Origin of the sequence: Cupriavidus necator, assembly GCF_013141915.1 — a bacterium.
Taxonomy (GTDB): domain Bacteria; phylum Pseudomonadota; class Gammaproteobacteria; order Burkholderiales; family Burkholderiaceae; genus Cupriavidus; species Cupriavidus necator_B.
This window is the reverse complement of record NZ_SROX01000003.1, coordinates 228,415-286,085: the sequence shown is the minus strand read 5'-3', so window position 1 is coordinate 286,085 and position 57,671 is coordinate 228,415. Positions and strand designations below refer to the sequence as shown.

General features: G+C 58.8%; 49 protein-coding genes and 5 pseudogenes (1 of these 54 running past the window's edge). 27 read left to right on the top strand and 27 right to left on the bottom strand.

The window, feature by feature from the left end:
* On the bottom strand, positions 1-733 hold the 5' portion of the coding sequence (locus E5S69_RS09195) for an acyl-CoA dehydrogenase family protein (RefSeq protein ID WP_058697494.1). The gene continues 428 nt to the left of window position 1, outside the view; the window shows 733 of its 1,161 coding nt (coding positions 1-733); its start codon is at positions 731-733; the stop codon falls past the left edge of the window.
* A 94-nt stretch (positions 734-827) separates the two neighbouring features.
* On the opposite strand from E5S69_RS09195, the pseudogene E5S69_RS09190 reads away from it, so the two are divergent.
* Positions 828-1,472 (top strand): annotated as a pseudogene (locus E5S69_RS09190) (LysR family transcriptional regulator); the annotation flags it as partial.
* Between the two features lie 872 nt (positions 1,473-2,344).
* Here E5S69_RS09190 and E5S69_RS09180 read toward each other — a convergent pair.
* Entirely contained in the window at positions 2,345-3,328 is a 984-nt protein-coding gene (locus tag E5S69_RS09180) for an ATP-binding protein (protein ID WP_058697493.1), read from the bottom strand.
* A 154-nt stretch (positions 3,329-3,482) separates the two neighbouring features.
* A pseudogene (locus E5S69_RS09175) lies at positions 3,483-4,496 on the bottom strand (integrase); the annotation flags it as partial.
* 82 nt (positions 4,497-4,578) lie between these two features.
* Between E5S69_RS09175 and E5S69_RS09170 the strand changes: the two are divergent.
* From E5S69_RS09170 to E5S69_RS09155, 4 genes are read left to right on the top strand one after another with little or no spacing between them, the layout of a single operon-like run.
* Positions 4,579-6,027 carry a site-specific integrase gene (locus E5S69_RS09170; RefSeq protein ID WP_058697492.1) on the top strand — a complete coding sequence of 483 codons (1,449 nt, stop codon included), beginning with the start codon at positions 4,579-4,581 and terminating at the stop codon, positions 6,025-6,027.
* A 23-nt stretch (positions 6,028-6,050) separates the two neighbouring features.
* Complete coding sequence (locus E5S69_RS09165) at positions 6,051-7,904, top strand: hypothetical protein (RefSeq protein ID WP_058697491.1); 1,854 nt, start codon at positions 6,051-6,053, stop codon at positions 7,902-7,904.
* Positions 7,901-9,784, top strand: coding sequence for an integrase (locus E5S69_RS09160; protein WP_171514467.1), 1,884 nt, complete (start codon positions 7,901-7,903; stop codon positions 9,782-9,784). Before E5S69_RS09165 ends, E5S69_RS09160 begins: the two co-directional genes overlap by 4 nt.
* A gap of 8 nt (positions 9,785-9,792) precedes the next feature.
* Entirely contained in the window at positions 9,793-10,143 is a 351-nt protein-coding gene (locus tag E5S69_RS09155) for a hypothetical protein (protein WP_236901253.1), read from the top strand.
* On the opposite strand, the gene E5S69_RS09150 is transcribed toward E5S69_RS09155, so the two are convergent.
* Both E5S69_RS09150 and E5S69_RS09145 read right to left on the bottom strand, forming a co-directional pair.
* Positions 10,079-11,188 (bottom strand): helix-turn-helix domain-containing protein, encoded by a 1,110-nt coding sequence (locus E5S69_RS09150; RefSeq protein ID WP_327077467.1) that lies wholly within the window; start codon positions 11,186-11,188, stop codon positions 10,079-10,081. The genes E5S69_RS09155 and E5S69_RS09150 overlap by 65 nt on opposite strands.
* Positions 11,155-11,781: a hypothetical protein gene (locus E5S69_RS09145; protein WP_058698244.1), complete on the bottom strand. Its 627-nt coding sequence runs from the start codon at positions 11,779-11,781 to the stop codon at positions 11,155-11,157. The genes E5S69_RS09150 and E5S69_RS09145 overlap by 34 nt, the downstream gene beginning before the upstream one ends.
* Positions 11,782-12,165: 384 nt before the next feature.
* Between E5S69_RS09145 and E5S69_RS09140 the strand changes: the two are divergent.
* The 6 genes and pseudogenes from E5S69_RS09140 to tnpC all read left to right on the top strand — a co-directional run.
* Positions 12,166-13,239 (top strand): annotated as a pseudogene (locus E5S69_RS09140) (tyrosine-type recombinase/integrase); the annotation flags it as partial.
* Between the two features lie 166 nt (positions 13,240-13,405).
* Positions 13,406-14,206 (top strand): SDR family oxidoreductase, encoded by an 801-nt coding sequence (locus tag E5S69_RS09135; RefSeq protein WP_058698243.1) that lies wholly within the window; start codon positions 13,406-13,408, stop codon positions 14,204-14,206.
* 27 nt (positions 14,207-14,233) lie between these two features.
* Positions 14,234-14,432: pseudogene (locus E5S69_RS32340) on the top strand (tyrosine-type recombinase/integrase); the annotation flags it as partial.
* A 207-nt stretch (positions 14,433-14,639) separates the two neighbouring features.
* Entirely contained in the window at positions 14,640-14,900 is a 261-nt protein-coding gene (tnpA, locus tag E5S69_RS32335) for an IS66-like element accessory protein TnpA (RefSeq protein WP_233528040.1), read from the top strand.
* 140 nt (positions 14,901-15,040) lie between these two features.
* Positions 15,041-15,379: an IS66 family insertion sequence element accessory protein TnpB gene (gene tnpB, locus E5S69_RS09125; RefSeq protein ID WP_058698242.1), complete on the top strand. Its 339-nt coding sequence runs from the start codon at positions 15,041-15,043 to the stop codon at positions 15,377-15,379.
* A gap of 70 nt (positions 15,380-15,449) precedes the next feature.
* Entirely contained in the window at positions 15,450-17,048 is a 1,599-nt protein-coding gene (gene tnpC, locus E5S69_RS09120) for an IS66 family transposase (RefSeq protein ID WP_058698262.1), read from the top strand.
* Positions 17,049-17,550: 502 nt separating this feature from the next.
* Here tnpC and E5S69_RS09115 read toward each other — a convergent pair.
* Together E5S69_RS09115 and E5S69_RS09110 are read right to left on the bottom strand one after the other, a co-directional pair.
* Positions 17,551-17,958 (bottom strand): DUF4345 domain-containing protein, encoded by a 408-nt coding sequence (locus E5S69_RS09115; RefSeq protein WP_058698241.1) that lies wholly within the window; start codon positions 17,956-17,958, stop codon positions 17,551-17,553.
* A 10-nt stretch (positions 17,959-17,968) separates the two neighbouring features.
* The gene (locus tag E5S69_RS09110) at positions 17,969-18,925 is read right to left on the bottom strand and encodes a sterol desaturase family protein (RefSeq protein WP_334223343.1); all 957 of its coding nucleotides are present in this window, start codon (positions 18,923-18,925) and stop codon (positions 17,969-17,971) included.
* A gap of 124 nt (positions 18,926-19,049) precedes the next feature.
* Here E5S69_RS09110 and E5S69_RS09105 point away from each other — a divergent pair, with 124 nt between their 5' ends.
* Positions 19,050-20,048: an AraC family transcriptional regulator gene (locus E5S69_RS09105; RefSeq protein WP_116318641.1), complete on the top strand. Its 999-nt coding sequence runs from the start codon at positions 19,050-19,052 to the stop codon at positions 20,046-20,048.
* A gap of 230 nt (positions 20,049-20,278) precedes the next feature.
* Here E5S69_RS09105 and E5S69_RS09100 read toward each other — a convergent pair whose 3' ends face one another.
* The 3 genes from E5S69_RS09100 to E5S69_RS09090 form a co-directional block, all read right to left on the bottom strand.
* Positions 20,279-20,617 carry a DUF4286 family protein gene (locus E5S69_RS09100; RefSeq protein WP_052495067.1) on the bottom strand — a complete coding sequence of 113 codons (339 nt, stop codon included), beginning with the start codon at positions 20,615-20,617 and terminating at the stop codon, positions 20,279-20,281.
* Positions 20,618-20,944: 327 nt separating this feature from the next.
* Entirely contained in the window at positions 20,945-22,570 is a 1,626-nt protein-coding gene (locus tag E5S69_RS09095; RefSeq protein ID WP_199414553.1) for a GMC family oxidoreductase, read from the bottom strand.
* Positions 22,563-23,939 carry an MFS transporter gene (locus E5S69_RS09090; RefSeq protein ID WP_070940839.1) on the bottom strand — a complete coding sequence of 459 codons (1,377 nt, stop codon included), beginning with the start codon at positions 23,937-23,939 and terminating at the stop codon, positions 22,563-22,565. Before E5S69_RS09090 ends, E5S69_RS09095 begins: the two co-directional genes overlap by 8 nt.
* A gap of 1,035 nt (positions 23,940-24,974) precedes the next feature.
* Here E5S69_RS09090 and E5S69_RS09085 point away from each other — a divergent pair.
* From E5S69_RS09085 to E5S69_RS09065, 5 genes are all read left to right on the top strand, one after another.
* Entirely contained in the window at positions 24,975-26,264 is a 1,290-nt protein-coding gene (locus E5S69_RS09085) for a cytochrome P450 (protein ID WP_196765234.1), read from the top strand.
* A 23-nt stretch (positions 26,265-26,287) separates the two neighbouring features.
* Positions 26,288-26,485, top strand: coding sequence for a ferredoxin (locus E5S69_RS09080; protein WP_043355325.1), 198 nt, complete (start codon positions 26,288-26,290; stop codon positions 26,483-26,485).
* Positions 26,485-27,681, top strand: a complete 1,197-nt coding sequence (locus E5S69_RS09075; RefSeq protein WP_058698238.1) for an NAD(P)/FAD-dependent oxidoreductase — start codon at positions 26,485-26,487, stop codon at positions 27,679-27,681. Before E5S69_RS09080 ends, E5S69_RS09075 begins: the two co-directional genes overlap by 1 nt.
* Before the next feature lie 31 nt (positions 27,682-27,712).
* Positions 27,713-28,681, top strand: a complete 969-nt coding sequence (locus E5S69_RS09070) for a Bug family tripartite tricarboxylate transporter substrate binding protein (protein WP_043355327.1) — start codon at positions 27,713-27,715, stop codon at positions 28,679-28,681.
* Positions 28,682-28,743: 62 nt separating this feature from the next.
* The gene (locus E5S69_RS09065; protein WP_171514466.1) at positions 28,744-30,171 is read left to right on the top strand and encodes an aldehyde dehydrogenase family protein; all 1,428 of its coding nucleotides are present in this window, start codon (positions 28,744-28,746) and stop codon (positions 30,169-30,171) included.
* Positions 30,172-30,428: 257 nt separating this feature from the next.
* On the opposite strand, the gene E5S69_RS32330 is transcribed toward E5S69_RS09065, so the two are convergent.
* The 6 genes from E5S69_RS32330 to E5S69_RS09035 all read right to left on the bottom strand — a co-directional run bounded on the left by E5S69_RS32330 (position 30,429) and on the right by E5S69_RS09035 (position 36,904).
* Positions 30,429-30,794: a MarR family transcriptional regulator gene (locus tag E5S69_RS32330; protein ID WP_224040759.1), complete on the bottom strand. Its 366-nt coding sequence runs from the start codon at positions 30,792-30,794 to the stop codon at positions 30,429-30,431.
* Between the two features lie 387 nt (positions 30,795-31,181).
* Entirely contained in the window at positions 31,182-31,706 is a 525-nt protein-coding gene (locus E5S69_RS09055) for a gamma carbonic anhydrase family protein (RefSeq protein WP_058698235.1), read from the bottom strand.
* 127 nt (positions 31,707-31,833) lie between these two features.
* The gene (glcF, locus tag E5S69_RS09050; protein ID WP_043358198.1) at positions 31,834-33,093 is read right to left on the bottom strand and encodes a glycolate oxidase subunit GlcF; all 1,260 of its coding nucleotides are present in this window, start codon (positions 33,091-33,093) and stop codon (positions 31,834-31,836) included.
* A gap of 10 nt (positions 33,094-33,103) precedes the next feature.
* A complete protein-coding gene (glcE, locus tag E5S69_RS09045) occupies positions 33,104-34,177 on the bottom strand; it encodes a glycolate oxidase subunit GlcE (RefSeq protein WP_058698234.1) in 1,074 nt (357 codons plus the stop codon).
* 1 nt (position 34,178) lies between these two features.
* Positions 34,179-35,690: an FAD-linked oxidase C-terminal domain-containing protein gene (locus E5S69_RS09040; protein ID WP_043355338.1), complete on the bottom strand. Its 1,512-nt coding sequence runs from the start codon at positions 35,688-35,690 to the stop codon at positions 34,179-34,181.
* A 332-nt stretch (positions 35,691-36,022) separates the two neighbouring features.
* On the bottom strand, positions 36,023-36,904 hold the full coding sequence (locus tag E5S69_RS09035; RefSeq protein WP_058698233.1) for a LysR substrate-binding domain-containing protein: 882 nt from the start codon (positions 36,902-36,904) through the stop codon (positions 36,023-36,025).
* 472 nt (positions 36,905-37,376) lie between these two features.
* On the opposite strand from E5S69_RS09035, the gene E5S69_RS09030 reads away from it, so the two are divergent.
* The 4 genes from E5S69_RS09030 to E5S69_RS09015 all read left to right on the top strand — a co-directional run bounded on the left by E5S69_RS09030 (position 37,377) and on the right by E5S69_RS09015 (position 42,433).
* On the top strand, positions 37,377-38,981 hold the full coding sequence (locus E5S69_RS09030) for an FAD-binding oxidoreductase (RefSeq protein WP_043355342.1): 1,605 nt from the start codon (positions 37,377-37,379) through the stop codon (positions 38,979-38,981).
* Positions 38,982-39,015: 34 nt separating this feature from the next.
* Positions 39,016-40,239: a CaiB/BaiF CoA transferase family protein gene (locus E5S69_RS09025; protein ID WP_058698232.1), complete on the top strand. Its 1,224-nt coding sequence runs from the start codon at positions 39,016-39,018 to the stop codon at positions 40,237-40,239.
* Positions 40,240-40,297: 58 nt separating this feature from the next.
* The gene (locus tag E5S69_RS09020) at positions 40,298-41,284 is read left to right on the top strand and encodes a Bug family tripartite tricarboxylate transporter substrate binding protein (RefSeq protein ID WP_043355346.1); all 987 of its coding nucleotides are present in this window, start codon (positions 40,298-40,300) and stop codon (positions 41,282-41,284) included.
* A gap of 129 nt (positions 41,285-41,413) precedes the next feature.
* Positions 41,414-42,433, top strand: a complete 1,020-nt coding sequence (locus tag E5S69_RS09015; protein ID WP_058698231.1) for a LacI family DNA-binding transcriptional regulator — start codon at positions 41,414-41,416, stop codon at positions 42,431-42,433.
* A 357-nt stretch (positions 42,434-42,790) separates the two neighbouring features.
* On the opposite strand, the gene E5S69_RS09010 is transcribed toward E5S69_RS09015, so the two are convergent.
* Entirely contained in the window at positions 42,791-43,234 is a 444-nt protein-coding gene (locus E5S69_RS09010; RefSeq protein WP_043355349.1) for a MarR family winged helix-turn-helix transcriptional regulator, read from the bottom strand.
* 151 nt (positions 43,235-43,385) lie between these two features.
* On the opposite strand from E5S69_RS09010, the pseudogene aceE reads away from it, so the two are divergent.
* The 3 genes and pseudogenes from aceE to E5S69_RS08995 all read left to right on the top strand — a co-directional run.
* Positions 43,386-43,748: pseudogene (aceE, locus tag E5S69_RS09005) on the top strand (pyruvate dehydrogenase (acetyl-transferring), homodimeric type); the annotation flags it as partial.
* A 108-nt stretch (positions 43,749-43,856) separates the two neighbouring features.
* Positions 43,857-45,173 carry a cytochrome P450 gene (locus E5S69_RS09000; protein ID WP_081050313.1) on the top strand — a complete coding sequence of 439 codons (1,317 nt, stop codon included), beginning with the start codon at positions 43,857-43,859 and terminating at the stop codon, positions 45,171-45,173.
* A 20-nt stretch (positions 45,174-45,193) separates the two neighbouring features.
* Positions 45,194-45,415 (top strand): ferredoxin, encoded by a 222-nt coding sequence (locus E5S69_RS08995; RefSeq protein WP_199414552.1) that lies wholly within the window; start codon positions 45,194-45,196, stop codon positions 45,413-45,415.
* A 135-nt stretch (positions 45,416-45,550) separates the two neighbouring features.
* Here E5S69_RS08995 and E5S69_RS08990 read toward each other — a convergent pair whose 3' ends face one another.
* Entirely contained in the window at positions 45,551-46,651 is a 1,101-nt protein-coding gene (locus tag E5S69_RS08990; RefSeq protein WP_058698229.1) for an IS5 family transposase, read from the bottom strand.
* Between the two features lie 62 nt (positions 46,652-46,713).
* Between E5S69_RS08990 and E5S69_RS32905 the strand changes: the two genes are divergently transcribed.
* A complete protein-coding gene (locus E5S69_RS32905; RefSeq protein WP_369597129.1) occupies positions 46,714-46,914 on the top strand; it encodes an FAD-dependent oxidoreductase in 201 nt (66 codons plus the stop codon).
* 9 nt (positions 46,915-46,923) lie between these two features.
* Here the strand turns inward: E5S69_RS32905 and E5S69_RS08985 are convergent, their stop codons facing one another.
* The 9 genes from E5S69_RS08985 to E5S69_RS08945 form a co-directional block, all read right to left on the bottom strand.
* A complete protein-coding gene (locus E5S69_RS08985) occupies positions 46,924-47,526 on the bottom strand; it encodes a hypothetical protein (RefSeq protein ID WP_143010733.1) in 603 nt (200 codons plus the stop codon).
* A 121-nt stretch (positions 47,527-47,647) separates the two neighbouring features.
* Positions 47,648-48,763, bottom strand: coding sequence for an acyl-CoA dehydrogenase family protein (locus E5S69_RS08980; protein ID WP_058698228.1), 1,116 nt, complete (start codon positions 48,761-48,763; stop codon positions 47,648-47,650).
* Between the two features lie 11 nt (positions 48,764-48,774).
* A complete protein-coding gene (locus tag E5S69_RS08975; RefSeq protein ID WP_058698227.1) occupies positions 48,775-49,956 on the bottom strand; it encodes an acyl-CoA dehydrogenase family protein in 1,182 nt (393 codons plus the stop codon).
* 29 nt (positions 49,957-49,985) lie between these two features.
* Positions 49,986-50,723: an enoyl-CoA hydratase/isomerase family protein gene (locus E5S69_RS08970; RefSeq protein ID WP_058698226.1), complete on the bottom strand. Its 738-nt coding sequence runs from the start codon at positions 50,721-50,723 to the stop codon at positions 49,986-49,988.
* A 7-nt stretch (positions 50,724-50,730) separates the two neighbouring features.
* The gene (locus E5S69_RS08965; protein ID WP_043355358.1) at positions 50,731-51,471 is read right to left on the bottom strand and encodes an enoyl-CoA hydratase/isomerase family protein; all 741 of its coding nucleotides are present in this window, start codon (positions 51,469-51,471) and stop codon (positions 50,731-50,733) included.
* A complete protein-coding gene (locus tag E5S69_RS08960) occupies positions 51,468-52,736 on the bottom strand; it encodes a CaiB/BaiF CoA transferase family protein (protein ID WP_058698225.1) in 1,269 nt (422 codons plus the stop codon). The genes E5S69_RS08965 and E5S69_RS08960 overlap by 4 nt, the downstream gene beginning before the upstream one ends.
* Before the next feature lie 13 nt (positions 52,737-52,749).
* Positions 52,750-54,165, bottom strand: a complete 1,416-nt coding sequence (locus E5S69_RS08955; RefSeq protein ID WP_043355360.1) for an aldehyde dehydrogenase family protein — start codon at positions 54,163-54,165, stop codon at positions 52,750-52,752.
* Positions 54,165-55,034 (bottom strand): VOC family protein, encoded by an 870-nt coding sequence (locus E5S69_RS08950; protein ID WP_052495072.1) that lies wholly within the window; start codon positions 55,032-55,034, stop codon positions 54,165-54,167. The genes E5S69_RS08955 and E5S69_RS08950 overlap by 1 nt, the downstream gene beginning before the upstream one ends.
* A gap of 24 nt (positions 55,035-55,058) precedes the next feature.
* Complete coding sequence (locus E5S69_RS08945) at positions 55,059-56,042, bottom strand: Bug family tripartite tricarboxylate transporter substrate binding protein (RefSeq protein ID WP_058698224.1); 984 nt, start codon at positions 56,040-56,042, stop codon at positions 55,059-55,061.
* Between the two features lie 94 nt (positions 56,043-56,136).
* On the opposite strand from E5S69_RS08945, the gene E5S69_RS08940 reads away from it, so the two are divergent.
* Together E5S69_RS08940 and E5S69_RS32900 are read left to right on the top strand one after the other, a co-directional pair.
* The gene (locus E5S69_RS08940) at positions 56,137-56,784 is read left to right on the top strand and encodes an IclR family transcriptional regulator (RefSeq protein WP_043355366.1); all 648 of its coding nucleotides are present in this window, start codon (positions 56,137-56,139) and stop codon (positions 56,782-56,784) included.
* A gap of 259 nt (positions 56,785-57,043) precedes the next feature.
* On the top strand, positions 57,044-57,382 hold the full coding sequence (locus E5S69_RS32900) for a DUF5615 family PIN-like protein (RefSeq protein ID WP_377747427.1): 339 nt from the start codon (positions 57,044-57,046) through the stop codon (positions 57,380-57,382).
* Positions 57,383-57,671: the final 289 nt, after the last annotated feature.

The following is a 57,671-nucleotide window of genomic DNA, read 5'->3' as shown; positions in this document are numbered from 1 at the left end:
TATGCAGGCGGCCGCGGTCGAGCACCTTCATCGCCGTCTTGAAACCCTTGCCCGCCTCGCCACCGATGATGTTGGCGGCGGGAACGCGCACGCTGTCGAGGTTGACATCGCAGGTCCGCGTGCCTTTCTGCCCCATCTTCTTGTCGGGCTTGCCGAGCGTCAGGCCCGGCAGACCGGCCGGGACGATGAAGGCCGAGATGCCGCCCGCCCCCGCGCCGCCGGTGCGCGCCATCAGCGTGAAGGCGCCGGCGCGCGGCGCATTGGTGATGAAGCGCTTGGTGCCGCTGATGAGGTAATCGCTGCCGTCGGCCACGGCCTTCGTCTTCAGCGACGCCGCGTCCGATCCGGCGTCGGGTTCGGTCAACGCGAACGAGATGATCAACTCGCCACTGGCGATGCGCGGCAGGTATTCGGCCTTCTGTTCGGACGTGCCATCCATCAGGATGCCCTGCGAGCCGATGCCGATGTTCGTGCCCGCCACCGAGCGGAACGCGAGCGCCGTCTGGCCGAGTTCGTAGGCCACCTCGCACTCCTGGGCCATCGACAGCCCGATACCGCCGTACTCCTCGGGAATCGAGATACCGAACAGGCCGAGCTCCTTCATGTCGGCCACGATGTCGGCCGGCACTTCGTCGTGCTCCTCCAAATGGTTTTCGGCGGGCACCAGCCGCTCCCGGACGAAGCGTTGGACGCTGTCCTTGAGCAGTTGGAAAGTTTCCTGATCAAGCGCCATGGGAATCTCCTTTGAATGGGAGGGATTGTTTAATGATCGAATGAATTTGACAATTAGAAAGAGAGTGAACACTCTGTTCAATATTTTTTGACAGATCAACGGCAGCGCACTCACACTCTTCGTCGACATCGTGGAAGCGGGGAATCTCAGCCTGGCCGCGCGGAACATGAAGATGAGCCGGGCCAATATCAGCTATCACCTGACCCAGCTTGAAAAATCGGTCGGCATGCAGCTGATGCGGCGCACGACACGGCGGGTCGAGCTCACGGAGGTCGGCCAACGCCTCTACCACCATGGGTGTGTCATTCGCAATGAAGTGTTGGCGGCCAAGGAGTCGGTGGCCATGTTCGGCAAAGGCCTGTACGGCTCGGTCCGGCTCAGCCTGCCAACCGGCTTTGGGCACATAGTGATGTCCGGCTGGCTGATCGAGTTCAAGCGCCTATATCCCGACATCGCTCTCGATCTGCTGTTCGACAACCGTGTCGACGACCTCTTGCGCGAGGAAGTGGACGTGGCGATTCGGGTGATGTCCGACCCCCCGCAACAGATGGTGGCAATCGAGCTAGCGCAGGTGCGCTGCGTCACCTGTGCGTCGGTCGAGTACGCCTGCGGGCACGCCATGCCGTCGCGGCTGGAGGAACTTGGCGGTGTCCCTCTGATCACGTCGGCCGTGGCTGGACGCAATCTGAGGGTCTCGGCATACTTGGGCGAGGAACGGCGCGAACTGACCCTGCATCCGTAGAACAAAGGAAGAGTGTCACCGTTTCCGAAGGAATGTCGTCAATTCGCGCGGCAACGGCGCGGCAACCGGGCGTACCATCAAAAGAATCAAGGACTTACGCCCAGCGAACTAATATTGTCACCGGCTGAGGGTCGCGAAGTGTCAATCGAAGGCGTGCAAATGCCTGCACGGACCCGGAATGCTACGCCGGCTCCATCTGGCGAGCCGACATCGGAGAGCCGAAAGAGGTAAAGGTCCCTCTACCCATGGCTCCTGCATCCCAGGCCTTGCTCAAAGTACGAGCGCGCGAACGCTTTGCGTTGGTCCGGCCTCATGGGCCGTGGTCGGTCGGGTCGCCAGGCCCCGTTGCCATAGAATGCATGACAATGCGCGCAACGGTGTGGTGCCTCGAGAAGCTGCACATTCAGGCAATACGGCGCTTGATGTCCGCACTGCCTACATGCCGACTCCACAGGGCAACGATGCGCAGGACATCGACTCGCTGTCTCTAGTTGGTGCAAGAGGGAGTGGTACCCACGCACCATACAGAAATGGCAGTAGCGAAACACTTCGCTATAGCGTCGCTGATTGGTTTGCTCGATGAGTGCCATGTGCAGCGATTTGGTTGGCAAGCCCAGCGCTTCGTTCAGCCGAACGACATCGATGAATCCTCTCTGCGGCGGAAGGCTCTCGTAGGGATCGATGTCCAACCTTACCAACCGCATCACAGCGACGCCTGACAAGGCATTCGCCACTTTGAGTTTCCAGAGGATCGAGACGAGCGATTCCCGTGGATCGATCCACTTCTTGTCGAACACGTAGCCCAGCGCCGGAGTGAGCTTCGCCTCGTCGAGCGTGAGGATAGGGAAGCGGGCCACCTTAGAATGCCCTCACAAGGCAGCGGAGACGAGCACACGACCGATTGCATGGCGTGACTGGACGTAACCGGAATGCCGTACCGCGTGCGCCCATAGCGCTGGCTCGGGACAGTAGCCCGGGCAATCCCTGAGCTCGCTATCCTTTAGCAGGATCTCTACGGCACGGACAAACGACTCCATTGGGATCTCGAGAGCCCCAGGCAAGCTGGCCTTGTGGTGCGCCGTCTCGAACGCGTCCCACAGCGCGTCGGCATCGCTGACCAGTCGATAGCCAGCATCAAAGGCTTGCGGAACGTAAAATCGGGTAAAGCTCCATTCGCTACGCTCGGGATAAGCCGTCTCGTCATAGCCGCTCAAACACGTTGCCACGTCCTTCGCATTTCGTATGCCGTAGAAGGCCAATTCCTCGACCATCAGCCGCGCGACAATCTGAGTTTTCCCAGCCAACTGCATGGCCGTTTTCTGAGCGAGCAATTCCTGTTGCCCGACGAGGAAGGTGAACAACTTGATCTGCTGTCGATCCAGCGCATCGTGAACATCACGCAGCCATTCGTATTCATTGTCGTTGTAGCGCTGCGCCTCATCACAGAAAAGCAGAACCGTCCCACTTCCTGCCCGAGCGGCGGCCTCACGAATCCTCAGTGCGAGGCGCATACGTTTGGCCGGGTTGGCGCCAGCGTTAGGATCCGGGTCGCCAACCGCTTCAAGCAGGTTGGCGAAGAATGGTCCCTCGGCATGCCTCGGCTTGTGTTCGCATCGTGCGTGGTAGCTGGTCATCCGTGGGTGTTCGCGTGCCAACAGCAATCGCACGTACTCGATCGCCCGTGTCTTACCGATGCGCGACGGGCCGTAGATCAGGGCGCCCATAATTCTGTAGCGCAGACATCGAGTGACCAGTTCGTAGAGCTCTTCGATGGCCGGCGTGGCGATACGATAGTTGCCGGTGACCAAGGGGTGCAGCGATGGATCGATCGGACGCGGTATCTGAAGCGACATGATGACTCCCTCGCGGAGGACAGGGTTAAAAGACTTGGCCGGTACCGATAGACAGCTTCTTCGGTCGAGTCGGTGTTTTTTTCTGCTCGGAAGCCTTGTCTACTTTCTGCTCTGACGCGGCGTTCGTTGCGGTCTGCGCGGCGGATGCTCCCCGCCCCATCGCAGTTCGCGCCGTCGGCGCGGATGACAGAATCCGCTTTGCTTCCGCCAGTTCGGATGCCGCCTTCCGTGACTTCTTTGCCTGCGCCATCTTTCCGTCGACGTAGTCTCCGATGGGATCCGCATCAACGGGCCCACGCGACCGCTTCTTGTCTTTCTTCTCCTGATTGATTTGCTGGCGTAGTTTCAGGTTATGCCGTATCACGCCCCAAGCCCCTTGCGCCTCCAAGACCCCAAACTCAGCGCCGTCTGGTTGGAACGCGCGGACACAGCGAAGATCATCGGCATTCAGGTAAATAAGCAAGCTCTTGCCGATCAAATCCGTGCTGCACGCAAGGACGTTGCTTGTGTAGCGCACACCATACAAGTTGATGTGCGGTCGAACGCCCTGCTGGAGATATGCTCGTACGGTGCAACGCTTGGCCGATTGCATTAGACAAAGGGTACGGCGACGATGCTCGGGCAGCCATGTCACCAACTGTTCCTTGCCGCGAATGAAATACTCCATCGCTTCAAGCGGCGTGACATTGTTCAGGCCGGCATGCGGCGTGCCGTTGTAGCTCGCAATAGCGTATTCGACCAACTCCTCTAACTCGTCAAACGACACATACAAGCGTAGCTTTCCCTTCGGATCGGCCAGCGCGCGCCGCAAATCACGGGGATGCGAACCCGTGTAGCCAGGCAATCTGGAAGACAGCCTGCTCGCAATAGTCCCGAAGAAGCGTTCGATGTAGGGGCGATCATCGGGACTGTACTTCGGTCCTGTGTCTGCGCAACAGCCAACGAACTCACACAACGCGTCGAGCGTCTCCTTGGCGAGATTCGCCTTCGCGTTGTCCAGCTTCATCCATTCCCAGGTTGTATACGCCAGCTCTGGGAGGCGCTGTGAGGGAAAGCCGTCGTGCGGACCGTAGGCCAAGCCAGGAATCGTGAAGTCGCGCAGTCGATGCGGCTCCAAGGCCGACTCGATGGTCTTGATGACGTCGTAGCGGCTATACTCGCGGCCAATATGCGCAAGCCAAGAACGATCTGCTGATACTCGCAGGCTGTGTTAAAGCAGACACCTCCAAACACATAAGAGGATCTGGGCGATGATCGCAAGAAGAACCACCATCCGGCAACTACCGCTTACCGAGGTCGTTGACCGCGACACTCCCGGCGCGACGCCGGTTAGCATCACCACACCCGAGGGTGGCACCGTCTATCACACGGTCCCGCTCGCAGACCCCGCCACCGGCAAGCGGCGCGACGCACGACCGCAGTGGATCCCAAGCACCTTCCCTCTCTTTCCCGTTGTCCGACTTGCTGACGGCGCGCCGTGGGCTGAAGCGAACATCTGGCTCATCGATATGCTGGAGTCGAAGTCCTCGCCCAATATGCTGACGTTCGCCAGCATCGCTGACGATCTGGTGGCGTTCCGTCGTTACCTGGACGACGAGGATATCGACTGGCTAACGTTCCCCGCAAACAAGCGACAACGGCCGACCTACCGCTATAGCGCATCGATCAGGCTGGCCGTGCAGGCGGGCGAACTGTCTGCGGGTGTCGCGAAGCGTCGTATGGGTGCTATAGCCCGCTTCTATCGCTGGCTCATAACCGAAGCCGGCTTCAGGCCCGCGAACGCGCCGTGGGTTGAATCTGATCGCTTCATTGAGGTCAAGGACCAGAAGGGATTCAGCGGCGTGATCGAGGTCAAGACCACTGACCTGTCGATCCGCTGTCGCCGCGCGGAAGACCCGTGGGACGATCGCATTCAGGACGGCGGGCGCCTGCGCCCGCTCTCCTCTTCCGAGCAGTCGGTGTTGCTTGAATCGTTAGCCGCTCTCGGCAACATCGAGATGACGCTCGTTCATCTGTTCGCTTTGTTGACGGGCGCTCGCATCCAGACGGTATTGACCGTGCGCGCGAAACACGTAATGCGCAAGCCAGGCGAGTTTCACGGCGACGACATCCGTCTCGCCTGCGGGCCGGGTACGGGCATCGACACGAAGGGCGGTGTCAAGGGCGTGTTGCACCTGCCCCGGGGTTTCTACGAGCGGCTGTACATCTACGTGCACAGCGATCGTGCGCGCAAGCGTCGCCAACTGGCAGACGGCGGAGATGACCACGACCAGCCGCTCTTTCTGAGCCATCGCGGTGCGCCGCTCTACGATGATCTCGCATCGCGCGGCCCGGTCAGCACTGGCCCAAAGGTGCGCCGTCACGTCAAGACTGGACAGGCCGTGCGCCAGTTCATCAAGGACGAACTATTGCCCATGATGCGCGAGCGGCTCGGCAACCTCAGGTACGAGTTTAGCTTCCACGACCTGCGTGCAACCTTTGGGCTGAACATGGTCGACGCGATGACCGCGAATGAGACCAGGTACACACGGGCGCTCGATCAGTTGCGGCAGCTGATGTGGCACGCACGACTGTCCACCACCGAGGGCTACCTCAGCTACCGCGAGAACCGCAAGCTGTTCGACGCTGTGCAGGACAGCTGGGGCACACACCTGTCGACGCTGGTCACGCGCGCCCTAGACACCGGGGTGGCAGTATGAGCCGGGTGTACGAGGAAGTTCGCATGCCACTCGCGGTGGGCACGACGCTGCTGCATCCCGAGCGCGCGCTGCTAAAGTGGGAAGGAATTCGCACCCGTTCCGATATCGGGCAGATCTGCTACCTGACGCGTGACACGTCGAACACGCGGCACGCGCGGCACACGTTCGATCCCAGAAGCTTTAGCAGCGAACGCACTAAGGTTGTACGCCTGCTGGTGACGCAGCTTTCCGAGCGTTTGACCCTTGGCGCCTTGCGTCCGGAGACTATCTACGGTGCTCTGCGCGGCGTGCTTGACTTCGCCAACTGGGCCGACAGGCTGGGATTGCATCAGGTTCTCTGTGACGAGAATGCTACGGCGGAGGCAGTTCATCGCTTCTTTCGCGAAAAGCGTGAACAGGTCTCACTAGGCAAGCTGAACCACAATACCGTCGCGGGCATTCAGCCTAATCTGTTGTCGATGCTTCGTGAGTTCTTCAGAAACGACGACTTCTGCGCCGATGCGAGGGTGCTGCGCCAGCAATGGTATGCTAATGGAACGACAGTTGTGCCCGACGCCGAGGCACAAGCCGCCTTGCTCGCGTGGGCTGACGCGCTCTTCAGCAGCATCAGCACGCTGGTGCTCGACTTCAAGCCTTATCCGTTGCGCGTGACCACGGCGCGAGGTGAGAATCTTTGCCTCGTTCCGCACACACATGGCCGCAGAAAAGGGCACGACTCGTACGGCTTGCTTGGCTGGAATCTGGAGACGGGACAGCTGCGCACCCGGGAAGAGATCACGAGGCGCTTGGCCGAGGCTGGAGCTAACAATCCTCGCCATCGTTCGTGGGGCATCGCGTGGTTAACTGCCAAACATCTCGTGGCGGCCAACGAAGACGCACAGTCACCGATCCGTCGCTCGCACGCTTCGTTGGCGGCCTTTTGCTTCGCCACGCTGTTTCTGGCTGAAACGGGCGTCAGCCTCGCGCAGCTGCTGGCAATGAAATGGAGCCCGGAGCTCGCCGCGACCCTGCAGGATGCATCTGTTGTACGTCAGAAGTTTCGCGAGGTTAAGTACCGTGCAGGTGGAAGGGAAGTTGCGTTCACCGTCTCGCTGGCCTTCATGCCAAAGCTCAAGGCGTATCTGGCATTGCGCAGGTATCTTGTGCAGGACGAAGACTGTGACGCGTTGTTCGTCGTACTCGGGCATCATGCGCAGCTACGGCGGCTAACGGCTCTCTCAGCCCAGTTCCTTGATCGGCTTTATAGTCGGCTCGAGACGCTCGGGATTGTGCTGCCGCGCATCAGCGCTCGTCAGTGGCGTGCGGCGAAGCAGGATTGGGCGGTGAGCAATCACGGTCCTGTCGTTGCAGCCAGGCTGATGGGCCACTCCTTGGCCACGGCGCTGCGCTCGTACTCGAACGGCACGGACACCGCGCACAAGGCTGAGATGGGTGCATTCCTCGCTTCAGTCGAGAAGACGGTGCTGAAGGCTGGCAACGACCCGGCGGGCTCCATCAAGAGCGCGGTGGGCGTCTGCATCGAGTTCCACAAGCCCGCGCCGATCGCGGCTTCGGTCACCGTACTGCCTGACTGCCGCTCGACCGAAGGGTGTATCTTTTGCGATCAGTACCGCGTGCACGCTGACGCCGCCGACATCCGCAAGCTGCTGAGCTGCCGTCACTGCGTCAGGCTCGTAAGCGGGCGTGCTGACTCGTTCGAGCAGTACGAGAGCTCGTTCGGCGCGGTGCTGCGAAGGGTCGACTTCCTCCTGAATGAAATACGGAAGCGCGACGCCGCGCTGGTCGGTCAGATCGAGCACGACGTTGATATTGATGGAAACCTGGACGCTTTCTGGTCGACCAAGCTTGATCAGCTTTACGAATTGGGAGTGGCATGAACAATACGCTGATCGCGGCGCTCGCCGAGCGCCCAGACTGGTATCGGATCGAAGACGATGCGGTCGTGACACCCGACAAGGCCGGGAAAGCTGCTTCGCTGTTTGGTGACGACGCCTGGGACATCCGTGCATATACGATTGGATCGCGCCGCACCAGTATCCACTTTAGGGGTCATCCGCTTAACGACGCAGGCCGCACCCTTTCAGACGCGACTACACGTCAGTGGAAGCAGGTCATGTACTTTCTGATGCACGAAGCGAGCGAGACGGTACCTGCGTCCAGTACTCTTCAAGGTTGCTCAGTTTACCTGAAGGACTTTGCTTACTTTGCCGCCGAACGCCAGCTTACTCTTTATGAGGGGCTATCCAGCGTCGCCGTTGTTCTGGACTATGCGGCACAAGCCGGGATGGACATGAAGGCCCAACGCCTTCATTCGATTCTGGCGAAACTTTACCGAGTGGGCGCCGAGGCCACAGGGCTGCGCGTGCCATTGGCCCAACTGCATAAGCCCCTGCTCGAACGCTCCGCGCAACACGCCGGAAACTCCCAATACGCGGTCATCCCGACGCGGATTTACCAGCACTTCCTGTCGACCTGCGAGCATGATCTCGGGATCGCCGAGAGCGTCGCGAACGCGCTATCGGACTACCTCGCGCGCGCATACGCTGGCGAACGCCCTGACGTCTGTGCCTCACTGAAGACGGCTGCTGTCCACTTCGGGTGCACGGACTCCCCTTACGTCGTGATGTCGCTTGTGGCCTCGATCAGCGCGTTATGCCAGCTGGTCATCCTGTCGTTCACCGGCATGCGCGCGATGGAAGCAGAGAACCTGCCGTACGACTGTCTGAGGGAGACCCGGCTGGATGGTGTGATGCACTACGCCATCGAGGGCGTGACGACCAAGCTGTCCGGCGGGCGTCCCAAACGCGCATGCTGGGTGACGAGCCCGCTCGGTGCTCGCGCCGTCAGGCTCGCGCAACGGCTGTCGGGCGAAGCGCATCGTGCGCACGGCGCACCAGGCTACGCCGAATCGAAGGACGGTTCCCACCTGCTGTTCTGTCGGATGGGTCTGCATCTCAAGTACGTGGCAAACCGGGCGCCCACTACCATATATATCGAAGTCGAAGCTTTTCGTGAGCGCGTCTTCCCGACGATCACGGCCGAGGACATCGCTGAACTGAAGCGTGTCGACATGCACCGCGCATGGGAAGACGAACCGAAGTACGCGGTCGGGCAGCAGTGGCCGTTCACGCGTCATCAGCTTCGCCGCTCGCTCGCGCTGTATGCGCAACGCAGCGGCCTCGTCACGCTACCGACGCTCAAACGTCAGTTGCAGCACATCACGCAGGAAATGAGCATGTACTACGCTCGCGGCTCGGCGTTTGCGCAGGGCTTCATTGACACCGACAAGGCTCACTTCGCGAAAGAATGGGCCGAGGCACAGGGCCTGTCCGAGTACCTTGCGTACGCTGAGCAGGTGCTGTTCTCTGACGAGCGGCTGTTCGGGGGGCACGCAGCATGGACACAGAGCCGTGCCGTGCAGGCGTCGCCTGTGTCGGTCTACTCACGCGAGCAGACGGTGAGGATGTTCGGGAAGGGCGTACTGGCGTACCGTGAGACGGTGCTTGGCGGGTGCGCCAGCGTCGAGCCGTGCAAGTCGACGCCGCTCGATTGGATGCGTCTGGATTGCCTTGAATCGAACTGCCGTAACCTCGTGATCGTGCCGTCGAAGCTTCAGCGCGTGATCAAGGCACAGCGCACCACAGTCGAGAAGCTGCGCGCTGTCGATGAGGCGAGCGTCGAATGCCGCATCGAGGCACAGACGCTGCAACGACTTCTTGACGCGCAAGAGAAACTGATGAAACCGGAGGCCGCATGAGCGATGCCATGACCGACTACTACGCCGCCCTTGAGCGGCTGAAGAAGCGCAAGGGTGCGCGTATCAACAACGATACCGTGGCGATCGAGGCGGGCCGCAAGAAAGGCAGCATCAAGAAGTCGCGTCCTCAGTTTGCCGAGCTGATCGCAGCAATCGATGCGGCCAACGCCGTAACCGAGCGGCCAAAGCTCGAACTGACCGAACGTCTGAACCGAGCGAAGGGCAACGCGAAGGATCTGCAGGCACAGCTTGACGAGTCGCTGGCTCGCGAACTCGCCCTGCTGCGCCAGGTATTCAGCCTGCGCAAGGAGCTGGCCGCGCTGCGTGGCGGTAGTGTCCTGCCCTTGCAGTCGCGCTAGATCTCGAAATACGATATAGCAAACTTGTGGAGGAAGATGGACACGCGACGGACGTTGTGTCCACTTTTTCTCCCAATCTAATGGACGTCTCGCGGTCTGCCGATTCCAGTAATTTCAAGGCTCGGCCTGATGTCCATCTTTTTTCTCTTGCGCGTAGGCCAAGCCCAAGGTGAAAGCCCAGCACCGCACGCGTGCAGACGTCGATGATCGCAAGTAACCAAACGCGTTCGATCTCGAATTCATGCTCAAAGCCCAATGCATCGCGTACGACCACCTTGAGACGGATATCGAGTCGGTGACCGTCGAATTCTACGACCTGGTAGGGGCGCATGGCCGGCCGACTTTCCGCCTGATCGTAGTGCGGAAGCCCCTTCAGGTGCGTGGCGCCTGCCGCCCGTGCCGCGGTGCGGAAACTGCGCGACAACTCGTCTTTAAGGCGCGCGGATAGCGACCGAATGGCACCGCCTTCCGTATTGAAGGGGTAATCCACCGCCGTCAGGCCGAGGGACCGGCATTGCAACAGAAACTCCCCGTGCAGGGCATGCAGGCCGACCAAGCGCGTATGAAGTCGTCCATTGGTATGCACCTGTTTGAGCAACACGCGGCGCTGTTTTATTTTTAGGAGCAGCCATCCTGCCAGCGCCGGATAGCTTTCTAAGAAGAGCGCGAACGCGCCTGCTTTACCCCGTCCATCTTCGCTGGGCCGACCATTGACGGGACTTATGCGGACGTACTCATTGACCCGCACGTACCTCAGCAAGGCGCGGAATCCAAAGATGCGTCCGTCAGGATGCAGCGCCAAGCCTCGCTCGAGCCACCGATAGAGCTGTCGACGGTCCACGCCGGTTGCCTTCTCAATTTCCTTGACACTTTCGCCGCTCGCATAACGCTCGATGGCCTGCACTCTTACCTTCGTGACCTCTCGCACTTCGGCGTCAAGCTCCGTCCACGCTATGCTAGGCCACGCGTTCAAATCGAGGGATTGGAACTCAGGCTTTCGGCGCGGCATCATCAGGACTCCCTGACTGCAAACTTCGTCATCCACGACAATGCGTCGGTTCGCAGTTCCTCAGCATGCACGCGACCGGTATGCAGCAGATTGAAGATGGCGGCCCGCACGAGCACGGGGTCACCTTTCGAGAACTCTCGCTCGATGGCTGAAAGCGTCTTTCGACTGGCGACAAAGCGCTCGACCGCATCAAGCAAGGACACCGACACGAGACCTTGCGTGGCTATGATACTCGGCAGCATACGCAGCCAGTTTTCTATCCAGACGCGTGAAGCGGCGTGTTCGGCCGCGTCGACCAACCGGACATTGACCGTATCAGCGTTCAACTCGAGGCCCTCCTTCGCTTCTTCATCGATCACTGGATCCGGCAGGAGGATCAACTCTTGACGATCGGAGTACGAGACCAGGAAGTCTGCTAAGTGCCGCCTCTCTCGAAACTGAATGAATCCGGGGCGCTCACAAAAGTGGCCGATTGCCGGATCGGATTCGATCAAGACCCATTGATCGAGCGCACAGCGTCGGTAGAAAGTCAGCCGCCGCTTCAGCTTTGGACTGAATGCTTCGAAGCGGTGCGCACCGCGCGGGCGGACGAGCGCAACCGGCTCCGCTATATGCAGAGAATCTTCCATGAGATCAATGCCTTACGAGCGGGATTCGAAGTCTAGGACGCCAATTGACGAAATTAATCCGGACTAATGCGAATTGACGATTTTGCTTCGTGGGGAGTGCAAGCAATAGTGTCAATTCACCGGCCGGATTTCTATATTCGACGCGGGTTCCAGCTGGATTCCGGAGTGACAGACTTGCTCCGTTCTACGATGGAGGAACCTCGCCATCGAGGAGCCAAAGAGTGCGGACCACGAGCGGTTCGTGAAGGCGCTGTGCAAGATCGAACCCGTGGTGGGCGAGGTCCGCAGTCTCGCGCGGGAGTTTCTCGGACTCATGCACCGGCGAAGTGTGCTGCATTTCGATCGATGGTTGAAACGTTTGTCGTGCTGCGACGCTGAGGAAATGCCGCGGTGACCGCCTGGCTTGCCCGCTACGCAGACAGCACCGCGACGCTCACCACGTATCGCCGCGAGGTGGAGCGGCTGATCCTGTGGGCCGTGCTTCAGTTGGGCAAGCCCTTGTCCTCGCTGACCCATGAAGACCTGCTTGCCTACGAGCGCTTCCTCGCCGATCCGCAACCGGCCGCGCGCTGGGTGCTGACCGGGACCAAGAAGCTCGCGCGCAATCATCCGGACTGGCGCCCGTTTGCGGGGCCGCTGTCGCCCGGCAGCGTGCGCCAGGCGCTGGTGATCCTGAACGCCTTGTTCGCCTGGCTGACCGAGGCGGGCTACCTGGCCGGCAACCCGCTCGCCCTCGCCCGCCGCCGCCGCGCCCCCGCCCAGGCGCGCATCACCCGCTATCTGAGCCACGACCTGTGGGAGGTGGTCAAAAACACGGTCGCAGCAATGCCGGCCGAGACGGCGCGGGAACGCCTGCACGCGGCCCGTTGCCGCTGGGTGCTGACGGTGCTTTATCTGGGCGGCTTGCGCGCCGCCGAGCTGACGGCCACCCCCATGGGCGCGTTCTTCTGCCGGCGCGATGCCCAGGGCATCGAGCGCTGGTGGCTGGAGGTCACCGGCAAGGGCAACAAGACCCGGCTGGTGCCGGCGACCGACGAGTTGATTGCCGAGTTGGCGCGCTACCGCCGCGCCCACGAATTGCCGCCTACCCCGCAGTTCGGGGAGACGCGTCCGCTGGTGCTGCCGGTGATTGGAAAAGCGGGCAGCGAGAAACCGCTGTCACGCGGCGCGCTGCACCTGATCCTGAAAGAGGTGTTCGGCATGGCCGCGGCGCGCCTGCGTGCGCGCGGGCCGGAATGGGAGGCGCAAGCCGCGGTGCTGGCCAGTGCCTCGGCGCACTGGCTGCGCCACACCGCCGGCTCGCACATGACCGACCAACAGGTCGACCTGCGCTTTGTGCGCGACAACTTCGGGCACAGCTCGCTGTCGACGACGAGCGGCTATCTGCACAGCGAGGAGGATGCTCGCCATCAAGCCACGCAGGAGCGGCATCGGATCGGCTGGGGCAGCAAGAGGTAGACGCCCGTGGAAATTATTTCACCATCATGAAACTATAGTGGGCACCAACAGGCGCGCTATGATCACCCCCTATCATCTCACCGGCGTTGCAACCGGCCCGCCACACATGGGGATGCGCCATTTGTCGAACGACGCCCGCACTCCCCACCAGCCAAGGCACACCATCATGGATCTCGAACTCCGCAATCAACGGGTGCTCATCACCGGCGGCAGCCGCGGCATCGGCCTCGCTTGCGCGGTCGGCTTTCTGCGTGAGGGCGCGCGCGTGGCCATCGTTTCGCGCAGCGCAGAAAACTTGGCGAAGGCCTGCGCCAAGCTGGCCGAAGGCCAGGGCGAATTTGCCAAGGACGTGGTCGCGGTATCCGCCGATCTGACCCATATCGCCGAGGCCGCACGCGCGGTGGAAGAAGCGGTGGCAGGACTTGGCGGCATCGACATTCTGGTGACCTCGGCCGGCGCGGCCAAGCGCCGGCCGCCGGACGAGCTGACCCCACAACTGTGGCAGGAAGCCATGACCGCCAAGTACTTCAGCTACATCAATGTGATTGACCCGGTGGTCAAGCGCATGGCGCAGCAAGGGCGCGGCGCCATCGTCAACATCGTGGGCATGGGTGGCAAGATGGCCAACCCCGCCCACCTGGCGGGTGGCGCAGCTAACGCTGCATTGATGCTGGCCAGCGCCGGACTGGCCAATGCCTACGGCAAGCAGGGTGTGCGCGTCAACGCGGTCAATCCGTCGGCTACGCATACCGAGCGCTTGCAGCAGGGCATGGAAGTGGATGCGCGCATCGGCGGCATGACAGTGGAGCAGGCGCTGGCGCGCGCCAACGCGCGCACCGGCCTGGGCCGCCTGGCCACGCCGGAAGAGGTGGCGGACGCTGTGCTGTTCCTCGCCTCGCCACGGGCCAGCTATATTTCGGGCTCCATCCTGTCGATCGATGGCGCTACCACGCCGATGGTAGTCTGAGGTTGCCAGCCTATCGCGTAGGGGCGCATGGCCGCGCAGCGCGTGCGGGGGCGCGCGCCGGGATGGGAACCGCAAGCCGCGGTGCTGGCCAGCGCCTCAGCGCACTGGCTGCGCGCGACAACTTTGGGCACAGCCGACGACGAGCGGCTACTTGCACAGCGAAGAGGATGCGCGGCATGAAGCTACTCAGGAGCGGCATCGGATCGGCTGGGGCAGCAAGAAATAGCAGCCTGCGCCGAACCTTCACCATCGTGAAATTTCGGCGCCATCCCATTGATACAAGCTTCCGTTCAAGTTTTTGGTCGCATCAAGGCGATTAATTGCATTTTATAAGAGCTGCTTACGGAACATGAGGGGTAAGCGTCCAGTTCTTCCGCCTTGAATCGATCCACGGGATCCTGCATCGTCCCCACGATGGAGGATCGTGGGGACGATGGATCGAGTGTCGACAACTATCGAGCGGCCGCGCCGCAGAGAGTACAGCGCCGAGTTCAAGGCGACGGTACTGGAGCAAGCTCGCCAGCCTGGGGCATCGGTAGCCGGCGTGGCGCTCAGCCATGGGCTGCACCCGAACATGGTGCACAGATGGGTCAGAGAGGAACGTGAACGCCAGATGCGGGCAACGCAGCGCGAGGGCCGTGCGTTTATTCCACTGCATGTTCAGCCTTTGACACCAACCATGCAGCCGGCCTAGGCGGTCCCATGCGAGACGCCAGCTCCGGTAGCTCCCGACGCCATCCGCATCGAGATCCAGCGCCCAGGCGGCACGCTGGTTGTGCACTGGCCTCTGTCAGCGGCACAGCAATGTGCCCAACTGCTTCGGGACTGGCTGCGATGATCCGCATCGACGCGCTGTGGTTGGCCGTCGAGCCCATCGACATGCGTGCCGGCACCGAGCGGCTGCTGGCGCGCGTGGTACAGGTCTTCGGCGCAGCCCAGTCTCATCACGCCTACCTGTTTGCGAACGCCCGCCACACCCGCGTCAAGCTATTGATACATGACGGCTTTGGCGTGTGGTGCGCCGCTCGCCGCCTCAACCAGGGACGATTTGTCTGGCCTGCGGTACAGGCCGGCGCCACCGGCGCACAACTGACGCAGGCGCAGTTCGACGCCCTGGTCCTCGGCCTGCCTTGGCAGCGCCTGGAGGACCTGCGCGCCATTACGCGGATATGAGGATGATCACGGCGCGTTGACAGCATAAATCCGGATGGTGGTAGTGCCCGGTGGCTGGCACGATGGCTCCATGCTGAACCTGCGCCAACTACAAGATCAAGGCCTTCAGGACCTCGCGCCCGAGGACGTGCTGGCATTGGCGCAGCAGATGCTCGCACACATTCAGCAGCAGGAACGCGAGATCAAGCTCAAGGACGTCAAGATCGAGAAGATCACCTTCGAGCTGGCGCGACTCAAGGCCTGGAAGTTCGGGGCCAAGACCGAGGCGATGAGCGCTGAGCAGCGCCGGCTGTTCGAGGAGTCCCTGGCCGAGGACGAGGCCAGTCTGCAAGCGCAGTTACAGCAGGCCAAGGGCGAGCCCTCTGTTGAAGACAACACCAGGTCCACGCGCAAGCCCCGTCGCCAGCCACTGCCGGCCCACCTGCGCCGAGTCGAGCATCACCACGAACCCGAGGATACTCACTGCCCAACACCGGGCTGTGGACGGACCATGGTACGCGTGGGTGAGGACGTCAGCGAGAAGCTGGATATCGTGCCGGCGGAGTTCTTCGTGCACCGCCACATCTATGGCAAGTGGGCCTGCCGCTGCTGCCAACGCCTGGTGCAGGAACCCGTCGAACCCCAGATCATCGACGGTGGGCTGCCTGCAGCCGGGCTGGTGGCGCACACGCTGATCAGCCGCTTCGTCGACCATCGGCCTTACTACCGGCAGGAGACGATCAACGCCCGTTCGGGCGTACACACGCCGCGCTCAACACTGGCTGCCTGGTCCGGGCGTGCTGGTGCGGCGCTTGAACCGCTCTATGAAGCGCACAAGCGCTTCGTACTTGCAGCAAGGGGGCTGCACGCCGACGAGACGCCGGTGGCATTGCTCGACCCGGGAGCCGGCAAGACCAAGCGAGCGTACGTCTGGGCCTACTCGCGCGGCGCCTTCGATCCACTGCCTGGCGTGATCTACGACTTCTGTATTGGCCGAGGCGCGCAGTACCCGATTGCCTTCCTGGGAGGTGCTAGCGAAGACCGCAACGAGCGATGTTGGCAAGGTACCTTGGTGCGCGACGAATACGCTGCCTATGACAGCGTGTTGCAAGCCAGCCCCGGTCGCGTAGCGGCGGGATGTCTTGCTCATGCCCGACGTCGGTACGACGAACTGCTGCGGAACCAGGGCAACAGCACGGTCGCCCCAGAGGCGCTGCGTCGCATCGCGCAGATCTACCGTCTTGAGCGCGAGCTCGCCACGCTGAGCAGCGAGCAACGTCAGGCCAGGAGGCACAGCGACGCCAAGCCGCTGTGGGAGCAACTGCATGCCTGGCTGCAACTGGAGCGGTCACGTGTGCCTGAGGGCAGCATCACAGCCAAGGCGCTCGACTACAGCCTCAAGAACTGGCCGACGCTGACGCACCACCTCCTCGATGGAGAGGTCAGTGTGGACAACAACAGCCTAGAAAATCTGATCCGCCCCTGGGCCCTAGGAAGGCGCTCGTGGTTGTTCGCTGGCAGCGAACTGGCCGGTCAGCGCGCCGCGGTCGTGATGAGCCTGGTGCAATCAGCCAGGCTGCAAGGGCACGATCCATGGGCCTACATCACCGATGTGCTGACCCGCCTGCCCACCCATCTGAACAGCCGCATCGACGAGCTGCTTCCCCACAACTGGCGTCCCGCACGCTGAGCGCGTCTGCTCAATCACGCGACAAGTGCGGATCTGACCCAATAGGACTGGGGTCATAGAGTCGCTTTTACAGCAGGTACTCCAGCGCCCGGATGCCGGCGCCCGCTTGTCATTGCGATTCGTCTCGATTTGCCTCGACCAGCCCACGCGTGTAAGGACCGCCGGGCAGCCGTCAAAAAAGCGCTGTGCAGACACGGCATCGAAAGACTCCAGAAGAGACCGAACACTACGGTCCTGGACGCGACCTCCGTAGTCTCTACTGGGGCCAGGCCCCAACACCTTGACTGCTCTCGGGAGAGCTAGCGTTCTCTTCGCTGCGTCGGACCCGTCGCGATGAAAGGATGCTTAGAAAGCGGTGAAGCCCGTCAATGCGGATATCTCGCGCGTTGTCCGCAAGACCGGTATCAGGACAGGTGGAGGTTGATCGGTGCGAGTTTAACTTGATAGGACTGGGTGAACGATGACCTCATGTCCACGCGTCGCGGGCGCTCAAAGTGAGCGCTCATCTCATGGAAGAGCGCGCATCATGTTTGTTGAGGAAGCACAACAGCGCTAGGCCGGTCAATGCCGCTGCTGCTTCGATTCCAAGCAACATTCGAACGAGATCATTTGGCCAACCGTCAGCGGAAATGCTGACCAGCCGCCCGAGCACCAGGCCGCTGGTGAACACGACGTTGATCCACATCGCGGGCTTTCGCCACGCCTTCGAGAGTAGACCCAGGGCCAGCAACAGACTGATACCGAGATGCATGCCACCGTAGTTGGCACGGATCTCATTGAAGGCATTCACCGAATGGGGTTGCATATCGAGGCCCGCCATTGCCGTAACGGGGTCGTGAAACGTATGCAAGCCAATTAGCAGGAAAGCCAGTGCCGAAACGGCCAGGTATATTTGAGAGAGGCGATGCATGAGTTGGCTCTCAGGTAGCGGATGTTGACGGAGTGGGTGTCGACTCACTGCCGGTCGGCTCGTTCCTGTCCACCGTCCATGTGTGGATGGGTTCATGACCACGGCGCACCCATTCCGGCGGCCGCCACAGGTGTTGCAGTCGCTGCCACACGGGCCCCGGTGACATCACGTCACGCCACATGTCGACAAACTCGTGGAGATTCAGCACCAGGATATTGTAGGACTTAATCTGTTGGGTGATGCCGTATTGCACCGTCTCCCGTTCTTCTTCGAAAGTGCCAAACATGCGATCGAAAATGATCAACATGCCACCGTAGTTCTTGTCGATATATTGGTCGTTTCGGCCATGATGGGCACGGTGATGGGACGGTGTATTGAAGATGTACTCAATCCAGCCAGGAAGGCGGCGGATCAGTTCGGTATGAATGAAATACTGATAGGACAGATTCACGGCCAGGATGAGTGCGACTGCGGCCGGCGGCACACCGAGGAGCACGGGAGGAAGGAAAAAGATGAAACTCCCAGCGACCACATTGAGCATCGATTGTCGTGCCGCCGTAGTGAAGTTCATGCTCTCGCCGGTATGATGAACGACGTGCGCCGCCCAAAACCAGCGGATTCGATGGCTGGCGCGATGAAACCAGTAGTAGCAGAACTCGACCGACAGAATGATTGGGAGAATGGTCCAACCGTCCACCGGGATATCAAACAAACGTTTTGAATATACCCACGCATAGATGGATCCTGTCACAAGAGCCACTCCCAGGGGCTCCATGATCTGGTAAGTGGTGCCCAATGCGATGTTCGCCCACACCTCCTTCCAGTTCAGTGTCGATTCGGCTCTACGCCTTCGATTGATCAGGGTCTCGAGACTGAATGCAATGATGAAGAGAGGAACCATGCTGAGCATGAACGCCTGCTTCCAATCCACGGACTTCCCAAATATGGAATGCAGCCAGTTCATCATATCGGACGGCAATTTAGACTCCTGTTCGCTTGGCTTGCCGACAGTTTGATCAAACTGGTGACCCTCCGCATTGACAGTCCTCGACACTTTCTTGACACTTCGCGACATTGTTCATTGTCATCCCATGTCCGCGCCCACCGCTTACTACGCCAGCACCTACGTGAACCTGCTTTTCGACTACTTGCAGGACCAAGGGCTGGATGCCGTGCATGTGCTGGGGGAATCCAGCCCTAATTGCCAGGAAGTGCGACTCTACGCGCTCGATCACTGGCGGCGTTTGCTTGAGCGTGCCGCCGAGGTTTGCAATGATCCGCTCCTCGGATTGCACGTTGGCCAGCGCATTGCGCCTGCGCATCTCGGCGTGCTTGGATACGCACTTGGGGCTTGCCCTGACGTCGGGGCTGTCTTGCAACGCTGGCAACAGTACGACCGTGTGGTTGCAAACGTAACGCCGGCGGAGCTAAGAACCGAAGGTAAGTCCGTCGTGATGACGTGGCCCCGTTCGACGGAACCAACGGGGCCGCTCGTTGACGAAACGGCCTTGGCTGCGATGACCCGTTTCACGCGAGCCATGACAGATGGTGATGTGAGGCTGGAGGAGGTGTGCTTTGTTAACGCAACACCTCAAGACACCACCCCTTATCTTGCATACTTCGGCTGCCCGGTGAAGTTCGACCAACCGGAGACGAGTCTGCGCTTCCCCGCCGACCTTTTGCAGGCGCCTCTGCGTCAACCTGATGAAGCGCTACTGCGAATCATGGAGCTTCAGGTACAGGCTGTGTTGGGTGCCATGCCGAAGATGGATGACATGGAACATGCCATCAGGCAAGCGGTAGCCGGGCTCGCGCGTCAAGGCGAAGTGAGCCTTGAAACAGTGGCTTCCTCCATGCACATGACCCCCCGCACGTTGCAGCGGCGACTCGACAAACTGGGTCTGAAATTTCGCGAGCTACGTGACGACACGAGACGCCGGATTGCAGAGAATTACCTAAAAGATCCACGGCTTTCGCTCGCTGAGGTGGCCTGGATACTTGGGTACTCGGAGCACAGTGCATTTACTCGCGCATTCCGGAGATGGACATCGCAGAGCCCGCAAGCCTGGCGCCGCGAAATGGATGCGTGATCCGCTACGGGCAACAACGCAGTCGCCCATGTGATTGCAGCGCTGAAGGTTTTAGGCTGGCCTCCTGGGCCCAAGTCCCAAGCTCTCGCACCGGGTTGCATGGCCTTCCATCGCCGCTACGGCGGAGTAAGCGACCCGCCCTGGCCCGTCGCCTCACGTGGCGGAGAAGCTGTTGAGCTTCTACCCGACTCATCTTTGAGACGACGGGAAAGCAGGTACTTCCATGCCGTCTACTTACTGCGAATCACCTCGGTGATTGGCTCGAAATAGCAACCATATTTGACATCGCCTACCGTGTCACTCATTTGCATCTCCGCTGTGTTGACGCGAGCCTGGATCCCATCTGTGACGACCTGCGGGTCAGCGGCTTCGCAGTTATAGAGTGCCAGGTACTGCCACGGATGAGGCCCCGCTTTTCGCTGCTGCTCCGTGCGACTGAAGCGCTGTGCACTCACCACGCCCGGTACACGCAACACGTCTGGAAGGTGCTGCTCGGTATACCAGCGATTGAACTCTTCTTCACGCCCCGGAACCGCGTTCGTGAGTACCAAATAGGTGAACTTGACCATTCTTATCTCCTTAAGGTTATTGAAGTACAGGGAATGTCCAGCGGCCGATGCCCTGTGACGCGCCCGTGATGGGTATGTGTTGACTGGCGAGTCCCTTGTTCACGTGGTCCTCTTTGCTGGAACCCGCGCTTTGGCATTCCGGCGGTTTCGGCGCTTGAGAGAAAGGGTGTGGCCCAACGCTTCCATCAAACGACGCAAGCCCGTAGACGTTCCCGTTCGATGCTGGGAAATCTATGCTGCAACCTTTCGTCCCCGTGTAAGGGGACAACCGGGAAGAAGGCGACGGAGCAAGCTCCAATCGCCAGTGAACAGAGTTCTCCGAAAACTTCAACGAGCGGATGTGCGTGAATTTCGTATCAAGTCTGCGGCCTTCTCTGCCATGGCCATAATGGGAAGGTTCGTGTTCCCACTGATGATCGTGGGCATCACAGATCCATCAATTACTCTCAAATTCTCAACCCCGCGAACTTTCAACTCCTCATCAACAACAGCGTTGTCGTCGACTCCCATGCGACACGTGCCAACCGGGTGATAGATGGTTTCCGCATGCGAGCGTATCCATGCCTTACGGGCTGCACCGGTGGAGAAAGCATCGATGTCGAGCCTTCGTTTGATGTACTTCCGGAGCGCCGGCTGGTCGACAATCTCGCACGTGCGTTCCACGCCGCGCACCAAACTCTCCAGGTCAGACTCGTCTGAGAGGAAGCGAGGGTCGATTCGGGGAGAAGCGGACGGATCTGAGGAACGCAGTCGCAGCACGCCTCTACTTTTTGGACGCAGCTGGCATACGCGGACTGCAAATCCGTGGGGAACTTTTTCGTTCGGCGGTGGATTACGCATCGCAATGATCAGATGGGCCTGCCACTCAGGCAGATCCGGATTTCCGCCGGAGCTGTAGAATGCTCCTGCCTCAACGCCTTGAGAGGAAGCCGGCCCGCCTCCTGAAAGAAGATAGCGAGCTCCTGCCATTCCGCCTCTTACCAGGCCGATATAGGGCGTAAGCGTATTGGGCTGCGACGCTTCTAAGCGAATCGCGCAATCAAGATGGTCCTGAAGGTTCTCACCGACGCCTTGCAGATCGACCACGGGAGCGATACCAATCGACTGCAGATGTTTGGCCGGTCCGATCCCCGACAGCATCAGGAGTTGCGGTGAGGCAATGGCTCCTGCTGTCAGAATCACTTCCCGGTCCGCGCGAAGCTCCACCTCCTCCCATCCATCCTCAATCACTACGCCTTGCGCTCGCTTTCCAGCAAGGAGAATCCTGCGGACTTTACAGTTCGCCATTAATGTCAGATTGGATCGGTTACCTGCTCGATCCAGGTAACGATAAGCGCCGGATCGCTTTCCCTCGGCAATCGTAAGCTCGTAGAATCCTGCGCCTACCTGCGACGCGCCATTGAATCCGTTGTTCTCGGGCATACCGGCAGATACTGCGCTCTCTATGAACGAAGTCGATATGGCGTTTTGCTGCGTGCCGTATGACAGGCGAATCGGACCCGCGTACCCGCGATCGTCATTCCTCGCCTTCGTTACCAGTGATGCATCCTCAATCTTTCGAAAATAAGGACGAAGGGATTCATAGTCCCAGCCCGACAGGCCCTGAGATGCCCAGTTGTCGTAATCGGATCGGTTCCCCCGGATAGCAATCATGGAATTGATCGAGGATGAACCGCCCACCACCTTGCCCCGGGGTATATAAATATTCCGATTGTCCAGCTGTGTCTGGGGCTCCGTCCAATAGCGCCAGTTGAATTTTTGACTCTTATAGAGAACCCGGATCCCTGCCGGCATCTGAACAAAGATGGATGACGCGGGAGCGCCCGCCTCTATCAGCAGTACCTTGACGCTGGGATCTTCACTCAGCCGAGAAGCGAGAACACACCCTGCCGAGCCGGCGCCGATAACAATGTAGTCGTATGTAGCGGTTTTCATAATCAGGAGATCACTCAACGCGAGCCGATGCCTTGAGCGCCATGCGCACGCGGCGAATGTGCTCGTCCGACTGTCCGAGCTCGTCAATCGGTACTCGTGACGTTTCAGGAGACGCCAAGATGGCAAAAATAGACAACACCGCGCCTCCCATCATGAAATAGGCGGGTGATGAAGGGTTTCCGGTCAGCTTCGTCAGAGAAGCGCTGATTAAAGGAGCGGTGCCGCCAAATAGCACCATGGCCATGTTGTAGCCTATCGACATGGCGCTGTAGCGTGTGCGTGTCGGAAACAGCTCCGTCATCATGCAGAACGGCGCGCTGCCATACATCCCTATCAGTACACCGACGCTAGCCATCGTGGCAATTACCACCTCTGGTGTCGAGCCCACGACGATCCGGAACAAAGGAAGCGCAACGACGAGGTATGCCAATGCCGCCGTAAAGGCGACGGGTCGTCGACCCACGCGGTCGGATAGCGCTGCAGCGAATGGGATCACAATCACTGAACCCAGAAAGGCCAGGCCGGACGCCGCTAGAGCTTGCCCGCTACTCAACCGACCAGTTGACACGAGATATGACGGGAGATACGCCAGGATCAAGTAGTAAGGGATGCCGTGTGAGATCGCTACGCCAAGACATTTGACAATGCTTCGCCAGTCGTCACGAAGGGCCTCCCGCAATGGTGCTTGTGCCGCGCCCTCGCGTTCCAAGTGCAACCGGAATGCCGGTGTTTCCTCGATGCGCAGCCGCAGCCAGAACGCACCCAACCCAATCGGGCCAGCGATCAGGAAGGGCAATCGCCAGGCCCATGCCTCAACTGCCGTCTGACCAAAAATGCTGGTGATCGCCAGAACAAGACCGGATCCGCTCAACGCACCAATTCCAGCCGACATACCAAAGAACCCGATCACAACGCCACGCCGGCGTGTCGGGGCGTACTCGGCAAGGAATGCGAGTGCTCCACCTGCTTCGCCTCCCGCGGAAAATCCCTGAATCATGCGTAGGGCTACCAGCAGCAAAGGAGCGGCGATGCCAATCGCCTCGTATCCCGGTAGGACACCGACCAACACCGTCGAAACGCTGATCAAACCAACGACAATCGCGAGCGTATCGCGCCGTCCAAGCCGGTCTCCCAGCGATCCAAAAAACAGAGCGCCGAGTGGTCGGGTAACGAATGCGACGGAGAATGCCGCGAAAGCCGCTATCAGGCTAACGATCGGGTCGCTGCTTGGGAAGAACACCTTCGCCAGGGTGGCGGATAGATAGCCATACAACGAGTAGTCAAACCACTCCAGCATGTTTCCCACGGCGGCACCGGAGATCGGCTTGAGAACATCCCGGACCCGCTGGGGGGTGGGGGTCGAACCTCTTCGGGGATGATGTTGCATTGATTTTGTCTCCACTTCTATAAGCAATGTTTGAAAAACCGAAGCGCGCTTACTCTTATTTGTCGTAAATATTAGGTAGCCTACCTATTACAATCAAATAGGCGTTTACCCTCCCATCAACGAAGTCAGGTGGCTGATTTTGAGCCGCAAATGGCACTTTTACACTTTATCTTGACAGACCATCGTGGCGACCTATGCTCCATGTAATCGATTGCATCGTGGAATGGGCTATGCGCCGATGCGAACGAGTGTTGAAAGACCTGCTTTTTTCTTGCGGTGGCCCCCCTAACTAAAGTCGATCACCCCGGAGGTAGCTATGTCACTGATGGCAGCGGTACGCGAGGCGTTCAATCAATGGGAGCGCTTTCGATTCATGTCGATGTTCGAGTACCTCAGTGCCGAGTTAGGGGAGAGCTGGAGCCTATTTATTTGATTTGTAGGCTGCCAAAGCGAGGTCGCTTCGGCTTTCTCGCTTGCCTTCTTGCACCGGCTTCACTGTCCCCCCGCGCCTCTTTAACAACGCGTCGTGAGGCTGCCCCCTTGGTCAGCGAGTGGTGGCGATCGCACACTTCTAACCCCACGTCCATGCGGGTGTTTTTTCACGCCTATGCATAGGTAAGAACCGAAGCCCTGCGATCCCGACCTCACGGAAGGTCCCGGCGTCAAAGGTGGCCTCCAGCAGGTCCCAAGCGGGCCTCCGGCCGCGCCTCACTCGGTACCGACCTCTGTCGTCAGCCAGCCCGGCCGGACCGCATATCTACCCTGGGACGAGCTATAACAACCAGAAGGCAAACAGTCCTCGCGCATACCCAGTGGGTCACCGGCGGCATATCTTGACCACTGAAATCGGCGGTCGCCCGCCTTCAGGCCAACTGGGCTCCCCCAGTCTAGCCACGCCCTCCTCTCCCACCCCTGGTCCCGCTCGAGATTTGTGACGCGAGGTCAATCCTCTGCACCGATTAGGGTAAACCCCTTTTGCACATAGTAGGTAGGCTACCTAATATGTACTCACAATTTCCCATCGGAGACATATTCATGACCGCCCCCCAAACCCCCACGCAGTCGACTGGCTGCCCGTTTCACGCGGCCTCACCTGCGCAGTCCACGTGTCCGATGCACGCTGGCGGGGACAGCGGCATCCCCGACTTTCCGCCCGAACGGGTCGATCCTTTGTCGCCGCCGCCGGTGTACTTCCAGATGCAGCAAGGAAGCGGCTTGGGGCAAGCTAGGCTCTGGGACGGAAAGATCGCCTGGCTGATTACGCGCTATGACGACGTCCGCTCGGTCCTGTCTGACCCTCGCTTTAGTTCTGACATTACGAATCCCGGCTATCCCACTGTCAGTGCTGCAATGAAAGTTGCCCGGGGTAGTAACCGGACCTTCATCACCATGGATGCACCCAAGCATGCAGAGCATCGGCGCATGCTGACAGGTGAATTCTCGATCCGCAAAATCGAGGCCCTTCGCCCGCGGATTCAGGCGATCGTAGACAAGCTGCTGGACGACTTCGCAACAAAGCCTCAACCCTCCGACCTGGTTAGCGCCTTTACGTTGGCTACGCCGGCATTGGCGATCTCAGAGTTGCTTGGCGTTCCGTACGAAGACCATGACTTCTTTCAGGAACTGGCGATGGTCCTGACGTCGAGTAGTGCGACGCTTGAGGAGGCCATCGCCGCAAATCATGAGTTGTGCGAGGTGTACCTGAAGGGCCTGGTGGCGAAGAGATCGGAGAACCCCGGGGAAGATATCCTCAGCCGCCTCATCGTCAATCACGTACGAAAGGGCGATATCACCGAAACGGACGTTGTTTCCCTTGCAAGGCTCTTGCTGATTGCCGGCCACGAGACCACGGCGAATACGACCGCAATGGGAGTGCTTTTCCTCCTGCAACGACCGGATATCTGGAATGAGCTTCGACAAGACACAAGCCTCGTTCCAAATGCGGTGGAAGAAATTCTGCGCTATCTGGATGTCACACATTCAGGAAAGCGTCGTGTCGCGACCGAGGACATTGTCGTGAACGGACAAATGATCCAGGCGGGCGACCCCGTTGTAGTGCTGAGTGTCTCGGCCAATCGCGACAGCTCGAAATTTGAAGATCCGAATGTGTTCGACCTTCGCCGAGATTCAAGGACGCAGGTCTCGTTCGGATACGGCCCGCATCAGTGCATCGGTCAACCCCTCGCACGGCTCGAAATGCAGATCATGTTCACCGCCTTGCTGGAGCGGTTTCCGAACCTCGAGCTTGCTGTTCCCGTGGAAAGCCTTGAGTTCAAGGGCGATTCACTCATGTATGGCGTCAAGGAACTCCCTGTTCGCTGGTAATCCCGACTTAAATGAGAAGCATCATGAAAATCACAATCTACCCCGAAAAGTGCTGCGGTTCTGGTCAATGTGTCGTCAACGCGCCGGATCTGTTCGACCAAAAGGACAATGGCATCGTCATTCTCTTGAACGCAGAGCCGTCGGCTGACCAATTCGAATCAGCACGCCTGGCGGCTGGCATCTGCCCAGCGCTCGCCATCGAGATTCACGAGGATCAGTGATGAACTCCCCCGAGCACATCGTCGTTGCCGGCGCCTCGGCCGCCGGCATCACGGCAGCACGAGCGCTGCGCGCACAGGGCTGGGGAGGGCGGCTCACGCTGATTGGAAAGGAAGGCGGCATGCCCTATGACCGCCCTCCTCTTTCAAAGCGGCTGATGGCAGGAGAATGTCCGGTAGAGGCGCTCAACCTTGTGTCCGAAGACGGCATGAAGGCGCTGAACCTGCACTACCTGGACGGGACATCGGCCACCGGCCTCGATACGGACGCCAGTTCACTGCAACTCAGCAACGGCTCCACACTTCAATATGATCGCTTGCTGATCGCCACGGGCGCGGACGCTCGAGTGATTCCCAACCTCAGCCAGGCGGCGAACTGCTACAGCCTGCGCAACTTAAACGACGCGCTGGCGATTCGGGAACATCTGACTGCCGGAAAGCGGGTACTAGTAGTCGGCGCGGGCTTCATCGGCACAGAGTTAGCGGCGATTGCAAAGACCAGCGGCTGTGAGGTGACCGTCATCGACAAGTCGAAAGTTCCTCTCGGGGCGCGAGTCGGGGATATCGTTGGGAAGCGGATCGAAAAACTCCATGAAGCCAACGGCGTGGTTTTCCACAACGACTGCGAACTCAGGGAGGTGAAATGGCGTGACCGCACCATTACCGAAGTCCGCTTGGACACTGGGGTTGTGATTGCTTGCGACGTAATTGTTGTGGCTATCGGCGCAGTTCCCAGCGTGCAGTGGTGCAGCGGATTAAACATCCGCAGCGGCGTAGTCTGCAATGAATACTGTGAAGCAGCCCCGAACGTATATGCCGCCGGCGATGCTGCAGAGTGGTTTCACAAAGGCTACGGCGAGCACATGCGTATTGAACACCGGACGAATGCAAGCGAACAGGCGATGGCCGCGGCAAAGAACATGCTCGGCTCTCGCGTTGAATACGCTCCGCTGCCGTTCTTCTGGTCGGATCAGTACCAGGTCCAAATCCACAGCTACGGACGCATCGGCCCTCAATACACCGTTGAAGTTGTCGAAGGGGATCAACTGAAAGACGACTCCTGCATCTTTCGCTACTACCAGGGAGACGTTTTGATGGGCGTTCTTAGTTGGAACGCCAGTAGAAAAGCGCGTGAGCACATCAAGCCGTTGAAGGAGGAGTGGACGAAGAGCCACGCTCCAGCTGCGGTAGCAGGTTAAGGCTGTATTTCATAATAAAAGAGGAGACAACATGACAAAACCCGCTTCGGCTATCCGCAGAGCAGTCCTACTCTGCTCCCTGGCCCTGCCCTCCATCCTGTACGCCCAGCAATCTGGCCCGTTGCCGGTCCGGCTCTTTGTTGGCTACGGACCGGGCGGTGGCACCGACGTAGTTGCACGCGCAGTTGGCGAAGAGCTGGCAAAAATCTGGAATCGGCCCGTAATCGTCGAAAATCGGCCAGGCGCAAACGGGGCGATCGCCAGCAAGGCTGTCGCGCGAGCTGAACCGGACGGTTCGATCCTTCTGGTCATGCCCCCGTCCACGTTGATCATCGACGCAAACTTGCGCCCCACTGTTGCTGTCGATCCCACCAAGGAACTCACCCTTGTGAGCGGGCTAGCCGCAACCCCACTCGTTGTGGTGACCCCGGCTTCCGCGCCATACAACAACCTCGCTGACCTCATTAAGGCAGCTCGTGCGGCCAACGGGAAGTTCACGTACGGATGGGCCAACTTGGGCATGCGTGTCGGTATGGAGGAGTTCGCGCAAAAGACCGGGGTAAAGATGACCCCAGTCGGCTACAAGAGTGCTGGGCAAAGTGTCCCCGCTATCGTTTCAGGCGAGATCGATATGCTCATGATCGATATGGCACCGATCGCGCAACTCGTTAAGGCTGGAAAAGTGAAGGCCTTTGCCGTGTCGACGCCAGAACGCTCGCCTATGCTGCCAAACGTCCCTACATTCAAGGAAGCGGGGATTGACGTCCAGCTTACGGGAACCATCGCCCTGTATGCGCCTGCCAAGATGCCCCAGAACGCAATCAAAAAAATGCAGAGCGATGTCGCTACGATTTTGAAGAACGGCGAGCTTCGCACGCGGATGCAAGGCACTGGAATGGAAGTCATTACGCAGTCCCCGGAGGATTTCGAGGGCTACCTTAAGCAGCGCAAGAAGAGCATTGATGCAGTAATTAAGGTCGGTGATTTTAAGCTCGAATAGATCGACCTCCGTCACAAGCACAGAATTTCGTAGCTAACCTCTTAGTCATTGGAGTACACGCTGTGTATCCAGAATTATCCCTTTACATCAATGGCGAATTTCTCGGCATTGAAGGCCGGCGACACCAGGACGTAGTCAACCCTGCGACGGAGGAGGTCGTTGGGCGACTGCCGCTCGCCACCCGCGAGGACCTCGACACCGCCGTCGAGGCGGCTCATCGAGCTTTCCTGACGTGGCGCGACTCATCGCCTTTGGAACGCAGTGCAATCTTGCGTAAAGTTGCGGAGCTCGCCCGTCAAAGGGCGCCGGAAATCGGCCGCAACATGACCATTGACCAGGGGAAGCCTCTGCACGAAGCCGTGGGCGAAGTAACGGTTTGTGCAGAGCATGCGGACTGGCATGCAGAAGAGGCTCGGCGGATCTACGGCCGCGTGATCCCCAGCCGCAACCCTAACGTCCGCCAGCTCGTGCTACGTCAGCCGGTCGGAGTCTGCGCAGCCTTCACCCCTTGGAATTTTCCCTTCAATCAGGCGATCCGGAAAATCTCTGCCGCGCTTGGCGCAGGCTGTACGATCATTCTGAAGGGACCAGAAGAGACGCCGAGTGCCGTGCTGGCGATCGCTCAACTGTTCCATGATGCGGGCCTTCCTCCTGGTTGCTTAAACATTGTATTTGGCGTCCCGGCGGAGGTGTCAGCACACCTCATTGCATCTCCGCTGGTCCAGAAGATCTCCTTTACGGGGTCCACTGCTGTTGGCAAACAACTAGCAGCTCTCGCAGGATCCCATATGAAGCGAATCACTATGGAGCTTGGTGGTCACTCCCCTGCAATCGTCTTCGACGATGCGGATGTCGATACCGCCGCCGAGATGCTTGCAAACTACAAGCTGCGAAACGCTGGTCAGGTATGCGTCTCGCCCTCCCGCTTCTTCGTCCAGCGCGGGGCTTACGATAGGTTCCTCAGGCGTTTTACGGACGTCATTGGCGCAGTGCGGGTCGGCAACGGTATAGACAGCTCGACACAGATGGGACCGCTCGCAAACCAACGCCGTGTTGCTGCAATGGAAGGGTTGATTGCCGACTCCAAAGCGCGCGGCGGAAAGGTTGTCGTGGGAGGGACCAGGTGCAGCGACACAGGACATTTCTTCGCGCCCAGCGTCGTTATAGACATTTCAGACGACTCCATGCTCATGACTTGCGAGCCATTCGGCCCTGTCGCCCCGGTTGTAGCATTCGACGATCTGGATGAGGTGCTGGCACGGGCGAACAAACTGACTTACGGCCTGTCGTCTTACGTGTTTACCGAGTCAGCGAAGACAGCGCATGCTGTCTCTACCCGCCTTGAGGCCGGCATGGTCAACATCAACCACTTTGGAAGCGCTCTCGCCGAAACACCGTTTGGAGGCATTAAAGATAGCGGTATCGGGAGTGAGGGTGGGACCGAGACGTTCGACGGCTATCTCGTCACGAAATTTGTAACTCAAGTGTAGATCGGGGGCCGCAAAGGGCGATACGTCGCCCTTTCCCCCGAAGCTACGTTCCCAGTCAGGTTTTGGCGCCTAAGTGAGTGTTAGGCGCCTTTTTTATTAGCGTATAGGTCGCGGCAGTGCGGCCCATATTGGGCGATGCGGTTGCTCTCGGCGACTCTGACAACTCCCTGCATGGCTCCGCAGTTGCAGCGCAAGCGCGGCCGGCTAGCGATAAGCCTTCTCGAATCGTGTCGTCTTCCAGGAAGATTTCGTTGGTATTACTCGTGGTCCAGCCACGGTTCTCTTTTGAACATCTTATCGATGATGGGGAACATCGCGATCACCGTCTGCAACTCCTCGGGCGTCAATCCCTCCATGCGCTTGCCCAGTGCCGCCGTCCGCTGTGCGGCCAATTTGCCGGCCACAGCCCGGCCTTCATCAGTAATCTGAATCATGTTGTTGTACGAGCCGACGGGTGCGGAGCGCGCGATTAACTCGGCGTCGACCATCCGCCCGACAATCTGCGTCATCGTAGGCAATCTGACGCCTTCATTCCTGGCCAGATCGCTAACTCGCATCGGCCCTCTTACGAGCAATGCACTAAGAACAGCGCTCTGCGCGGGGGGCACGTGCGCCGCTCTCATTTCCCGCCGCAGCGCTACAACGATCCGCATCAAGCGGGGTCTAAGTTCGTCCGCAAGCATTTCAACCGTAGGTTCTGTCATGTCTACAAAAAGGGGGCAATCACTGAGCAGATGATATAACGATTCAGTGAAGAATGATCGCGCGAAGTACCTGGAGGCACCGAGTCGATATGGTCCGACTGGTGAGGGTAGCGACCACGCAGACAGCGGCGGCGCGTGAAGGGGTTCTGTGCCTGTGGCCGGGTAGCAACTCAAGGCCGGGCCTTGTCGCGTTCGTTCGCGATGGCCGGAGCACCAATCTTGATGGAGAGGGATGACGAGACGAGGCGCTGGCTGGCGCTCTCGTCTCAAGGCGTCGACGCTTGATCCGCCGACGCGCGGAGCTTGCTAACTCAGCTTGACCAGGTCCTTCTTGTACGTCTTCGCCTTGTTAATGTAGTCGTCAGCGTTCTTCTCGATCGCAGCTTTGACTTCCTCCGTTAGTTCACGTACCTGCTTTGCAGGTGTGCCCATGACCAAGCTTCCTGCCGGGAAGTTCTTGCGCTCGCCGATCAAGGATCCGGCCCCCACGAGGCATTGTTGTCCGAGTTCGGATCCATTCAGGATCACAGCCTGAATGCCGACCAGACTACGTGCTCCGACCTTGCAACCGTGAAGCATCGCCTGGTGTCCAATGGAGACCATCTCGCCTACCTCGACGGGAAAGCCAGGATCGGTGTGCAACACAGCCCCCTCCTGGACGTTCACGCCTCGCCTAATCGTGATCTTTTCATTGTCGCCGCGGATCACAGCGCCGGGCCAGATGGACACGTCTTCGGCGATTTCCACGTCGCCGATGATTACCGCATGCTCGGATACATACGAGCTCGGATGAATTGTCGGTTCTTTCTCTCCAATTCGATAGATCGCCACAAAATGCTCCTCTTATCTTGATGTGACTAACTTTTCGCCGACCGCGTTACTTGCAGGAGGCGAAACACTACTGCATGGGCCGCTCTCGCAGCCCGTGCCGACTTCGACGCCGTTTCTTGCCCTGCCGCTAGATAAATACTTGTTCCTCTGGTTGGACTGCCGGCTCGATTGCATCATCCAGTACCTCGATCCAGTGCTTTACTGGCGTGGGCGTTCCACTTTGCAAATGCTGGATGCAACCGATGTTCGCGGACACGATGCAGTCAGGTTGCTTCTCGCTCAGATGCTCGATCTTGCGGTCTCTGAGCTGGAGTGAAATTTCGGGCTGCAGAACGGAGTAGGTGCCGGCTGAGCCGCAACAAAGGTGACTCTCCACGCTGGCACGATGAACGGAAAAGCCCAACTGTCCCAGATGCTCCTCCACCACTCCCCGCAGCTTCTGGCCGTGTTGCAGCGTGCACGGCGGATGGAACGCCAAGGCCGGCTTGTCGCACGCTTTGACTTTGCCGCGCAGTCTTGGCAGAAGTTCAGGAAGCAATTCGCTCAGGTCGCGGGTCAACTCGCTAACCCGAGCTGCCTTCTCGGCGTACTCCGCGTCATGCTTTAGCAAGTCGGCGTAGTCCTTCACGGTCGCGCCGCAGCCGGACGCGTTCATGACAATTGCCTCGACTTCACCGCTGGAAATCGCCGGCCACCAGGCGTCGATGTTTCTGCGCATATCATCGAGGCCGCCCTTGTGATCTCCGGTGTGCAGCCGGATCGCGCCACAGCAACCGGCTCGAGGAACACTTACAACCTGAAAGTCGGCTGCATCGAGTACCCGCGCGGTCGCAGAATTGATGTTCGGCATCATCGCCGGCTGCACACAACCTTCGAGCATGAGCACTTTCCTGGCGTGGCGGCGCGTTGGGCGCTGACCCGCAGGTCTGCTCGGCGTAAGCTTGTTGGCGAGCTTGGAAGGAAGTAGCGGCCGAACCATTCGGCCAATCTTCATGGCCGGCAAGAACAATGGCGAAGTTAGCCCCTCACGCAGCAGCCAACGCACCGCGCGGTCTTTTGGCGGACGAGGAATTCGCTCATCGACTAGCTTCCGCCCAATGTGAACTAGCTTGCCGTACTCGACACCGCTGGGACAGGTGCTTTCACAGTTCCGGCACGTCAAGCAGCGGTCTAGATTCTGTTGGGTGCTTGCTGTGACCTCTTCCCCCTCAAGCAACTGCTTCATCAAGTAGATGCGTCCCCGGGGTCCGTTACGTTCATCGCCCAGAAGCAGGTAAGTCGGACACGTTGCCGTACAAAAGCCGCAATGCACGCACTTGCGCAGAATCTCTTCGGCCTCCGCCCCTTCTGGAGTGTTGGCAAACTCATGACTTAGTTTTGTCTGCATATGGAGCCCCTTACAGGCCGGGGTAGAGCCGACCAACATTGAAGATGCCATCGGGATCAAACGCTTGCTTGAGATTGCGATGAATCTCGAAGAGCGCATCGCTCGGTGGCGTGAACACGCCGCTCCTATGATGCGGATCCCTGAACAGCGTGGCGTGACCACCAAGCGATGACGCCATTTCCCGAACGTCCTCGATGGGATCGTCGGTGTATAGCCATCTCAATGCACCACCCCATTCAATAAGCTGATTCGCGGCCAAGAAGGGTTGGGAGACTGCCGGAACGGAAACACGCCAGAGAGGCGCGTCGCTCTGTGAAAAGAAGTCGTGGCGGTGGTCGCGGACGGCATCCCACCAGGACAACGCTTCGTCTGGTTCCAGCTCAGTCCCGCCCAAACGCTTTCTGGCTTCCGTGACAGCAGAGGCTGCACCACTCAGTCGGAGGAACAGCTTTCCGTCGTGCCAGGCACTCGCATTGACTGGCAATGCTTGCCGAGTCAGCCCGTTTAAGAGAGACAACGCCCCTGCTTCGTCGCGTTCGATGACCAGGGTGATCCTCGATGAATGAATGGGCAGAACCTTCAGCGAGACCTCACAGATAACACCGAGTATTCCCATTGAGCCGGCCAGGAGACGCGAAACGTCATAACCGGCAACGTTCTTCATCACTTGCCCGCCGAATGTCAGAAGCTCGCCTTTGCCGTTAATCATGGTCGCGCCGAGAACGAAGTCCCGAATGGACCCTACCCCGACGCGTGCTGGCCCGCTCAGACCTGCCGCGACCGCTCCTCCGACAGTACTTCCTTTAGCAAAGCGTGGCGGCTCAAAGGCAAGGTACTGATTGTGCTCGGCCAGCACGGCCTCAAGTTCTTCTAGCGGTGTGCCTGCACGAGCGGTGACAACCAGCTCAGACGGTTCATAGCTGCAAATTCCGCTGAGGCGCCGGACATCACACGGTTCACCCGACGGCTCTTCACCGTAGAAGCATTTCGTACCGCCGCCAACGATGTTGAGAGAGGTCTTCGTTTTTCTTGCATGCAGGACTGTCTCAATCAGATGAGACACTTCCGTGGGGATCGTCGTCATTCTAGAACCTCGGGATTTCTGGATGCGGCAGCATCCCACGCCGAACAGTCATGCGACCATATTCGGCACATCGATGCAGCGTCGGAATTACCTTCCCAGGATTCAAGAGCGATTGCGGATCGAATGCACGTTTCAGCGCAAACATTTGTTCTCGCTCTGCGCCTGAGAACTGAACGCACATTGAGTTCAGCTTCTCCACGCCCACACCGTGCTCTCCGGTCACCGTCCCGCCAAGCGTGACGCTTGTTTCCAGAATCTCTGCGCCGAATTGCTCCGCCTGGTGCAGTTCTTCGGGATTGTTGGCGTCGAAAAGGATCAGCGGATGTAGATTCCCGTCGCCGGCGTGGAACACGTTCACGCAGCGAAGCCCATAGCGCACCTCCATCTCGCTGATTGCTCGAAGGATCGCAGCGAGACTCTTGCGAGGAATCGTGGAATCCATGCACAGGTAATCCGGGCTCATGCGCCCCGTCGCGGGAAATGCATTCTTTCGCCCGCTCCAGAAACGAAGACGCTGCGCCTCGTCCTGACTTGCTTCAAGACGAGTGGCCCCGCTGGCGGTGAGGACGGCATTCATCTTCACAATCTCGTCCTCGACCTCCAACGCCGTCCCATCACTCTCGCACAATAGGATTGCGGCCGCGTCCAGGTCATAGCCAGCATGCACGAAGTCCTCTACGGCGGCGGTCATCGGCTTGTCCATCAGTTCCAGGCCGGCTGGGATGATGCCGGCCGCGATGACGTTGGCTACGGCGTCACCAGCGGCTTCGACGGTGTCGAAGCTTGCAACGATGCATCGCGCAAGTTCTGGCTTAGGAATTAACTTGACGGTGACTTCCAATGTCACTGCGAGCATCCCTTCACTGCCTACAACGACGCCGAGCAAATCGAGCCCAGGGACATCAAGGGCTTCCGATCCAAACTCTATCGCCTCGCCCTGAATGGTGTATCCCCGTACTTTCATTACGTTCTGCAACGTGAGTCCGTACTTGAGGCAATGGACGCCTCCGGAATTCTCGGCCACGTTTCCACCGATCGTGCAGGCAATCTGGCTGGACGGATCGGGGGCGTAGTACAGCCCATACGTAGCGGCTGCCTCACTGATTGCGGCGTTGCGTACACCGCATTGGACCACTGCGGTACAACTCACAGGATCTACCCTGACGATCCGGTTAAAACGAGCGAGCGAAAGGAGCACGCCCATCTCATGTGGGAGCGCACCGCCTGACAATCCCGTGCCTGCGCCCCGAGCCACGACGGGCGCACCGAGCGTCTTGCACGTTCGCAGAATGGCAACAACCTGCTCTTCTGTTTCGGGAAGCACCACGACGAGCGGCTGCGCCCGATAGGCCGTAAGGCCATCGCATTCAAATGGCTGGGTGTCCTCGCGCTGCGACAGGATAAGGTCCCTAGGCAGCACGCCTTCTAGCGCGGAAACCACTTCCGCACGCCGGGCTTCCCTCCGCTCAGCGTCAGTAGGATGTGCCAACCAGCCGTCACGCGTCGCATTCATGACTTTGCCCTCCTGGTGCGATGAAGCTGCGTCGTGCTGTGCCGGTCTATTGGATAATCAGTGCGGAGCGACGGCGCGACCGTAGCGAGCCGGCGAACCGCGCAATCAGCCTGGACGGATGCTGCAGCTCCAAGGCGGAGCGTTGCTTCCGGGCGCTGAGGCTCAAACGTTGAGCGATGAATGCGATGCATTGTGTGGGGAGGTTCTAATACACTTCTGTCAAAGGCGTCGACGAGACGCCATGACTTGACTGTAGACAATCACGCGATATAGCAGGTTGAGAGTTATTTGCGGTTGAGTTGCAGAAAACTTGATTGCCGTGTTTGGGCCGCTCAACTTAGCGAGTCGGTGAGCCACTCCATAAAGGCGGCGCACTCCCATCTCTCCAGGGCCCCAGGTTCCCAGCATAAGTAGTGCGCCATCTGTGAAGGCACGGATCGATCCGATATGCGGATGAGTCGCCCCCCCTCTAGCCATGACTGCGCCATACGGGTCCTCACTAGTGCCACGCCGAACCCGCACGCGGCTGCGTCATAGAGAAGCCCTAGATCGTTGAATTGAGCGCCCACATGCGGCTCCGTTCTCGTCAATCCACATGCGGAGAACCATGTCGTCCAAGGCTCAAGCGGGCTACGTATCAGACGCGCCTGGTCGATTTCACCCGCCATTTCGAAGCCTTCGAAGGGGCCGAACTCGTTGAGATAGGTAGGGCTGCAAGCCGGCGCCACCTCCTCCGAGAGAACGACGCGATGATCGACGTCCGCATATCCGCCCGCGCCGTACCGGATTTCCAAATCGGATGGCTCGGCTGTGACGTCCAGGAATGGGATGGAGACCTGCAAGATAAGGTCGATGTCCGGATACTTGTTGCGGAACAGTTCCAGTTTGGGCATCAGGAACTGCCTGGAGAAAGTTGGGGTCACCGCGACCCGCAGTCGCGTGGAAGAGGCTTTTCCATTTTTGACCGGCATCTGCTGTAGCGCAGCGAGGCCGCTTCGGACATTCGCCAGGTACGCTGCACCATGTGCAGAAAGCGTGAAGTCACTCCGCCCGAAGAGTTCAACACCGAGGTGAGATTCAAGCTGGCGGATTCGATGACTCACGGCGCTGGTTGTTACACACAACTCGTCGGCGGCACGTGTGGCGCTCCGAAGCCTTGCAACCGTCTCGAAGGTGACAAGACATTGAATGGGCGGGATGTGTTGCAGGGCCATATCTTCTCTCCGTTTGGTGGGCTACCCAGGGCGGATATGCCGCATGTCATCGCTTGAGGCCTAGGGAGCGGCCACACTTCTTGCTGCTCTGTCGCTCGAGCACCATGCCAACGCTGCAACGAGCAAGCGCCCCCAGATTGCTTGCTCAGGATCGACTCACTGGGTCCTCAGGCAAGGACGTACCTGACGCCCTGCAAGGGAAGACCACCAAGTAAGTCGCTCTCCAACCCACAGTGACCTCGCCGCGGGAAGGTCTCTTAGCGATCCGACCTCTTCGTCGACTCCTGCTCCAACCCATGGCCGCGACTGCGTTAACTGCTTGACATTATGCCGCACCAATCTAAACTTATGTAATCGATTGCACGCAGTGCTGTTTTCGCCTCATCACCGTACTGGCATTGGTTATTTACAGTCTCTGACGCAGGTTACCGTAACGTATGTAATCGATTACCACATCACACAGGAGGCAACAATGCAGGAACGTCGTCGTAAGTTTTACGGGTGGGGCTATGAGGGTGACACCGTCACGCCGGACGAAATCCGGGAGTTCGAGGCAGCGTGGACACGCTTGCTGGGTGTCGAGCACTTCGAAGCGACACCTTTTCCGACGCCCGAAGAAATTTCGCTGCGCAAACCTCGCGTACAGCTGCCCGCGTCGCTTCGCGAAATCTGCACAAGCGATCATTACGACCGCCTGTATCACACCTACGGCGCGGGCACCATGGATGTTGCGCGCGCAATGCGCCGGGAATTTTCCAACCCGCCGGACGTCATCGCCTACCCGCGCACTGAGCAGGACATCGTGGACCTGTTCGACTGGTGCGGGCGCCAGAACGTTGCTGCAGTTCCGTACGGCGGCGGCACCAGCGTCGTGGCCGGCGTGAATCCGCCCGAGCACGATCGTTACCGTGGCGTGGTGTCCATCGACATGAAGCACTTCAACAAAGTGCTGGAGGTAGACCAAACATCGCAGGCCGCGCGCATTCAAGCGGGCGTCCTTGGCCCGGAGCTGGAACGACAGCTCAAGCCCACCGGCCTGACCATGCGATTCTTCCTGCAAGCGTGGGAGTTCTCGTCACTGGGGGGTTGGATCGCAACGCGAGCAGCAGGCCACTTTGCGACCGCGTTCACTCAGATCGACGACCACGTCGAGAGCATGCGAGTGGTAACGCCCCAGGGTGCCATTGAATCCCGACGTTTCCCGGTATCGGGTTCGGGACCCAATCCGGATCGACTTTTCCTCGGCTCCGAAGGCGCACTGGGCATCATTACCGAGGCGTGGGTCAAGCTTCACCGCCGGCCGGTCTTCCGCAAGCAGGTGACCGTACGTTTCCGTGACTATGCGCGCGCTGTCGAGGCCACACGGGTACTGTCTCAATCTGGACTGAACCCTGCCAATGCCCGCCTTGTGGAACGCGAAGAAGCCTTGTACACGGGTTCGAGCGACGGCAGCTATGACATTCTCGTGCTGGGATTCGAGTCCGCCGACCACCCGGTCGAGGCACGCCTGAAGCGAGCACTGGAAATTTGCGCGGAGTGCGGCGGCGAATGGGACGATGATCCGGTCAGCGGAAACCAAGGTGGTGCGGACGCTGCGACATCGAGCTGGCGAAACAAGTTCCTGCGCGGCCCATACCTGCGCGAGTACGCCATTGCTCGCGGCGTCATGCGCGAGACCATGGAAACCGCGTGCACGTGGGACAAGTTCGCCGCTCTTCACGCGCACGTCAAGGCAGAAACGCATCGGGCCATTCGCGAAGTTACCGGCCGCCCGGGTTCGGTGACTTGCCGCTTTACCCACCTCTACCCTGATGGCCCTGCGCCATATTTCACGTGGTTTGCCTATGGCGATAAGGCTCGATTGCCCGAGCAGTTCCAAGCGATCAAACGCATTGGAGAGCAAGCCATGGTGGACGCAGGCGGTACGGTGACCCACCACCATGCGCTTGGTCGGGACCATCGCCCTTGGTACGACAAGGAACGGCCGGAGCTGTTCTGCACCGCGCTAAAGGCCGCCAAGCAGGCCTTTGATCCGCACCAGGTCTTGAACCCTGGCGTGCTGTTCGACCCGAGCTAATTAGTTAGAAACTCAAAAAAGAGGAGTAGGAGATATGGCAGGCCCCCTTGCAGGTATCAAGGTCCTAGACTTGAGCCGGATCCTTGCTGGACCCTGGAGCACGCAACTATTGTCCGACCTGGGCGCTGACGTGATGAAGGTTGAGCGTCCCGGCACCGGCGATGACACGCGAGCTTGGGGCCCGCCTTTCCTTACTCGTGAGGATGGCACGACGACGGAAGAGTCGGCGTACTTCCTTTGCGCCAATCGCGGGAAGCGTTCGATCACTCTGGATGTCAGCAGCAAGGTCGGTCAGGATTTGCTGCACGAGCTAGTCAAAGATTGCGACGTCTTCGTTGAGAACTACAAGTTCGGCGATATGCAACGTTACGGGTTGGACTTCAAGACCCTGAGTGAGATCAATCCTCGGCTCGTCTACTGCTCCATCACCGGCTTCGGGCAGACGGGCCCATACCGCAAGCGGGCTGGATACGATTTCGTGGTGCAAGCCATGGGCGGGCTGATGAGCATCACAGGCGAGCGCGACGGCGTCCCCGGTGGCGGCCCGCAAAAATGCGGGGTGCCCATATCGGACTTGATGACTGGCATGTATGCAAGCGTTGCAATTGTCAGCGCGCTATTTGAGCGAGTCGGCAGTGGCCGCGGGCAGTACGTCGATATGAGCCTGCTGGATACGCAGGTGGCGTGGCTGGCAAACCAGGCCTCGAACTATTTGGTGGGCGGGAGCCACCCGCGTCGTTGGGGCAACGCGCACCCCAATCTCGCACCCTATCAGTCATTCCCTGCAAGCGATGGCTCTCTGATCGTAGCAGTCGGTAATGACCGGCAGTTCCGAGCCATGTGCGAAGCGCTGGGTTTAATCAATCTTCCGGATGATGACCGCTATCGACGCAATGCGGATCGTCTAAAGAACCGTGAAAGTCTTGTGGAGGTGCTCTCGGCTCGCTTTGAAGAAGAAGAGAGAGACACGTGGCTCAAACTGCTGGAATCGGTCGGCGTACCTTGTGGCCCGATCCAGAGCATTCCAGAAGCACTGGAGGATCCCCATATCCGGGCGCGTGAAATGGTTTTCTCTTTGCCCCACAGCAGCGGTGCAAGCGCGCCCCAGGTTGCGAACCCTATCAAGTTCTCTCGCAGCAGTATCGACTACCTTCGCGCGCCCCCAGCGCTGGGCGAACACACTGAAACCATCCTGAAAAATGAGCTCGGGAAGTCTGTGGAGCAAATTGAGGCAATGCGCCGCGATGGGACGATCTGACGTGTAATCCGCCCGACCACAGTGATCACCATAAAGATCACGTTCAAAGGAGACAGACATGCATCGATTGCTACGAATTGCGGGGGCATTAGCCGTTTGCGGAGTGACACTGACCATCGGTCTGGCCGCCGCCCACGCTAAGGAATGGCCGGTCCAGCCGATTCGGGTCGTTCTTCCCTATCCCCCTGGCGGCGCCTCAGACGTGACCGCCAGGCTCCTAAGCGCTAAGCTTAGCCAGGCATGGGGAGAGTCTGTTGTTGTGGAGAACCGGCCTGGCGCAAACGGCATCATCGCTAATGAAGCCGTTGCGAAGGCGCAGCCTGACGGCTACACCGTGCTGATGGCCAACCTTGGGCCGAATGCCATCAACCCGGCCGTATACGGGAGACTTCCTTATGACACGCTGAAAGACTTTACGCCAGTTGTCTTGGTGACAAAGGTGCCGCTCATTATCGTCACGGCAGCAAATTCGCCGGTGAAGGACCTGCGCCAACTGGTCTCATTAGCAAAGGCCAAGCCAGGACAGATTACCTTTGGATCTGCAGGCAACGGTTCGGGCAGCCATCTGGCCGGGGAACTCCTTAGTACCATGGCTGGCGTCAAGATGAACCACGTTCCCTATAAGGGAGACGCGCCTTCGCTCACAGACGTGCTCGGTCAGCAGATCAATGTTGCCCTTCCCACCGCGCTTGCTGGAATGCCACATGTCAAGAGTGGAAAACTCAGGGCTCTTGCGGTCACGAGCAAGACTCGATTGCCGGCACTGCCCGATGTGCCGACGGTAGATGAAGCGCTCGGGATAAGCGGATACGAAGCCGTTTCTTGGGGTGGATTTATGGTGCCGACCGGGACCTCACCAGCCATCGTTGCTAAGATGAACAGCCAGTTCAACAAAGCCCTTCAGGATCCGGAGGTCCGCGACAAGCTGATGGCTCAAGGCGCGCAGATCGCAGGCGGCACCCCGGAAGCATTCGATGCGTTTCTGCGCACCGAAGTTACGAAATGGAAGCGCGTGGCTGATTCAGCAAAGGTCCGGCTCGACTAGCCCTCACCGGGAATGCCGGTCCGTCGTCGGGATACCCCCCGACGACGGAAACTGCCTGTGGACTACCAAGGTCGTTACAATGACGGCAGTCGGCCGATATCCCAGGCTGAAGATAACCGCTGATCCGATATGGTGAATGTCAAGCAAGTCGCCCTCCTCGCCGGCGTTTCCTCGGCAACAGTCTCCCGTGCACTGACATCGCCGGATCGGCTGCGACCTGACACGCTGGAGCGCGTGCAGAACGCCATCGCAAGCCTCAACTACGTCCCGTCTTCCTCGGCTCGGGACCTGCGTCAAGGGCGCACGCGATCGGTCGGCATCATTGCGCCGACACTGATGAACGAGCTTTACGCGAAAGCGGTCGATACCTTAGAGGCGCAGCTCGATCGGCTCGGATACACCGTTTTATTGACGTGCCACCGGGACGACAGTGAGACAGAACTACGCTGCGCGCGCGCGCTTTTGGAGCGCAGAGTCGACGGAATCGCCATTATCGGGTCACAGCATCACCCTGACGTCTTCTCGCTAATCCACAAGCATGCCATTCCGTATGTCCTAATGTGGGCCGTCGATCGTGAGGGTATGCATCCCACGGTGGGATATGACAATCGCTTGGCGATGCGCAGGTTGACGAGCTATTTGGTCAAACAGGGACATCGAAAGTTTGCCGTCCTCCCAGGGCCACTAGAGACTCAATTTCTCTCCTCTCAACGACTTCTGGGCATCCAAGACGTCCTCAGTGAGAACGGCATTTCGATACCCGACGACCGCATTCTCCCGACACCGTACGAAGCATCTGCCGTCCGGCAAGCGGTTCGGACCTGTCTCGAGCGTAATGACTCGCTGCCGCATCAGGAACAGCCGACTGCCCTGATATGCATCAATGACTTCGTTGCTGTGGCAGCGATCGCGGAGTGCCGCACATTGGGACTATCGGTTCCGAGCGACATCTCAGTTTCAGGCTTCGGCGACTGGCAGATGGCGGAACTGATGACGCCCGCACTCACGACCGTACACTCGAATCCCGTTCTGATTGGCGAACTTACTTCTCGTAACCTGGTTGATCAGATTGAAGGCGGGTCCAAACGCAATCAGACCGAGTTCGAGCCTGACCTTGTAGTTCGCGAAAGTACGGCGCCGCCCCGATAGTTGGTGAGCCAAACTACGTTTTGTCGCTACGGACGGAACTCAGCCGTCGCTCTAGCTAGGCCCTCACCGGGCACAAAGCGGTCGAAGCATACGTTGTCCAGCTATTAAATGAAGCGCTGCAGACAACGTTCTGAGGGAATTCTTCAGTCATGCGGGGCGCCTAATGGATATCAGTCTCTGCTCCATCCTGATGTCCGCTTAGGGTGGGTCGGTAAGCGCCGGTCATGCCACTGACCTTTGATTGAGGCGTCAGGGTACCGCCGTTGCCAACTAAGTCGAACGTGTCCCAAAAAGCGGACACATTCGTCCCCTCCGGCGCGAGCCAGAAGCGTCACCGCACGAAAAGGGAGTTCGAACCTATTTCGGCCACCCCGCTTTGGCTGCCGCCGCATCCAGCGCACGAGAAAATCGCCCGATGTCTTCCGGCCGGAACTCGGCCAGAAACAGTTCTTTGACCGCCGCCTCGTAGATGCCCCACATCTTCTTGCGCAAGGCCTTACCTTGCCGTGTGACGGACACGAACGCGGCGCGGCCGTCTTCCTCTGACCGGATACGGGTCACCAGTTCTTCACGCTCCAGCCGGTCAATCAGGCGAGTCAGGTTGTACCGCTCGATGGCAAGCACATCGGCCAGCTCATGCATCCGGCGGCTTTCCTCCGGCCCGCTTTCAATCCCCCACAGCACGTCGTACCACGCGTAGACTGGCAGTCCAGCCTCGGCAAGACGCCGATCCACCTCACGTATCAAGGCCCGGTGCGACCGTACAAACGAAAACCACAAATCCGGCTTCTCAGTCGACATGGTATCTCCAATAGTTGCAGTTGCAATTATGCCGCAGAGCGCTCACAATGCCCAGACGATTGCAACTGCAATTCATTTGAAGCGCAATGGCCACGCCTATCCGACCGGGCCTGATGCGAACCGAAGCCCCGTCAATCCCATGGAGACAGAGATGAATGCCCCGGTGTTGCCGCTACACGTATTGCCGCTGGATGTGGACCCGCAGGAAACCCAGGAATGGATTGAGGCCCTGGCCGCCGTGACCGAAGTGGAAGGCCGCGAACGCGCCCACTACCTGATCGGCCGCCTGCATGAATCGGACGCGGCCCGACACGGGGATTTCCATGGCGCAATCACGACGCCCTACGTCAATACGATTGCCGAATCGGGCGAGCAGCCGTACCCAGGCGACACCTCGATCGAGCGCCGACTGGCCGCCATGGCGCGCTGGAATGCCATGGCGATGGTGTTGCGGGCGGGCAAGCACTCCAACGTCGGCGGGCATATCGCCACATATGGGTTCTCCGCTTTCTTCTGATGTCTACGGGTCGACCTTCGATTCTGTTGTTGAGGGTAAACCCCCTTTGCGCCACATAGGTAGGCTACCTAACATTAGCCACCAATCGCCCTCGGAGATATTTCCATGACGGAGTCGCCTGCTCCCACCCCTTCCTCCAACCCATCTTCCGCGGTAGAAGGGCGCTGTCCTTTTGATGCGGCTGCGAACGAGCCGAAATCAGCGTGTCCTTTTCACGCTGAGGGCGACAGCGGCGGAATCCCAGATTTCCCCCCTAAGCGCGTAGATCCCTTGGCGCCGCCGCCGGTGTTCTTCCAGATGCAACAGAAGGGCGAATTGGCACAAGGTAAGCTTTGGGACGGAAAGATCGCTTGGCTTGTCACGCGTTATGACGATGTTCGCGCTGTCTTGTCGGACTCTCGCTTTAGCTCCGACGTCTCACATCCGGGATTTCCCTCTTCCAGCGCCGCAGTAAAGGTTGTTCGGAGTAGTAACCGGACCTTCATTACCCTGGATGAACCCAAGCATTCAGAGCAACGGCGGATGCTGACCGGCGAATTCACGATCCGAAAGATCGAGAATCTGCGGCCGCGACTTCAGGCCATCGTGGACAAGCTCTTGGAAGATTTTGCGATGGGGCCGCAGCCTTCTGACCTGGTTAGCGCCTTTACATTGGCGACACCAGCATTGGCTATCTCAGAGTTGCTTGGTGTTCCATACGACGATCACGACTTCTTCCAAGAACAGGCGATGATCATGACGTCGAGCACCGCGACGAGGGAAGAGGCTAGCGCCGCGAATCAAGCGTTGTGCGAATACCTGCGTGAACTGGTGGCGAAGAGATCCGAAAGCCCCGGGGAGGACATCCTCAGTCGCCTTATCGTTAATCATGTACGGAAGGGCGATATCACTGAAACAGACGTGGTCTCGCTTGGAAGGCTTCTGCTGATTGCCGGGCACGAGACGACGGCAAATACGACGTCGATGGGGGTGCTCTTCCTACTTCAGAGGCCGGACATCTGGGAAGAGCTTCGCCAGAATCCAAGCCTCGTTCCAAACGCGGTGGAGGAGATGCTACGCTTCCTGGATGTCATACAGTCCGGGACGCGACGTGTCGCACTGGAGGACGTTGTCGTGAATGGGCAATTGATCCGAGCCGGTGATCCCGTTGTCGTGCTTAGTATTTCCGCAAATCGCGACCAGGAGCAGTTCAAAGATCCCCACGTCTTTGACCTCCGCCGTGATGCCCGGACACAGATCGCATTCGGATACGGCCCGCATCAGTGCATGGGACAAGTTCTCGCCAGAGTCGAAATGCAGATCATGTTCACCGCCCTACTGAAGCGCCTGCCGAATCTTCGGCTGGCCGTGCCCATCGAGAGCCTCGCGTTCAAGAGCGATTCGCTCATGTATGGTGTTAGGGCACTGCCCGTTAGCTGGTAAATCCACTACGGCGAATCACGATGAAAATCACAATCTATCCCGAAAAATGCTGCGGTTCCGGCCAATGCGTCGTCAATGCGCCGGATCTGTTCGACCAAAAGGATGACGGAATCGTCATTCTTTTGAATGCCGATCCGTCGGCCGATCAATACAAAATCTGCACGCTTGGCTGCTGGGATCTGTCCGGCGTTGGCAATCGAGATTCACGAGGCTCTCTGATGATTCCCCTAACAGGCTGCTGAAGTACTCATCGCGCAAGCGATGAGTACTTCGCCTCAAGGCTGGTAGGTTCGCTATTTCTCACAATCCGGAAGTCGGACCTCCCTGCATCGACTTTTCCTGCGTTTTGACGCCCATTTCCGGCCTCATTACCGCGATTACTGCAACTGCGGACGGATTTGTCCCAGCGAGCGCATGCGCACGAGGTTGTAGGCGGCCATGCTCAGCACAAACATCTGGTCGACCTTCTTCAGGCCGCGCACCATCACCTGACGCATGCGCCCCACGGTCTTGACCCAGCCAAAGCCCTGTTCGATCAGCTTGCGCTTCTGTTGCGAGACCGCATAACCGGCGCTGCTGGCAATGGCATCAGGAACGGCCGAGCGCCGCCCCGAGGTGTTCTGCGCCACGTGGGGCGTCACCTTCATTTCCAGGCAGGCCTGAATGAACTCCTGCGCGTCGTATCCCTTGTCCGCGCCGACGGTTACTTCCACGTTCAGGTCCTCAACCACCTGCCTGGCATCGTTGAGCATTACCTTTGCGGCCTCGCGCTCGGCGTGTCCGTCCGCATTGGTCACCATGGCGCTCACCACCAGGCCGTGGCGGTTGTCGCTCAGGGTATGACCCATGTAGCGCAGCTCGCTGGCTGTCTTGCCCTTGCGGTACAGCTTGGCATCGGGATCGGTCTTGGACTCGTGCGTCTCGTTGCTGCGCTTGCGCCCCTTGAAGTTGCCGCCGTCGTTATCGTCTTGGTCGCCGCCATCCTTGCGCACGAAACTCTTGTGGCCTGCCCACGCCTGAACCAACGTGCCGTCTACGCTGAAGTGCTCACCCGACAGCCAGTTCTTCTTCTGCGCGATGGCCAACACCTCGTTGAAGAACTGGATCACTGCATCATGTTTGATCAGCCGTTCGCGGTTCTTGGTGAAGACCGTGGGCACCCAAACTGGGTCGTCCATCGACAGCCCGATGAACCAGCGAAACAGCAGGTTGTACTGCGTCTGCTCCATGAGTTGGCGCTCGGAGCGAATGCTGTACAGCACCTGCAGCAGCATGGCCCGCAGCAACTTCTCCGGCGCGATGCTTGGCCGGCCGCCCTTGATATCGGCCTCGTACATCTGCGCGAACAACCGGTCCATCTTCACCAGCGCCTGATTGGCCATGGTGCGGATCGAGCGCAGCGGATGGGACTTCGGCACGAAATCCTCCAGCCTCCGCATCGTGAACAAACTCTCGGTGAAGGTGTCTGCGCCGCGCATGAATGTGGGGTTGGATGGGGTCCTCAAACCAACGCTTCAGCCAGTCCTCGCGCTGACTTCCGTTGGAGGTATTTCAGCGGCCTGCTAAGCAAATCGTAGTCATCGGGGCAACGGCCGCCGGCATCACGGCGGCACGAGCAGCCTGCGCGCGCGAGGCTGGGGCGGATGGTACTTCCATCGCAAAAGAGGGCGGCCTGCCCAACGGCCGCCCATCTCTTTCGAAGCGGTTGATGGCTGGCAAACGTTCAGTAGAGCTCCTCTAAATAGATCGCCTAGCGGGCATAAAATTTCATTCCGCAAATAACATCTGCCGAAACTTTAAATCTATTATAGAAAGATGACTCAAAGTCATAGGATTGGCTCCACCCAATTCTGTTCGAAATATCCGGTATAGATCTTTCCAGTCCTGCCAATTCGAACAGCGAACGCATAAGCCGCTGCGTGTTACATATTTCCGTGAAGCAATTGCCCTGGCTGAAGAGGGTCCGCCTGACTCTCGAGGATGTTGTCTGCAAACTATCCGCTATATCTGCAATATTCCAAGCTTCCTTTGGATTCATAAACACCGACAATGAAATTGCCTCCCAAAGCGGCCTGGAATCCCACAGATCGTGCATTGGTTGATCACGCACCACAGAATAACTAGTTACATCCAGATCGAAGCTGCAATGCGAGCTCTTAAAAATAGAGCCGCCCAAGAACAGACTCGCAGGAGAAAAAGCGGGGAGCTTCACGAACTTCCCCTCTTTAATTACGCGTGAATAGCCTTGTCGGCTGATTATCTGCTCGCCACTCAACGAAGTCACTTTCATTGGAATTGGAAGAAAAATATCATGGATCCCGACTTGGCTTCGTGACTGAAGTTGCGTCTGCATCAATTACGCTACTATCCCGGTCCGATACTATGAGCAGCGCGAGGATGTACCACCGCGCTGCCGGAAACGATGAGGGTCACCCGCCATCGCAATTCATCGAGCACTTACTCTTCGCGGCGCCTTAGGCAGCCTTGTCAAGCTCGGGATGCATGGAGTCCGACATCTGCGCCAGATGATGCAGCGTATCTCCGAACACCGATTCCATTTGGGTAAGGCGTCTAAAATAGTGGCTGACGATATACTCATCCGTCATTCCAATCCCACCGTGCAATTGCACGGCCTGCTGGCCGACGAATCGCATCGACCCGCCCAACTGATATTTCGCTTGTGCCATGGCGCGACGTCTCTGGTTCGCCGGCGCGTTGACGTTGAGCGAGGCGTAGTAGCTCATAGACCTCGCGAGCTCTAGACTCATCTTCATATCTGCGACGCGGTGACGCAACGCTTGGAAGCTCGCGATAGCGACGCCGAACTGCTTGCGCGTCTTCATGTACTCCACCAGAGCCTCCAGGGTTACGTCCATCACGCCCACGGCCTCTGCACACGTCATTGCAATGCCAAGATCCACGGCATACGACAGGCAATCCTGGCCTTCGCGGGTGACTAGCGTGCCCGGCGCCTTCGACAACGTCAGCTCCGCGGCGCGCGAGCCGTCGACAGTTTGATAAGGGTGTACCAATACACCTGGGGCGGAGCGCTCCACAAGGAACGCTCCGAGAGTGTCAGCAATCATGGCGGGTACAATGTACGCAGCAGCATGATCGCCAACCGGCACGAGGCTCTTACTCCCAGTAAGCTCCCAACCTTCCGCCGTCTCGACTGCTCGCGTCTCGCACGTATCGATGCGATAACGATTCGCGCGCTCCTGCTGGGCCAGTACGACCAGACTTTCTCCAGAAGCAATCGTAGGCAGCCACGCCGCGCGTACGCTTGCTTCGGCGTAGTTCGACAGCACTGCACCCGCAAGTAGAACTTGCGCCAGCGGTTCGAGTACGATGCCCCGCCCCAGTTCCTCCATAACCACCATAACGTCGACCGGCCCCATACCGACGCCGCCATACTCTTCTGGGACGTAAAGTCCAGTCAGCCCAAGCTCCGCAAGCTCCGAATACGCGTCCGCGGAAAATCCGCCGCTGCTCTCGGAACTGCGACGGTGCTCAAACGTATAGCTACGCTTTACCCACTTTCTTACTGCATCTCGCAGTTGGTCCTGGTCGTCAGTGAATTCGAAATCCATGCTCTACTCCTTTATCCGAGGACCACTTGCGAAACAATGTTACGCTGCACTTCATTGGAGCCACCGTAGATAGTGGTTTTCCGCAGATTAAAATATGTCGCGGCAAGCGGAGCGTTCCGTCGCTCTCCACCTGGGAACTCGCCATCCCACTCCGTCAACATAGCGTCTTGAATAAATGGGAGGCTATAGGGACCTGCAGCCAGCATCATCAATTCACTGTAGCGCTGTTGAATCTCACTGCCTCGGATTTTCAGTAGGCCTGCGATATCCAATGGATTCTTCCCGGATTTTTCTGCCGAGATAACGCGAAGAACCAGCATTTCGAGCGCGATAATATCTACCTCGAGCTTCGAAACCTCGTCTTTGAAACGAGGGTCGTCCATCATGCCTTCTGCAGCCGCGATTCGCTTCAGGCGTCGGAGCTCACGCTTGGCACGCCCGACTTCTGCAATGTTCGAGCGTTCGTGACTGAGAAGGTGTTTGGCATAGGTCCAGCCCTTATTTTCTTCGCCAATCAGGTTCTCAACGGGGACCTCAACATTGTCGAACCAGACCTCATTGACCTCGCACTCGCCGTCCAGCAGCTTAATGGGCCGAACCGTGACGCCAGGCGAACGCATGTCAATGAGCAGGAAACTGATCCCTGCCTGCGGCTTCCCTTCTGTATTGGTCCGGACGAGACAGAAAATCCACTCCCCGTACTGAGCCAACGTGGTCCAGATCTTTTGACCATTGACTATGTACTTGTCTCCCTTTCGCTCCGCTCGTGTCTTGAGCGAAGCCAGGTCGGAACCCGATCCCGGCTCGCTGTAACCCTGGCTCCACCAAACATCGCCCGTCGCAATGCCGGGCAAGAAGCGCGCCTGTTGCTCAGCGTTACCAAATGCCATGATGACTGGTGCCACCATGACAGGCCCATAGGGCACGAGTCGCGGTGCTCCTGCCAACGCGCACTCTTCCTCGAATATGTGCCGCTGCACTGGTGTCCAGCCCGTGCCGCCGAACTCGACTGGCCACTTATACGTCAGCCAACCCTTTTTCCCCAGAATTTGGTGCCAACGCTGCATATCGGTGCGGGATAGCTGCAGTCCGTTGTGCACCTTGTGCGAGATCTCCTTCGGCAAATGGGCGTCGATCCACGCATGTACCTCTTTTCTAAATTCCTGCTCTTCTTCTGTGAAATTCAGATCCATTTCTCAGTCCCCTACTGTGTTAGTTAGTCCTAGCGGCCCACGAAAACGGGAGCGCGACGCTCCTTGGCCGCCAACGCCCCTTCCCGGGCGTCTTCACTCCTGGCCAGCATCTGAGCTTGGTACTGGGCGCTATAGCCTGCCTCAACCAGTCCTACCGGAATCGAGTGTCTCGCCGCCTGTTTGAGGAAACGCAGTACCAGCGGCGCTGCGCTCGCAATCTGACGCGCTGTCACTAGAGCTGCCTCTGTTTCGCTTCCTGGTTCACAGAGTTCGTTTACGAATCCGACTTCATAGGCCCGTTGGGCGGATACCGGGCGCCCGGTCAACATGAGCTCCATCGCGATCTTGTGGGGAATCCGACCGACCAGCGAGCTAATCAAGCCGGCTGCCATGCCTAGGCGACCTTCGGGATAGACGAAGGTCGTTGCCGAAGTCGCTACACAAAGATCGCAGAATGCAAGCATCGATACGCCCGCCGCTATCACGGGGCCATTAACCGCTGCAATAACCGGCTTTCCAATGTCAAATGCGACATTGGGAATGGCATGCCAAAAGGAATCCGGTGGATCGTCCGTGTCGAGGCCTGCCGTAAACACCGACCCCTCTGCACGTAGCAGGGCAACGCGATCCTCTGAGCCCGCGAAGTCTTGCCACGCGTCGTGCAACGCGTCGCACATTTCCGAGTTCAGCGCGTTTCTCTTATCCGGCCGATTCATCGTAATGACCCGGACGAAATTTTCTGATTCGATTTTTATCAACTCGGCCATGGCGTTCTTAACGCTTCTTGTTCAGGAAGGATTTGAAGATTTCCTGAGTGGCTTCGGTATTCAAGAGTTCGGCGAACATCTTCACTTCCAGGTCGAGCGCAGAACCCACAGCGGCACGATTCTCGTGGTTCAACATCCGCTTTGTCGCGCGTACCGAAGCCTTGGGAAGCTTTGCCAGTTCGGCAGCCGTTTCGCGCGCCCGTGCAAGGGCTTCCCCGTCCTGCGTCAGCGACGTCAGAAGCCCGGCATCGAAAGCTTCTTCTGCATCAAAGAACTTTCCAAGCATCAACCACTCACGTGCCTTCCGGACACCTACCAGCGATTCGAGCAGGTAGCTGGATGCGCCCTCGGGGCACAGACCCAGCGATACGAACGGCATGCGGAAGCGCGCATCTTGGGATGCGTAGGCAAAATCGACGTGTTGCAGCATCGTGGCGCCGATTCCAATCGCCAGTCCCTCGACTGCTGCGATTAGCGGCACATCGATCGCGGCCATCTTCCGGAGAAGCGTGACAGCAGGGGAATCTTCATTACCCCGCCGGGTCTGGAAATCATTGATATCGGCACCGACAGTGAAGTGTCCGCCCGCACCATGCACGATGACTGCGGCACATTCCTTGTCCGCGTTGGCCTCATCCAGAAGACGGGTCAGTTCCTGGTACATCGCGGCGCTGATCGCATTGCGCTTTTCTGGACGCGCAATGCAAATCTCCAGGACGTTTCCGACATTATTAGCTTGGATGCTCATGATTGCTCCTGAAGTGTCTTTTTTGACGTTTGGCAACTAATCACCCCACGTTCTTCGAGACCGGCGATGTGGTCCGCGGAAAGTTCTAGCAAGTCGGAAAGCACGTCTTCTGTGTGCTGACCGAGTTTCGCGGGCGCCCGAACGTAGTGCACCGGCGTTTTACTGAATTTGATGGGATTGGCGATGCCCCGTACCGAGCCGATACCTTTGTCAACCGGCACGTCGATCGTCATCTGACGGTGGATGACCTGTGGGTGAGCAAAGGCTTCCTTGTAGGTATTGATACGACCGTGCGGGATATCCGCTGCGGAGAACGCGGCAAGCCAATGCTCGGTTTGGCGCGCCGCAAGAACCGACGACACCTGCGCAATTAGCGCCTCTCGATTCCGAATGCGTCCGGATGCGGAATAGAACGTCGAATCCCGGGCCAGTTCTTTGGCGTCGATCGCTTGGCAAAAGCGTTGCCACTGGGAATCGTTCCCCACAGCAACTACCACCTTACCGTCTGCCGTATCAAAGACTTGATACGGTACGAGAGACGGATGCGCGTTCCCCCACCGGTGCGGTTCGGCGCCATTGATCAGGCACGACAATCCCTGATTCGACGACAAGCCAACCAGACAATCGAGCAGTGCCAAATCGATGTGCTGACCTTCTCCCGTGACATTCCTGTGGTTCAACGCGGCGAGGATCGCGACCGTCGCATACAGTCCCGTCGTCAGATCAGCAATGGCGATCCCGACCTTCTGTGGCCCACCACCAGGCTCGTCATCACGCTCGCCCGTTATGCTCATCAGCCCGCTTTCCCCCTGGAAAACGAAGTCGTAGCCGGGGCGGTCAGCGTACGGCCCGGATTGGCCGTACCCGGTGATAGAGCAATAGATCAGGCGCGGATTGATCTTTTTCAGACTGTCGTAGTCAAGCCCTCGACGAGCCAGATCACCAACCTTAAAGTTCTCTACAAAGATGTCGCACTCAAGAACGAGCTTACGGATCAGATCCGCACCGTCTGGGTTGGCGATGTCCACGCCAACCGATCGTTTGTTCCGATTTGCGGAAGCGAAGTAGGTGGAATCCTCAAGCACTTCCGCTTCACTCGTCATCGCATACGGCGGCCCCCACTGCCGCGTATCATCCCCTCGCGATGGGTGCTCAATCTTGATGACATCGGCTCCCATGTCGCCCAGCATCTGGGTACACCATGGCCCTGCGAGCACTCGCGTCATATCCAATACGCGAATGTTCCCTAGAGCTTGTTTCTGCATAAGAGACATTCCGTCATCCCTCGTTCATTTGGATAGATTTGTACTCGAGGAACTCATCCAAACCGACGTGACCCGCCTCCCGGCCAACACCGCTTTGTTTGAAGCCGCCGAAGGGCGCTACGGGGTTGAATCGGGCGCCGTTAATATCGACCTGTCCTGCACGAATCTTCTTAGCGGCGTCGAGTGCGAGGTCAGGATCGCCCCAAACGGCCGCCGCCAGGCCATACACCGTTGCGTTGGCGATGCGGATGCCGTCGTCGATTTCGTCGTAGGGAATCACGCAGAGCACGGGGCCAAACACCTCTTCCTTGGCCAGATAGTTATGTTGATCTGTGAGAAACACCTTCGGGCTGACGAAGAATCCTGCAGGCGGAACATCCTGGCCTGACGCGATGAGCGTGGCGCCCTCCGCTACCCCTTTTTCCGCTAGTTCCTGCACGCGGTCACGCTGCTTGCCAGAAATGAGCGGGCCGATCCGATGGCCTTCGACGAGGCTGGATCCGACAGAGAACTTGGCGAGTTCTTGCTTCACCAGGGCTTCGACGGCCGACACATCACGCGAGTGAACAATCAACCTGGTCAGCGCGCTGCAAGTCTGACCGTTGTTGAGGAAGCAGGAAGCGAGCGTTCCCTTGACGGCCACAGTCAGGTCCGCACCCGGCAATACCAAGGAAGGCGACTTGCCGCCCAATTCCAGCGTCACCTTCTTAATGGTCGACGCGGCCAAGCAAGACACTGCACGACCCGCTTCCGTGGATCCTGTGAAGCTAACCATGTCCACGCCGTCAGCTCGCGCCAACGCTGCGCCCACTACCGCACCCAAGCCGTTCACAACGTTCACCACGCCCGAAGGAAAGCCTGCGTCATTGATGGCATCGCAGATAAGGCGCGTTGTTCGGGGCGTCAATTCACTTGGTTTGAGCACGACTGTGTTCCCGGCCAGAAGCGCGGGCACCACCTTCAGAATGATCTGATGAAGCGGGAAATTCCATGGCGTGATACATGCCACGACGCCGAATGGCTCCCGGACGATGACAGATGGGCCCGTTCGCGATTGCCATGGAAATCCTTCCGCCAGCTTTACGAAGTTCCCAATGTTCCGAATGGGCGAGTCGACTTGAACGATGCGTGAGATCTTCAAGGGCGTGCCAACCTCAGCCGCGATAGCATCGGCCAACGACTCCTGCCGATTTGTGAGTTGGTCTTTTAGGCGATTAAGAATTGCGCATTTGTCCGACACGGATGTTGCGGACCAGCTGGCCAATGCGTTCTGCGCGGCACCCAAGGCGAGACCGACGTCCTCCTCGGTACCTGGAAGAATTTGGGCCGATACCAGGCCAGTATTCGGGTCCTCTACGTCGATGAGCTGTGTGCCAGAAGCACGGCGCCACGATCCCCCGATGTATTGCTGATCGAAGATCTCCGGCATCACGACTGCACCTCTGAAATCTCTTCGACTTTCTCGGGGCTACCGGACCATCCCCACGCCAACGAGGTTCGGGATACACCAAGTAGGACGCCATTCAGCGCGCTCGGATGGATCCAGAGGCCGTCCTGCTCGGGCTTGCCCGTGTCGGTCCTTCGGGTCCACTTTGCGTTGCGCGATTCGAGTCGCCTGATTACGTCCGCCAAATCATGCGTTTCGATGTAGCACATGTAAAGTGCGTCACCTCGCTTGCCCGAAAACCTGCCCATGGCAAAGGCGGGATCATGCGCTTCAGCCAATTCGATGCGATCGAGACGATCCGGCGCGAACATCAGCAGCGTGCCTTCATAGCCAAATCGCGCGAACGTGATGTCTACTGCCTTGTCGCGCTGCAGGCCCAGTTTTCGCGCGTAGCAATCCGCGACTTCTCGCCAGTCGGTGCTGAGAACCATGGTGAGCTCGTACAGAAACGACACAGGACCATTCGCTCGAACCCGCGCTGCCGCTTCGCTGACAACGAGTGGCATGCCATAGAGGCCGCCCGCGTTCAAATAGAGACGGCCGTCGGCTTCAGCAAATCGGATACCTTGCTCGGCAAGGAACCTCTGGCATTCAGCCAGGCTAGCTGTCGAGACCCCTCCAAAGAAGAGGCCTTCCCCGAAGCTATCAAGATGATCACTTACGACCCCTGCTCCCCGCGGGGTCCAAAGTTCGACCGTGCTTTCGCCGATTACCAGGCTACGGCCACGGGCATTCAGATGGTCGCTTGCAAGCTCATCAAGATACTGCGCCCCAAGTACTTCCCTGTAGTTCTGCTCTGCTTGATCGAGGTCGCGCACCGCAACGAGGATTCTGTCAACCGAGTTCAACATTGCTTCTTCCTTAAAGTAACTGACCTACTGCACGGTGATGTGCGCGGTACGAATGAGCTTTTGCCATTTCGCCGACTCCTGCTGGATGAATCGGCCGAACTCATCTCGTCCTGCGCCAGAGATGATTCCGCCGATGTCGCCAATCTTGCTGCGGACGTCAGGCATCTTGAGTACAGCTTGAATTTCGGCATCCAAACGGGTGACGATCGGCTTCGGCGTTGCGGCAGGTACCAAGACGCCGAACCAACCAGTGATCTGATAGTTGCTCAGACCAGCTTCAGTCATCGTTGGGACGTCCGGCAGCAACGGGGAACGGACAGCACTCGTGATGGCGAGTGCGCGAACCTTTCCGCCTTTTACGAGATTCAATGCCGAAGGCATGTTGTCAAACATGATCGGTACATGGCCTGCCATCGTGTCGTTCAGGCCGGGGCCGCTACCGCGGTATGGCACATGAACCATGCGCAGGCCCGCTGTCGAAGCGAACAGTTCACCCGCCAAGTGCAAAGATGTTCCGTTGCCAGGCGTTGCGTACGACAAGGGATTGGGCTGTTGCTTCGCGTACTGAACGAGTTCCTTCACCGATTTGACCGGCAGTTGCGGGTTGACCACCAGCAGGTTGGGAACCTCCGCCAGGAGCGTCACCGGCGCGAGATCTCGCGTGGGAGAAAAGCGAGCGTCGGGAGTAAGCGTGGGGTTGATGGCAATAGGACCAATATTGCCCATAACGATGGTGTATCCATCAGCGGGCTGTTTCGCAACATAGGCCGTGCCAACATCGCCCCCAGCGCCTGGCTTGTTCTCGATCACCACGGGCTGCCCGAGTCGTTCAGAGAGCTTGGCACCGACGATACGTGCCAGCATGTCAGTGGTGCCGCCCGGCGGATACGGCACGACCCACTTGATCGGGCGACTCGGCCAGGACTCGCTGGCGTTCGCAACAGATTGACCGGTCGCTGCCCAGCACCCCACCACAGCGGCGCTCAAGCCCAATATCCATCGTTTCATTCGTTGTCTCCTGACCTCAAGAAGCAGGTTGCATCTCAAGGGCACCTGGCTTATGATGTTCACTAGGTGAACTAGCGGTACACAGGGTGTACGAATGAAGAATAATAGATCGATCCAACGCTGTCTAGCGGTGCTGCGCGCTTTCCGAGAGAACGGGCGACCTACGTTGGCGGAGTTGTCGCGTGCCGTAGACCTGCCGCACCCGACCGTTCTGCGCTTTCTATTGACTTTGGAGGAGGAGGGATATGTCGCGCGCGAGGGCAACCAATGGCGCTTGACTACCCGAGTCTTCGAAATCGGCTTTGCTGCTTTGGAAAGTTTGGGAGTGACAGACTCGGTTCAGCAGATGCTCCAGCAACTGGCTGACACGTACGCAGGAACATCCAACCTGGGTGAAGCGAACCCCGACGGGGTGATCATTATTGGAAGGGCGATGGCACTCGCGGAACGCCGTCGCCTCGTGGTGATGAATCTCCGGGTTGGAAGCATCCTGCCTCCAAGTAGCGCGCTCACACAGGCGTTGACCCTCGGGGTCGGTGAATGGGCGATGGTCGAGTATCCAGAGAGCAATCAGATCTCAGTTGCAGTCCCGCTTGCTCGGGTTGGCAACCGCCAGCTGGCTATCGGGATTTCCACATCGCCAGCCGAGGCGACACCCGAAAGGATCGAGAATGAAATCATTCCAACACTTCAGAATGCCGCAGCGATGGTCTCAAGGCTTGTTGGGATGGGGCCAGCGTAGGGAGTTCGCTCATCGCCCCGGGTGCGGAACCGTCGACTGATCAACACGAATCTGCCCGCTTGGCCGCTGGGATCTGTCCGGCGCTTGCAATCGAGGTTCACGAGGATCTCTGATGATTTCCCGTGAGCACATCGTAGTCGTCGGGGCACCCGCCGCCGGCATCACGGCATCACGGCATCACGGCGGCACGAGCGCTGCGGGCGCAAGGGCTGGCCCGGACGCCTTACGCTCATCGGAAAAGTAGGCGGCTTACCCTAGCATGGCGCTCATTGGACACGCCGACGAGGCCAGTTTCGCGACGGCTTGTGAAACGCGACGCATCATACTGACGCACGATTCTGATTTCTTGGATGATCAGCGCTTCCCATTTCACCGTAACCCAGGCGTGGTCGTTCTACTAGCTGCAACTGGCAATGGGACGCTGGAAATCGCATTAGCAGATCACTTGCGCATACTAACGCCCCGTACGGCAACGCCCATGTTGGCGCCAATATCTTCGCAACAGACGATCGAGAATGGACCGTCCGCAGGCATACTCGCGCCGAAGGAAGGCACGTTGAAACCCGCATCAAGCTGCATCCAGGAGATGACGCCCTAATTTGGGAGTAGCGGAGGCGTACCTAGCTACGCAGACGATTCTGCGACATGAAAGTTGCCGGGCAGGATCAATCTTCGAAGCTGTTCTGATGCGTGGTGTCTGCGACACTGCCGCTTTGGCTGGCGGTCAACGTAAAGGCATTGAGATCTGGGGCCGCTCAGTAGCCAGTACTTTGAGCCCGCATCCGATACTCCAGATCAATGCGGCCACCTTGGTTGTCAGCGTGCTCGTACTGATGATGGCGCGACAACCCGGTGTTCTGGCGATGCACAACTGTCATAGTTGCTGC

What these genes read in the sequence shown, in the direction of transcription:
- E5S69_RS09180 (WP_058697493.1), bottom strand. Translation starts at nt 3,328, where the DNA reads ATGTCGCTTCAGATACCGCGTCCGATCGATCCATCGCTGCACCCCTTG.
- E5S69_RS09170 (WP_058697492.1), top strand. Translation starts at nt 4,579, where the DNA reads ATGATCGCAAGAAGAACCACCATCCGGCAACTACCGCTTACCGAGGTC.
- E5S69_RS09165 (WP_058697491.1), top strand. Translation starts at nt 6,051, where the DNA reads ATGCCACTCGCGGTGGGCACGACGCTGCTGCATCCCGAGCGCGCGCTG.
- E5S69_RS09160 (WP_171514467.1), top strand. Translation starts at nt 7,901, where the DNA reads ATGAACAATACGCTGATCGCGGCGCTCGCCGAGCGCCCAGACTGGTAT.
- E5S69_RS09155 (WP_236901253.1), top strand. Translation starts at nt 9,793, where the DNA reads ATGACCGACTACTACGCCGCCCTTGAGCGGCTGAAGAAGCGCAAGGGT.
- E5S69_RS09145 (WP_058698244.1), bottom strand. Translation starts at nt 11,781, where the DNA reads ATGGAAGATTCTCTGCATATAGCGGAGCCGGTTGCGCTCGTCCGCCCG.
- E5S69_RS09135 (WP_058698243.1), top strand. Translation starts at nt 13,406, where the DNA reads ATGGATCTCGAACTCCGCAATCAACGGGTGCTCATCACCGGCGGCAGC.
- tnpA (WP_233528040.1), top strand. Translation starts at nt 14,640, where the DNA reads ATGGATCGAGTGTCGACAACTATCGAGCGGCCGCGCCGCAGAGAGTAC.
- tnpB (WP_058698242.1), top strand. Translation starts at nt 15,041, where the DNA reads ATGATCCGCATCGACGCGCTGTGGTTGGCCGTCGAGCCCATCGACATG.
- tnpC (WP_058698262.1), top strand. Translation starts at nt 15,450, where the DNA reads ATGCTGAACCTGCGCCAACTACAAGATCAAGGCCTTCAGGACCTCGCG.
- E5S69_RS09115 (WP_058698241.1), bottom strand. Translation starts at nt 17,958, where the DNA reads ATGCATCGCCTCTCTCAAATATACCTGGCCGTTTCGGCACTGGCTTTC.
- E5S69_RS09110 (WP_334223343.1), bottom strand. Translation starts at nt 18,925, where the DNA reads ATGATGAACTGGCTGCATTCCATATTTGGGAAGTCCGTGGATTGGAAG.
- E5S69_RS09105 (WP_116318641.1), top strand. Translation starts at nt 19,050, where the DNA reads ATGTCCGCGCCCACCGCTTACTACGCCAGCACCTACGTGAACCTGCTT.
- E5S69_RS09100 (WP_052495067.1), bottom strand. Translation starts at nt 20,617, where the DNA reads ATGGTCAAGTTCACCTATTTGGTACTCACGAACGCGGTTCCGGGGCGT.
- E5S69_RS09090 (WP_070940839.1), bottom strand. Translation starts at nt 23,939, where the DNA reads ATGCAACATCATCCCCGAAGAGGTTCGACCCCCACCCCCCAGCGGGTC.
- E5S69_RS09085 (WP_196765234.1), top strand. Translation starts at nt 24,975, where the DNA reads ATGACCGCCCCCCAAACCCCCACGCAGTCGACTGGCTGCCCGTTTCAC.
- E5S69_RS09080 (WP_043355325.1), top strand. Translation starts at nt 26,288, where the DNA reads ATGAAAATCACAATCTACCCCGAAAAGTGCTGCGGTTCTGGTCAATGT.
- E5S69_RS09075 (WP_058698238.1), top strand. Translation starts at nt 26,485, where the DNA reads ATGAACTCCCCCGAGCACATCGTCGTTGCCGGCGCCTCGGCCGCCGGC.
- E5S69_RS09070 (WP_043355327.1), top strand. Translation starts at nt 27,713, where the DNA reads ATGACAAAACCCGCTTCGGCTATCCGCAGAGCAGTCCTACTCTGCTCC.
- E5S69_RS32330 (WP_224040759.1), bottom strand. Translation starts at nt 30,794, where the DNA reads ATGAGAGCGGCGCACGTGCCCCCCGCGCAGAGCGCTGTTCTTAGTGCA.
- glcF (WP_043358198.1), bottom strand. Translation starts at nt 33,093, where the DNA reads ATGCAGACAAAACTAAGTCATGAGTTTGCCAACACTCCAGAAGGGGCG.
- glcE (WP_058698234.1), bottom strand. Translation starts at nt 34,177, where the DNA reads ATGACGACGATCCCCACGGAAGTGTCTCATCTGATTGAGACAGTCCTG.
- E5S69_RS09040 (WP_043355338.1), bottom strand. Translation starts at nt 35,690, where the DNA reads ATGAATGCGACGCGTGACGGCTGGTTGGCACATCCTACTGACGCTGAG.
- E5S69_RS09035 (WP_058698233.1), bottom strand. Translation starts at nt 36,904, where the DNA reads ATGGCCCTGCAACACATCCCGCCCATTCAATGTCTTGTCACCTTCGAG.
- E5S69_RS09030 (WP_043355342.1), top strand. Translation starts at nt 37,377, where the DNA reads ATGCAGGAACGTCGTCGTAAGTTTTACGGGTGGGGCTATGAGGGTGAC.
- E5S69_RS09025 (WP_058698232.1), top strand. Translation starts at nt 39,016, where the DNA reads ATGGCAGGCCCCCTTGCAGGTATCAAGGTCCTAGACTTGAGCCGGATC.
- E5S69_RS09020 (WP_043355346.1), top strand. Translation starts at nt 40,298, where the DNA reads ATGCATCGATTGCTACGAATTGCGGGGGCATTAGCCGTTTGCGGAGTG.
- E5S69_RS09015 (WP_058698231.1), top strand. Translation starts at nt 41,414, where the DNA reads ATGGTGAATGTCAAGCAAGTCGCCCTCCTCGCCGGCGTTTCCTCGGCA.
- E5S69_RS09010 (WP_043355349.1), bottom strand. Translation starts at nt 43,234, where the DNA reads ATGTCGACTGAGAAGCCGGATTTGTGGTTTTCGTTTGTACGGTCGCAC.
- E5S69_RS09000 (WP_081050313.1), top strand. Translation starts at nt 43,857, where the DNA reads ATGACGGAGTCGCCTGCTCCCACCCCTTCCTCCAACCCATCTTCCGCG.
- E5S69_RS08995 (WP_199414552.1), top strand. Translation starts at nt 45,194, where the DNA reads ATGAAAATCACAATCTATCCCGAAAAATGCTGCGGTTCCGGCCAATGC.
- E5S69_RS08990 (WP_058698229.1), bottom strand. Translation starts at nt 46,651, where the DNA reads ATGCGCGGCGCAGACACCTTCACCGAGAGTTTGTTCACGATGCGGAGG.
- E5S69_RS08985 (WP_143010733.1), bottom strand. Translation starts at nt 47,526, where the DNA reads ATGCAGACGCAACTTCAGTCACGAAGCCAAGTCGGGATCCATGATATT.
- E5S69_RS08980 (WP_058698228.1), bottom strand. Translation starts at nt 48,763, where the DNA reads ATGGATTTCGAATTCACTGACGACCAGGACCAACTGCGAGATGCAGTA.
- E5S69_RS08975 (WP_058698227.1), bottom strand. Translation starts at nt 49,956, where the DNA reads ATGGATCTGAATTTCACAGAAGAAGAGCAGGAATTTAGAAAAGAGGTA.
- E5S69_RS08970 (WP_058698226.1), bottom strand. Translation starts at nt 50,723, where the DNA reads ATGGCCGAGTTGATAAAAATCGAATCAGAAAATTTCGTCCGGGTCATT.
- E5S69_RS08965 (WP_043355358.1), bottom strand. Translation starts at nt 51,471, where the DNA reads ATGAGCATCCAAGCTAATAATGTCGGAAACGTCCTGGAGATTTGCATT.
- E5S69_RS08960 (WP_058698225.1), bottom strand. Translation starts at nt 52,736, where the DNA reads ATGCAGAAACAAGCTCTAGGGAACATTCGCGTATTGGATATGACGCGA.
- E5S69_RS08955 (WP_043355360.1), bottom strand. Translation starts at nt 54,165, where the DNA reads ATGCCGGAGATCTTCGATCAGCAATACATCGGGGGATCGTGGCGCCGT.
- E5S69_RS08950 (WP_052495072.1), bottom strand. Translation starts at nt 55,034, where the DNA reads ATGTTGAACTCGGTTGACAGAATCCTCGTTGCGGTGCGCGACCTCGAT.
- E5S69_RS08945 (WP_058698224.1), bottom strand. Translation starts at nt 56,042, where the DNA reads ATGAAACGATGGATATTGGGCTTGAGCGCCGCTGTGGTGGGGTGCTGG.
- E5S69_RS08940 (WP_043355366.1), top strand. Translation starts at nt 56,137, where the DNA reads ATGAAGAATAATAGATCGATCCAACGCTGTCTAGCGGTGCTGCGCGCT.
- E5S69_RS32900 (WP_377747427.1), top strand. Translation starts at nt 57,044, where the DNA reads ATGGCGCTCATTGGACACGCCGACGAGGCCAGTTTCGCGACGGCTTGT.